Annotated in this window: 56 protein-coding genes (2 of these 56 cut by a window edge); 28 read left to right on the top strand and 28 right to left on the bottom strand. The window is 70.5% G+C overall.

All coding sequences use genetic code 11. The features are described from left to right. The 5 genes in view from Adu01nite_RS26860 to Adu01nite_RS26840 are tightly spaced (at most 48 nt apart) and all read right to left on the bottom strand, a layout consistent with a single transcriptional unit that may run on beyond the window. Positions 1–18, bottom strand: the beginning of a protein-coding gene (locus Adu01nite_RS26860; protein WP_203730489.1) for a DUF4129 domain-containing protein. The gene continues 684 nt to the left of window position 1, outside the view; the window shows 18 of its 702 coding nt (coding positions 1–18); its start codon is at positions 16–18; its stop codon lies off the left edge, out of view. 41 nt (positions 19–59) lie between these two features. Then, entirely contained in the window at positions 60–797 is a 738-nt protein-coding gene (locus Adu01nite_RS26855; RefSeq protein WP_203730508.1) for a uracil-DNA glycosylase, read from the bottom strand. Positions 798–845: 48 nt separating this feature from the next. Further along, a complete protein-coding gene (locus tag Adu01nite_RS26850) occupies positions 846–1,055 on the bottom strand; it encodes a DUF397 domain-containing protein (protein ID WP_203730487.1) in 210 nt (69 codons plus the stop codon). A gap of 33 nt (positions 1,056–1,088) precedes the next feature. Then, positions 1,089–1,298: a DUF397 domain-containing protein gene (locus Adu01nite_RS26845; protein ID WP_203730485.1), complete on the bottom strand. Its 210-nt coding sequence runs from the start codon at positions 1,296–1,298 to the stop codon at positions 1,089–1,091. Then, complete coding sequence (locus Adu01nite_RS26840; RefSeq protein ID WP_203730483.1) at positions 1,286–2,095, bottom strand: helix-turn-helix domain-containing protein; 810 nt, start codon at positions 2,093–2,095, stop codon at positions 1,286–1,288. The genes Adu01nite_RS26845 and Adu01nite_RS26840 overlap by 13 nt, the downstream gene beginning before the upstream one ends. 321 nt (positions 2,096–2,416) lie before the next feature. Here Adu01nite_RS26840 and Adu01nite_RS26835 point away from each other — a divergent pair, with 321 nt between their 5' ends. Continuing rightward, the gene (locus Adu01nite_RS26835) at positions 2,417–2,614 is read left to right on the top strand and encodes a hypothetical protein (RefSeq protein ID WP_203730481.1); all 198 of its coding nucleotides are present in this window, start codon (positions 2,417–2,419) and stop codon (positions 2,612–2,614) included. Between the two features lie 7 nt (positions 2,615–2,621). Further along, the gene (locus Adu01nite_RS26830) at positions 2,622–3,263 is read left to right on the top strand and encodes a GNAT family N-acetyltransferase (RefSeq protein WP_203730480.1); all 642 of its coding nucleotides are present in this window, start codon (positions 2,622–2,624) and stop codon (positions 3,261–3,263) included. 3 nt (positions 3,264–3,266) lie between these two features. Here Adu01nite_RS26830 and Adu01nite_RS26825 read toward each other — a convergent pair whose 3' ends face one another. The 8 genes from Adu01nite_RS26825 to eno form a co-directional block, all read right to left on the bottom strand. After that, complete coding sequence (locus Adu01nite_RS26825) at positions 3,267–4,496, bottom strand: hypothetical protein (protein WP_203730478.1); 1,230 nt, start codon at positions 4,494–4,496, stop codon at positions 3,267–3,269. A gap of 7 nt (positions 4,497–4,503) precedes the next feature. After that, entirely contained in the window at positions 4,504–5,484 is a 981-nt protein-coding gene (locus Adu01nite_RS26820) for an HAAS signaling domain-containing protein (protein WP_203730475.1), read from the bottom strand. Then, positions 5,481–5,810: a PadR family transcriptional regulator gene (locus Adu01nite_RS26815; protein WP_203730473.1), complete on the bottom strand. Its 330-nt coding sequence runs from the start codon at positions 5,808–5,810 to the stop codon at positions 5,481–5,483. The genes Adu01nite_RS26820 and Adu01nite_RS26815 overlap by 4 nt, the downstream gene beginning before the upstream one ends. Positions 5,811–5,881: 71 nt before the next feature. Further along, the gene (locus tag Adu01nite_RS26810) at positions 5,882–6,790 is read right to left on the bottom strand and encodes a Ppx/GppA phosphatase family protein (RefSeq protein ID WP_239132722.1); all 909 of its coding nucleotides are present in this window, start codon (positions 6,788–6,790) and stop codon (positions 5,882–5,884) included. Positions 6,791–6,798: 8 nt separating this feature from the next. After that, positions 6,799–7,293 (bottom strand): amino-acid N-acetyltransferase, encoded by a 495-nt coding sequence (locus Adu01nite_RS26805; protein WP_203730469.1) that lies wholly within the window; start codon positions 7,291–7,293, stop codon positions 6,799–6,801. Further along, entirely contained in the window at positions 7,294–7,797 is a 504-nt protein-coding gene (locus Adu01nite_RS26800) for a DUF501 domain-containing protein (protein WP_203730467.1), read from the bottom strand. Positions 7,798–7,799: 2 nt separating this feature from the next. Beyond that, positions 7,800–8,354: an FtsB family cell division protein gene (locus Adu01nite_RS26795; RefSeq protein ID WP_239132721.1), complete on the bottom strand. Its 555-nt coding sequence runs from the start codon at positions 8,352–8,354 to the stop codon at positions 7,800–7,802. A gap of 83 nt (positions 8,355–8,437) precedes the next feature. Further along, positions 8,438–9,721 carry a phosphopyruvate hydratase gene (eno, locus tag Adu01nite_RS26790; protein WP_203730507.1) on the bottom strand — a complete coding sequence of 428 codons (1,284 nt, stop codon included), beginning with the start codon at positions 9,719–9,721 and terminating at the stop codon, positions 8,438–8,440. Positions 9,722–9,886: 165 nt separating this feature from the next. Between eno and Adu01nite_RS26785 the strand changes: the two genes are divergently transcribed. Further along, positions 9,887–10,516 (top strand): hypothetical protein, encoded by a 630-nt coding sequence (locus Adu01nite_RS26785; protein WP_203730463.1) that lies wholly within the window; start codon positions 9,887–9,889, stop codon positions 10,514–10,516. Between the two features lie 68 nt (positions 10,517–10,584). Then, the gene (locus tag Adu01nite_RS26780; protein ID WP_203730461.1) at positions 10,585–11,262 is read left to right on the top strand and encodes a hypothetical protein; all 678 of its coding nucleotides are present in this window, start codon (positions 10,585–10,587) and stop codon (positions 11,260–11,262) included. Between the two features lie 3 nt (positions 11,263–11,265). On the opposite strand, the gene Adu01nite_RS26775 is transcribed toward Adu01nite_RS26780, so the two are convergent. Genes Adu01nite_RS26775 through mfd form a run of 5 tightly spaced genes read right to left on the bottom strand, consistent with a single transcriptional unit; the run spans position 11,266 to position 19,110 of the window. Next, positions 11,266–12,078, bottom strand: a complete 813-nt coding sequence (locus tag Adu01nite_RS26775; RefSeq protein WP_203730459.1) for a DUF1206 domain-containing protein — start codon at positions 12,076–12,078, stop codon at positions 11,266–11,268. Between the two features lie 30 nt (positions 12,079–12,108). Next, the gene (locus Adu01nite_RS26770; protein WP_203730457.1) at positions 12,109–13,725 is read right to left on the bottom strand and encodes a DUF885 domain-containing protein; all 1,617 of its coding nucleotides are present in this window, start codon (positions 13,723–13,725) and stop codon (positions 12,109–12,111) included. A gap of 10 nt (positions 13,726–13,735) precedes the next feature. Next, a complete protein-coding gene (locus Adu01nite_RS26765; RefSeq protein ID WP_203730455.1) occupies positions 13,736–14,701 on the bottom strand; it encodes a nucleoside triphosphate pyrophosphohydrolase in 966 nt (321 codons plus the stop codon). A gap of 6 nt (positions 14,702–14,707) precedes the next feature. Next, positions 14,708–15,430 (bottom strand): PLC family EF-hand domain-containing protein, encoded by a 723-nt coding sequence (locus Adu01nite_RS26760; protein WP_203730453.1) that lies wholly within the window; start codon positions 15,428–15,430, stop codon positions 14,708–14,710. A 59-nt stretch (positions 15,431–15,489) separates the two neighbouring features. Further along, positions 15,490–19,110, bottom strand: coding sequence for a transcription-repair coupling factor (mfd, locus tag Adu01nite_RS26755; RefSeq protein WP_203730451.1), 3,621 nt, complete (start codon positions 19,108–19,110; stop codon positions 15,490–15,492). 164 nt (positions 19,111–19,274) lie between these two features. Here mfd and Adu01nite_RS26750 point away from each other — a divergent pair, with 164 nt between their 5' ends. The 9 genes from Adu01nite_RS26750 (at position 19,275) to Adu01nite_RS26710 (ending at position 30,285) form a co-directional block, all read left to right on the top strand. Then, entirely contained in the window at positions 19,275–21,044 is a 1,770-nt protein-coding gene (locus Adu01nite_RS26750) for a hydrogenase maturation protein (RefSeq protein ID WP_239132720.1), read from the top strand. A gap of 128 nt (positions 21,045–21,172) precedes the next feature. Further along, positions 21,173–23,962, top strand: a complete 2,790-nt coding sequence (ppc, locus tag Adu01nite_RS26745; RefSeq protein ID WP_203730449.1) for a phosphoenolpyruvate carboxylase — start codon at positions 21,173–21,175, stop codon at positions 23,960–23,962. A gap of 130 nt (positions 23,963–24,092) precedes the next feature. Then, the gene (locus Adu01nite_RS26740) at positions 24,093–25,007 is read left to right on the top strand and encodes an ABC transporter ATP-binding protein (protein WP_203730447.1); all 915 of its coding nucleotides are present in this window, start codon (positions 24,093–24,095) and stop codon (positions 25,005–25,007) included. Continuing rightward, positions 25,000–25,863, top strand: a complete 864-nt coding sequence (locus tag Adu01nite_RS26735) for an ABC transporter permease (RefSeq protein ID WP_203730445.1) — start codon at positions 25,000–25,002, stop codon at positions 25,861–25,863. Before Adu01nite_RS26740 ends, Adu01nite_RS26735 begins: the two co-directional genes overlap by 8 nt. Continuing rightward, complete coding sequence (locus Adu01nite_RS26730) at positions 25,860–26,771, top strand: ABC transporter ATP-binding protein (protein WP_203730444.1); 912 nt, start codon at positions 25,860–25,862, stop codon at positions 26,769–26,771. Before Adu01nite_RS26735 ends, Adu01nite_RS26730 begins: the two co-directional genes overlap by 4 nt. Next, the gene (locus Adu01nite_RS26725) at positions 26,771–27,481 is read left to right on the top strand and encodes an ABC transporter permease (RefSeq protein WP_203730442.1); all 711 of its coding nucleotides are present in this window, start codon (positions 26,771–26,773) and stop codon (positions 27,479–27,481) included. Before Adu01nite_RS26730 ends, Adu01nite_RS26725 begins: the two co-directional genes overlap by 1 nt. Positions 27,482–27,626: 145 nt before the next feature. Beyond that, positions 27,627–28,148 (top strand): DUF4365 domain-containing protein, encoded by a 522-nt coding sequence (locus tag Adu01nite_RS26720; RefSeq protein WP_203730440.1) that lies wholly within the window; start codon positions 27,627–27,629, stop codon positions 28,146–28,148. After that, on the top strand, positions 28,145–29,302 hold the full coding sequence (locus tag Adu01nite_RS26715; RefSeq protein ID WP_203730438.1) for a hypothetical protein: 1,158 nt from the start codon (positions 28,145–28,147) through the stop codon (positions 29,300–29,302). The genes Adu01nite_RS26720 and Adu01nite_RS26715 overlap by 4 nt, the downstream gene beginning before the upstream one ends. A gap of 59 nt (positions 29,303–29,361) precedes the next feature. Then, positions 29,362–30,285, top strand: coding sequence for a PD40 domain-containing protein (locus Adu01nite_RS26710; RefSeq protein WP_203730436.1), 924 nt, complete (start codon positions 29,362–29,364; stop codon positions 30,283–30,285). Position 30,286: 1 nt separating this feature from the next. Here Adu01nite_RS26710 and Adu01nite_RS26705 read toward each other — a convergent pair whose 3' ends face one another. Continuing rightward, entirely contained in the window at positions 30,287–31,222 is a 936-nt protein-coding gene (locus Adu01nite_RS26705) for an AraC family transcriptional regulator (RefSeq protein WP_203730433.1), read from the bottom strand. Positions 31,223–31,304: 82 nt separating this feature from the next. On the opposite strand from Adu01nite_RS26705, the gene Adu01nite_RS26700 reads away from it, so the two are divergent. Beyond that, entirely contained in the window at positions 31,305–31,982 is a 678-nt protein-coding gene (locus Adu01nite_RS26700; protein WP_203730432.1) for a class I SAM-dependent methyltransferase, read from the top strand. Here the strand turns inward: Adu01nite_RS26700 and Adu01nite_RS26695 are convergent. Beyond that, complete coding sequence (locus tag Adu01nite_RS26695) at positions 31,972–33,240, bottom strand: glycosyl hydrolase (protein WP_239132719.1); 1,269 nt, start codon at positions 33,238–33,240, stop codon at positions 31,972–31,974. The two genes, Adu01nite_RS26700 and Adu01nite_RS26695, sit on opposite strands and share 11 nt — an antisense overlap. Before the next feature lie 214 nt (positions 33,241–33,454). On the opposite strand from Adu01nite_RS26695, the gene cysC reads away from it, so the two are divergent. The 8 genes from cysC (at position 33,455) to Adu01nite_RS26655 (ending at position 43,597) form a co-directional block, all read left to right on the top strand. After that, the gene (cysC, locus tag Adu01nite_RS26690; RefSeq protein ID WP_203730428.1) at positions 33,455–34,972 is read left to right on the top strand and encodes an adenylyl-sulfate kinase; all 1,518 of its coding nucleotides are present in this window, start codon (positions 33,455–33,457) and stop codon (positions 34,970–34,972) included. Positions 34,973–35,066: 94 nt separating this feature from the next. Continuing rightward, a complete protein-coding gene (locus Adu01nite_RS26685) occupies positions 35,067–36,893 on the top strand; it encodes a Wzz/FepE/Etk N-terminal domain-containing protein (RefSeq protein ID WP_203730426.1) in 1,827 nt (608 codons plus the stop codon). After that, positions 36,890–38,278 (top strand): hypothetical protein, encoded by a 1,389-nt coding sequence (locus Adu01nite_RS26680; RefSeq protein ID WP_239132718.1) that lies wholly within the window; start codon positions 36,890–36,892, stop codon positions 38,276–38,278. Before Adu01nite_RS26685 ends, Adu01nite_RS26680 begins: the two co-directional genes overlap by 4 nt. Next, entirely contained in the window at positions 38,275–39,504 is a 1,230-nt protein-coding gene (locus Adu01nite_RS26675; protein WP_203730424.1) for a hypothetical protein, read from the top strand. Before Adu01nite_RS26680 ends, Adu01nite_RS26675 begins: the two co-directional genes overlap by 4 nt. A gap of 2 nt (positions 39,505–39,506) precedes the next feature. Next, positions 39,507–40,385, top strand: a complete 879-nt coding sequence (locus Adu01nite_RS26670) for a sulfotransferase family protein (RefSeq protein WP_203730422.1) — start codon at positions 39,507–39,509, stop codon at positions 40,383–40,385. Beyond that, positions 40,382–41,884, top strand: coding sequence for an MATE family efflux transporter (locus Adu01nite_RS26665; RefSeq protein ID WP_307836653.1), 1,503 nt, complete (start codon positions 40,382–40,384; stop codon positions 41,882–41,884). The genes Adu01nite_RS26670 and Adu01nite_RS26665 overlap by 4 nt, the downstream gene beginning before the upstream one ends. Beyond that, on the top strand, positions 41,881–42,612 hold the full coding sequence (locus Adu01nite_RS26660) for a methyltransferase domain-containing protein (protein ID WP_203730420.1): 732 nt from the start codon (positions 41,881–41,883) through the stop codon (positions 42,610–42,612). The genes Adu01nite_RS26665 and Adu01nite_RS26660 overlap by 4 nt, the downstream gene beginning before the upstream one ends. Then, positions 42,605–43,597, top strand: coding sequence for a glycosyl hydrolase (locus Adu01nite_RS26655; RefSeq protein WP_203730418.1), 993 nt, complete (start codon positions 42,605–42,607; stop codon positions 43,595–43,597). Before Adu01nite_RS26660 ends, Adu01nite_RS26655 begins: the two co-directional genes overlap by 8 nt. On the opposite strand, the gene Adu01nite_RS26650 is transcribed toward Adu01nite_RS26655, so the two are convergent. Beyond that, positions 43,587–43,961: a VOC family protein gene (locus Adu01nite_RS26650; protein ID WP_203730416.1), complete on the bottom strand. Its 375-nt coding sequence runs from the start codon at positions 43,959–43,961 to the stop codon at positions 43,587–43,589. The two genes, Adu01nite_RS26655 and Adu01nite_RS26650, sit on opposite strands and share 11 nt — an antisense overlap. Positions 43,962–43,985: 24 nt before the next feature. Beyond that, complete coding sequence (locus tag Adu01nite_RS26645) at positions 43,986–44,768, bottom strand: WecB/TagA/CpsF family glycosyltransferase (RefSeq protein WP_203730414.1); 783 nt, start codon at positions 44,766–44,768, stop codon at positions 43,986–43,988. 61 nt (positions 44,769–44,829) lie between these two features. Here Adu01nite_RS26645 and Adu01nite_RS26640 point away from each other — a divergent pair, with 61 nt between their 5' ends. The 5 genes from Adu01nite_RS26640 to Adu01nite_RS26620 all read left to right on the top strand — a co-directional run bounded on the left by Adu01nite_RS26640 (position 44,830) and on the right by Adu01nite_RS26620 (position 49,200). Then, a complete protein-coding gene (locus Adu01nite_RS26640) occupies positions 44,830–45,762 on the top strand; it encodes a sulfotransferase family protein (RefSeq protein ID WP_203730412.1) in 933 nt (310 codons plus the stop codon). Next, a complete protein-coding gene (locus tag Adu01nite_RS26635) occupies positions 45,759–46,673 on the top strand; it encodes a glycosyltransferase family 2 protein (RefSeq protein WP_203730411.1) in 915 nt (304 codons plus the stop codon). The genes Adu01nite_RS26640 and Adu01nite_RS26635 overlap by 4 nt, the downstream gene beginning before the upstream one ends. A gap of 70 nt (positions 46,674–46,743) precedes the next feature. Beyond that, positions 46,744–47,520 carry a DeoR/GlpR family DNA-binding transcription regulator gene (locus Adu01nite_RS26630; protein WP_203730410.1) on the top strand — a complete coding sequence of 259 codons (777 nt, stop codon included), beginning with the start codon at positions 46,744–46,746 and terminating at the stop codon, positions 47,518–47,520. Further along, positions 47,517–48,605 carry a galactose-1-phosphate uridylyltransferase gene (gene galT, locus Adu01nite_RS26625; RefSeq protein ID WP_203730409.1) on the top strand — a complete coding sequence of 363 codons (1,089 nt, stop codon included), beginning with the start codon at positions 47,517–47,519 and terminating at the stop codon, positions 48,603–48,605. The genes Adu01nite_RS26630 and galT overlap by 4 nt, the downstream gene beginning before the upstream one ends. A 64-nt stretch (positions 48,606–48,669) precedes the next feature. Next, positions 48,670–49,200, top strand: a complete 531-nt coding sequence (locus tag Adu01nite_RS26620) for a DinB family protein (protein WP_203730408.1) — start codon at positions 48,670–48,672, stop codon at positions 49,198–49,200. A 270-nt stretch (positions 49,201–49,470) separates the two neighbouring features. On the opposite strand, the gene Adu01nite_RS26615 is transcribed toward Adu01nite_RS26620, so the two are convergent. Then, positions 49,471–50,685 carry an NADP-dependent isocitrate dehydrogenase gene (locus Adu01nite_RS26615; RefSeq protein ID WP_203730407.1) on the bottom strand — a complete coding sequence of 405 codons (1,215 nt, stop codon included), beginning with the start codon at positions 50,683–50,685 and terminating at the stop codon, positions 49,471–49,473. A 192-nt stretch (positions 50,686–50,877) separates the two neighbouring features. On the opposite strand from Adu01nite_RS26615, the gene Adu01nite_RS26610 reads away from it, so the two are divergent. Then, positions 50,878–51,687 carry an MBL fold metallo-hydrolase gene (locus tag Adu01nite_RS26610; RefSeq protein WP_203730406.1) on the top strand — a complete coding sequence of 270 codons (810 nt, stop codon included), beginning with the start codon at positions 50,878–50,880 and terminating at the stop codon, positions 51,685–51,687. 57 nt (positions 51,688–51,744) lie between these two features. Here the strand turns inward: Adu01nite_RS26610 and mdh are convergent, their stop codons facing one another. The 5 genes from mdh to purN all read right to left on the bottom strand — a co-directional run. Continuing rightward, the gene (mdh, locus tag Adu01nite_RS26605) at positions 51,745–52,695 is read right to left on the bottom strand and encodes a malate dehydrogenase (protein ID WP_203730404.1); all 951 of its coding nucleotides are present in this window, start codon (positions 52,693–52,695) and stop codon (positions 51,745–51,747) included. A 77-nt stretch (positions 52,696–52,772) separates the two neighbouring features. After that, positions 52,773–53,642, bottom strand: a complete 870-nt coding sequence (locus Adu01nite_RS26600; protein ID WP_203730402.1) for a bifunctional methylenetetrahydrofolate dehydrogenase/methenyltetrahydrofolate cyclohydrolase — start codon at positions 53,640–53,642, stop codon at positions 52,773–52,775. An 11-nt stretch (positions 53,643–53,653) separates the two neighbouring features. Next, complete coding sequence (locus tag Adu01nite_RS26595) at positions 53,654–54,253, bottom strand: pentapeptide repeat-containing protein (protein ID WP_203730400.1); 600 nt, start codon at positions 54,251–54,253, stop codon at positions 53,654–53,656. 11 nt (positions 54,254–54,264) lie between these two features. Then, positions 54,265–55,821, bottom strand: a complete 1,557-nt coding sequence (purH, locus tag Adu01nite_RS26590) for a bifunctional phosphoribosylaminoimidazolecarboxamide formyltransferase/IMP cyclohydrolase (protein ID WP_203730398.1) — start codon at positions 55,819–55,821, stop codon at positions 54,265–54,267. Continuing rightward, a protein-coding gene (gene purN, locus Adu01nite_RS26585) for a phosphoribosylglycinamide formyltransferase (RefSeq protein WP_203730396.1) crosses the window boundary here: on the bottom strand, positions 55,818–56,405 show its 3' portion. It continues 30 nt past the right edge of the window; the window shows 588 of its 618 coding nt (coding positions 31–618); the start codon falls outside the window, past its right edge; it ends in the stop codon at positions 55,818–55,820. The genes purH and purN overlap by 4 nt, the downstream gene beginning before the upstream one ends.

The following is a 56,405-nucleotide window of genomic DNA, read 5'->3' as shown; positions in this document are numbered from 1 at the left end:
CACAGCGGCGAGATCCAAGACTCAGTTACTCCGGTCGGGTCGGTTTGCGATGGCCCGAATCATGCCAGGCCCGCAAGCCTCTTCGCACGGTCGAACACGGCGTCCAGCATGTCGGGGGTGAGCCGCCCGGTGAAGGTGTTCTGCTGGCTGACGTGAAAACAGCCGAGCAGCTCCGGCACGCCCGGCAGGCTGACCTGCGCACCATGCCCGAACTTGGGCCGCGGCACCGGCGCCTTCACCCCGTAGACGGCGCTCATCGCGGGCCACCACGCACCCCAGGCGAATGCCCCGAGCGCCACGACAACCTTCAAGGTCGGGCGAATCAGACTCAGCTCACGATGAAACCAGGGCGCGCAGGTGTCCCGCTCCTCCGGCGTCGGCTTGTTGTCCGGCGGCGCACACCGCACCGCCGGAAAGATCCGAGTGTTGCGGAGCGCCAGCCCATCATCGAGCGACACACTCAGGGCCTGATTGGCCAGCCCCGCCCGGTGCAGCGCCGCGAACAACACATCACCCGAACGATCACCGGTGAAAAGTCGCCCGGTCCGGTTACCCCCGTGCGCGGCCGGCGCCAGCCCGAGAATCCCGATCTCCGCGTCCTCGTTGCCGAAGCCGGGAATCGGCCGCCCCCAGTAGACCTGGTCCCGGAAGGCGGCCCGCTTCACCCGGGCGACGTCTTCGCGCCACTCGACGAGGCGCGGGCAGGCAAAACACTCCGCGATCTCAGCGTCAAGCACGCTGAGCGAGGCCGCCGAGGCCGCATGCGACACCACGTCTGCTTTGGTACGCGATCTCAGCTCACCCAAACTCACCAGGGCAGCACAGCATGCTCAAGCGAGAGGCGGTCACCGGGGTAGGTCGAGTTCCCCGGCCTTGATGCCGTCGACGAACGCCCGCCAGGCGTCCGGCTCGAAGGTCAGAACCGGCCCGGGCCGGTCTTTGCTGTCGCGCACCCCAACGATGCCGGGAAGGTTTTTAGCCACCTCGACGCAGGAGGCCCCGCCGTTGTCGCTGCGGGTCGACTTACGCCAGACGGCCCCGCTCAGGTCTGCCATGACTCCGCCACTTCTTGATCGAGGAAACGATGATCAGCGGGGCAGGCCGAGCCCGCCAGCCTTGATGCCGTCGACGAACGCCCGCCAAGTCTCTGGCTCGAAGGTCAGGGCTGGTCCGGGCCGATCCTTGCTGTCACGCATCCCGATGATGCCGGGGAGGTTCTTGGCCACCTCGACGCATGAGTTTCCGCCGTTGCCGCTGCGGGTCGACTTGCGCCAGACGGCGCCGCTCAGATCTGCCATGTCTTTGCCACGTCCTCGATCAGGCGGAGAGACAACCCCTTGGGCAAGGACTCCCCGCGGATCTGCTCCCACGTCCGGCTGAGTCTATCAATTTCGTCGCGATGACCAGTGATTTGCGCATCGAGCTGACCGTCCAGATGAGCGGCTTCGAAGTCCCGCGCCTTGGCCAGGGTGAAGGCGCCGGCAAGGCCGGCATGCGCACCCGCGGACGACGGGATCATGTGGATCTGGATATGGGACTGCGCCGCGGATTCGAGGAGGAATTCGCATTGCTCAGCCATGATCGCCCGCGAGCCCACGCACCGTCGCAGCACGCCTTCGTCGATGATCGCAATCAGGGTGGGCGGCTTCGGCGCAGACAGGAGATCTTGCCGCTCCAGCCGCGTCGTGACCCACTGATCCACATCTACGGCGTCAACCACGCCGGAGCCGGCAATGATCGCGTGGGCATAGGCCTTCGTCTGCAGAAGGCCCGGCACGACCAATGGCTCGAACCAGCGGATCAGCGTCGCCTCGCGTTCGATGATCAGCCAATCCCGGAACCACACCGGCGTCTGGCCGAACCCGGCCAAGCCCTGGGACAGACGCTCGAACAGGCCGCCGGTGTCGAGCGCGGAGTCGACCGCCGCCAGGTAGTCGCCGGCGGGCGGGCGCTGGCCGTTCTCGACGGCGCTGACCAGCGAGGCTGAATAGTTGATCGCCTTGCCGAATTCCTCCTGACTTAGGCCCGCGGCGGTGCGCGCCCGGCGCAACTCGCCGAGCAAGAACGTCGACGGAGTCAACTGATCATCCGGCATTCCACACCCCCGCACAAAAGCATGATCAATTGCCACACGACTCACACATGAACGCGATTCGTCGCACGGCCACATCAGGAAAGTCCACCTGGGGTTTCGAGCCTATCGGTGTCCTCAGCAGACTGTGAAGGCCCAATTTGCAGCCTGTGGAGGACGGAAGAATGGCATTGGTGGTGGCGGTTTCTTCGGCCATGATTGTGGGATTTCTGGCCGGGCTCTTGAGCTTTCGGGTCAAGAGTCGGTGGTGTTCGTTATGCGGAGACACATTGCGGTGCGGATGTTGCGTCAGCACCTCTGCCGCCGGGTCGATCGTTGCCGGGGGTGGCCGTGGACCGGCTTGAGCTGATGCAGATGCTGTTGGGGCATCCGGAGGCTGACCTTCGCGTTGATCTTGGTGAGTTGCTGCTCGACGTGCGGGACGTGCGCTACCGGGCCGACCGCGAGGCCATCGTGCTCCTGCTGTTTCCCGATGACCTTCGGGAGGCTCTCAGCGACCGCACAGCCGACCGCGAGATCTAATGGACGGATGGGACAAACGCTGGCGGGGATTCTGGAAGCGGCGGCCGAAGGGCGGTTCCCGCCGGACGACGGCGGGGTCACCATCGTGCCGCAGCACAACGCGCGGGATGCGGGAGTCATGGCATTCACCGCGCATTCGGTGGTCTTTCTCGATGAGGACCCGGTGTGGATTCGGGGCGTCCTCGCCGAGGTCGACACCGATCCGCTTGCGGCGCCGATGAATGCGCGTTTTCTCACCGCCTTGCTGGATCGCACCGGGCGGCATACCGAGACCATCGACCTGCTCACCGTCGCGTCCGCCCTGCCCGGCGAACCGCCGGTCGCGCTCAAGGAGATCACCGACGCCGACCATCCGCGAGCGACGCGGGCGCGGACGCGTCGCGACGATGTTCGCGTCTGGCAGGCGGACGGCGGCGTGGTGGTCATCGGGCGCGGCGTGGCCGGTCGCTGGGAGATGGCGATCGAGGTGGATCCGGGTGAGCGCCACCACGGCCTCGGCCGGGCGCTCGCGGTGGCTTCCCGGCATCTGATTCCGGCGGGCGAGATGATCTGGTCGCAGCAGGCGCCGGGAAACGCCCGGGCCGTGCGGTCCTTCCACGCGGCGGGTTTCCGCCCGGTCGGCTCGGAGGCGTTGCTCGGCGCACCGTGATCGTCAGTACTGCTCGGCGGGCCACCAGCGCTCATCGACCGGCAGGGCGGCCCGCGGCCGCAGATACCGCTCATGCAACCCCGGCGCGGCGCCGTCCTCGAGCCGCCGCAGCGCCTCCGCCGCGCAGGCCCGGACCAGCGCGTTTGTCTCGGCGTCGTGCACCAGCAGCACGAGTTCGCGGTCCGCGGCCGGCTCACCGGAGATCCGGGCCAGCAGCAGGCACGCCATCGAACGCGTCTCCGGGTCAAGGTCGACGAGCATTTCCCGGACCGTACGGTCGAAGCCCTCCAACGCCCGCTCGACCGTCTCCTCGGCCGCGATGCTCGCGTCGTACTGCCCGCGGTAGGTGCGGATCTCCGCCCGCTTGGCCCGCCAGACGTACGCGTGGTCGAGCGCCCAGATCAGCACGTAGAAGGCGTCCGCGCGCCACCGGCACCCGTCCTCGACCAGCCGCCGGACGTCCGCGACCACGTGTTCGGCGCCGGGTGACACCGCGACCGCATCGTCGACCGCGAGCCGGGCCAGGTCGGCGGCGGCCCACCGCGCGGCCTCCCGATCGGTCGCCCGCGCCAGCGCCTCGACGGCCTGCTCCCGATCTCCGCCGGGCTCGCGGTTCGCGGGCGGCAGCGGTGGCCGCAGTCCACTGTGCACGTCGGCCAGATACTCCTCCGCGTCCCGGACCGCTTCGAGGATCATCGGATCCTCCGCGGGGGCGACGGCGGCGAGCAGCCGGCGGTAGCGCGGCGAGCGCCCGTCGATCGGCGCCAGCAGCGCGATCGCCTGCGCCCGGAACCGCGGTGCGGCCGAGGCCGCCTGCCGATGGAGAAACTCCACGGCCTCGGTGAGTTCCGCGCTGACGGCCTCGAACAGGCGCGCATTGCCCGCCGCCAGCTCGTCGGCGTGCGGGTCGCCGTACGCGATGGTCTCGAGGATCAACTGGGCCACGAACGCCGCGTTTCGCCGGGCCGAGTTCCGCGCGATCCGCAGCAGAAACGGGATGGCGAACGGGGTGACCTGAAGCAGCAGGCCGTTCGGGGCGAGGCTCGCGTAGAGCTCGTCATGGACCGACGAGAAGTCCCCGTCGTCCGGCATCGACGCGAGCGCTGCCAGTAGACGGGGAACCTCGGCCGATCGCAGACCGGCGCGCAACTCGCTCCAGCGCACCTCGCCGATCCCGGGAAGCGCCTCTTCCGCAGCGGTCAGATCGGGCCCAGCGGCACGTTTGCGCAGCATCGACGGGCTAGCGGGGCGGACTCGGCGAAACCGGGGCCGAAGCCGGCACTGAAGCCGGGGCCGACGCCGGGGCCGACGCCGGAGCCGAGGCTGATGTGGACGGAGCCGATTCCCCGGTGCCGAAGGGTGCGTCCCCCGGGCAGTACGGGTAGCCCAGGGTGCGGGAGCGCGCCGACGCGCCGGTCGAGTCGGTGCAGTAGTTGTTGCCCAGCTGGATCGGGTTGCCCTCCTGGTCGTACAGGCGGGCGCCGACCACCAGCTGGCCCTGGCTGTCGTAGACGTACACGTCCTGGACGTTGCTGTAAGGGTTTCCGCCGTTGTTGTAGTCGTAGTTCGTCTCGCTGTAGGGGACGTTGCGGGTGTCGCTGTCGGCGCCGGCGAAACCGGCCACCGCGAAGATGATCAGGAATGCGGTGCCGGCGCGCAGGGCCCAGCGCGGCAGGCGGGACAGGGCCTGGCTGCGGCGGGCCAGGGCGAGCGAGACGATCACCGAGCCGGTCAGCAGGACCAGGGCGACCAGGTCGCTGTCGCCGATGCGGGGCAGCAGGCCCATGTCGCCGTGGTTGGAAGCGAGCAGGAACGCGATCGCCATCGCGGCCAGGTAGCCGCGCAGCACCCACCAAGCGGGGCGCAGCAGCACCAGGAAGTCGCTGGCCTTCGCGTAGCCGATCACCGGGCCGACCCGGACGTCGACCTGGCGCAACACGTGCAGCGCGTTGTCGCGCGCCTCGATCAGATGCGGGAAGCGCGGCTCCGGCGGCTCCGGGAAGTCGCCGACCAGGCCGGCGGTGGCGCGCAGCTCAGCGGCGTACGCCTCGGGGGAACCCAATCGGTCACGCAGCGTGCCGGAACCCTCGGCCCGGACCTCCGCCAGGTGTTCCGGAAGGTCCTCGAGCAACTCCTCGCGGGTCTCGGCGGAAAGGCCCGCCAGGGCCTGCCGGACCGCCTCGACGTAGTCGCGTATTTCGTCCTGTGCCGTCGTGTTCATGCCGCTCCCCGCTCGCGCAGCAGATCGTCCATGGTGGAGGAGAACCCGTGCCAGATCTTGCCGGATCGCTGCAACTCGGCCCGGCCGGCCGGATTGAGGCCGTAATACTTCCGGTGCGGGCCCTCGTCGCTGGGCACCACGTAGGTGTTCAGGAGGCCGCCGTTGAAGAGGCGCCGCAGCGTGCCGTAGACCGAGGCGTCGCCGACCTCCTCCAGGCCGGCCGCGCGCAGTCGGCGCAGGATGTCGTAGCCGTAGCCGTCCTCGTCGCGGAGGGCGGCCAGCACCGCGAGATCCAGCACGCCCTTGAGGAGCTGGGTGGTATCCACGCGCCGCACAGTAGTGCGCATTGCGAAGTACCGTCAAGTCGGTAATAGACGGTGGTTTTCCGGCCGAGCTTTTACGCGATCGAGAACGCGATGCCGTCGAGGATGTCGTGCTCCGAAGCGACCACGGCGTCCTGGCCGGAGCGCTCCATGATGATCTTCAGGATGAGGGCGCCGCCGCCGACCACGTCCGCGCGGCCGGGGTGCATCACCGGCAGGGCCAGGCGCTCGGCGGTGGTCATGGCCAGCAACTCGTCGGCCACCTTGGCGATCGCCTCGCGACTCACCCGGGCGTGGTGGATCCGGGTCGCGTCGTACTCGGGCAGGCCCTGCGCCAGGGCCGCCATCGTGGTGACCGTGCCGGCCAGGCCGACCAGGGTGGACGCGGACCGGCCGGGGACGGCCGCGAGCGCTCGATCCACCGCCTCGGTGATGTCCCGGGTGGCGGCGTCGATCTCGGCCGCCGTGGGCGGGTCGGAGTGCAGGTGCCGCTCGGTCATCCGGACGCAGCCGATGTCCATCGAGATCGCCTGCTCGACGCCGTCGGTGCCGGTCACGAACTCGGTCGAGCCGCCGCCGATGTCGACGATCAGGAACGGGGGCTGGGCGTTCAGGCCGGCGACCGCGCCGGTGAACGAGAGTCGCGCCTCCTCGTCGCCGGTGATCACCTCGGGGTCGACGCCGAGGACGCCGCGCACCATGTCGCGGAAGTCGGCGGCGTTGGAGGCGTCGCGCGAGGCCGACGTCGCGCACATCCGGACCCGGTCGATGGCCAGTTCCGCGATTTCCGAGGCGTACCCCTGCAAGGCTTTTTTCGTGCGCGCCAGCGCCGCGTCGGCGAGCCGGCCGGTGCGGTCGACGCCCTCGCCGAGCCGGACGATCTCCATCCGCCGGGACACGTCGATGATCTCACCGTCCGTGACGTCGGCGATGAGCAGCCGGATCGAGTTCGTCCCGCAGTCGATCGCCGCTACTCGGTTCACCGGGACCCTCACAGGTGCAGCAGCATTCTCGTGTTCCCCAGGGTGTTGGGTTTGACCCGCTCGAGGTCGAGGAATTCGGCGACGCCCTCATCGTACGAGCGCAGGAGCTGCTCATACACGGCGTGCGGCACGGGCGCGCCGTCGATCTCGGTGAACCCGAACGAACCGAAGAACTTGGTCTCGAACGTCAGGCAGAAGACCCGGGCGACGCCCAGATCCTTCGCGACATCGAGCAGGCGGGACACGATCTGGTGGCCGATCTTGCGGCCGCGGGCCGAAGGATCGACCGCTACCGTACGGATCTCGGCCAGGTCCTCCCACATCACGTGCAGGGCGCCGCACCCGACGACGCGTTCCTGCTCGTCGACCGCGACCCAGAACTCCTGCACCGACTCGTAGAGGGTGACCGTGGCCTTGCTGAGCAGGCGCCGATCGGCGGTGTAGGCGTCGACGAGAGCCCGAATGGCCCTGATGTCACCGGTACGCGCTCGCCGGATTTCCACCTATTCGTCCGCTTTCTTGCCGACGCACGGGCCGCCTACCCACCACGGCTCGACGGCATCGCGGACCTCGTCGCCGAACGGATTGACGCCGCGGCCCGCCGCCAGCGCGTGCCCGAGATGGACGTGCAGGCATTTGACCCGGTCGGGCATGCCGCCGGCCGCCACCTTCGCGATCTCCGGCACGTCCTCGATGGCCTTGCGCCGGGCCACGTAGTCCTCGGCGGCCTTCTCGTACCGCTCGGCCAGCACCGGATCGGTCGACAACCGCTCCTGCATGTCGCGCATCACGCCGGCCGACTCCAGTCGGCTGCAGGCGGCGGTCGCATGCGGGCAGGTCAGATAGAAGAGCGTGGGGAACGGCGTGCCGTCCGGCAGGCGCGGCGAGGTCTCCACCACGTCGGGGTTGCCGCAGGGGCAGCGGTGCGCGATCGCGCGGGTGCCGCGGGGGGCGCGGCCGAGCTGAGCCGCCACGATGTCGAGGTCGGCTTCGGAGGGCTGGACCATAGTCAGTTCTGAGACTCCGCATCGGCGGCCTGGACGCTGTTCCACAGCGTGTCGTACCAGCGGTCGGGGGTGGTCGCGACCGGCTTGCCGGCCTCCTTGGCGGCGGCCACCGGATCGTTGTAGACGAGCAGCGGGGTCTCCCCCGGCAGCACGTAGAAGAACTCCTCGCGGGCCCGGGCCTTCAAATACTCCGGGTCACGCCACTTGGCCAGCTCTTCGGTCTTCGCTGTGATCAGCTTGCGCTGACTCGCCTGCTCGGCCTCGAGCTGGGCGATCTGCGATTTCTGGGCGAGATAGACCCGGAGCGGATATGTGTACGCCAAGGCCAGCGCGACGAACACCACGATCAGGACGGTCGCGCGGCCGGTCAGCGCGCGCGGCCGGGGTGCGGCCGTGCGTTTCGCCGGGCCGGAGCCCACGTTCACGGTGCGGCGGGTGGCGGCGGGACGCGCCCTCGTGCGGGTCTGCACGCGGGTCGTGCCGGTCGTGCGCACCCGCGACGAGCCGGGGCGGCGGGACGGGCCCTGGCCGCTCGGTGCGCGTCGCTGTGTGGACACCCCTGCTCCCCCGCCCTGTTGACCGCCGAGTCGTGGCACTCCCCATTGAGAGTGCCACAACTCCATGATCTTCGGTCAGGCTGTTACGCGGTCCGGTAACGCGGGAACGCGCCCGCACCGGCGTACCGGGCGGCGCTCTCCAGCTGCTCCTCGATGCGCAGGAGCTGGTTGTACTTGGCGACGCGGTCCGAACGGGCCGGGGCGCCGGTCTTGATCTGGCCACTGCCGACCGCGACCGCGAGGTCGGCGATCGTGGTGTCCTCGGTCTCACCCGAACGGTGCGACATCATCGTCTTGAAGCCGGCCCGGTGGGCCAGGTCGACCGCGTCCAGCGTCTCGGTCAGCGAGCCGATCTGGTTGACCTTCACGAGGACCGAGTTGGCGGCGTCCTCCGCGATGCCCCGGCCGATGCGGGTCGGGTTGGTCACGAACAGGTCGTCGCCGACGATCTGGATCTTGTTGCCGAGCTGGGCGGTCATCGCGCTCCAGCCGGCCCAGTCCTCCTCGGCCAGCGGGTCCTCGATCGACACAATCGGGTACTCGTCCGCGAGCTTCGCGTAGTACGCGATCATCTCGTCGGTCGACTTCGGCGAGCCCTCGAAGACGTACGCGCCGTCCTTGTAGAACTCCGTCGCCGCGACGTCCATGGCCAGCACGATGTCGGTGCCCAGCGTGAAGCCGGCCGCCTTGACCGCCTCGCCGATCAGGTCGAGCGCGGCGGCGTTGGCCGCCAGGCTCGGCGCGAAGCCGCCCTCGTCGCCGAGGCCGGTCGACAGGCCCTTCTTCTTCAGCACCGACTTCAGCGCGTGGTAGACCTCCGCGCCGGTGCGCAGCGCCTCGCGGAAGGTCGGCGCGCCGATCGGGGCGATCATGAACTCCTGCACGTCGACGTTCGAGTCGGCGTGCGCACCACCGTTCAGGATGTTCATCATCGGCACCGGCAGCAGGGCCGCGTTGGGGCCGCCGAGGTAGCGGAACAGGGGCAGCTCGGCGGAGAGCGCGGCGGCCTTGGCAACCGCCAGCGACACGCCGAGGATCGCGTTGGCGCCCAGCTCCGACTTGTCGGCGGTGCCGTCCAGGTCGAGCATCTTCTGGTCGATCAGACGCTGCTCGCTGGCTTCGTAGCCGACGAGCTCGTCGGCGATCTTGTCTTCGATGTTGGCGACAGCCTTCTCGACGCCTTTGCCCAGGTAACGTCCCTTGTCGCCGTCGCGCAGCTCGAGCGCCTCAAACGCGCCGGTGGAGGCGCCCGAGGGCACCGCGGCGCGGCCGACCGTGCCGTCGTCCAGCCCGACCTCGACCTCGACGGTCGGGTTGCCCCGGGAGTCGAGAATCTCGCGGGCGACGATTGCTTCGATGGTGGCCATGATTTCGTGTCGCTCCTCTTCATAAGGCTGCAGGTCTTCGACCGCGACCCTGCGGCCGACCACGGCACTGAGCGTATCGGGGCGCGGTAGCCGCCGTACGCGCGGCCGGTGAACTTATGCCAGATGGCTCAGGATCGGGACTTTGGTGCCGAACACCCGGGCACTATGAGCACTCCGAGTCTTCCGCCGGACGGGTCGATCATCGAGATGACCTCGTACGGCGAAACGAATCCCGAGGTTCGGGTCGTCCACGCAACCGGGACGGTGGTCACACTTTCCCTGGCGATGGCCCAGATACCGCCCGCCGACACCACCGTCGAACTGCGCTGGGCGGCCGCTCCGCGCGGCCGGTTCGCCCAGTCCGCGCACGTGATCGCGATCGACGGCAACCGGGTCGAGGTCCGCTTCACCGGGCAGCCGTCGGTGCTGCAGAGCCGCCTGTACGTGCGGGGTGGCGGTGGCGAACCGCTCGTCCTGAGCCGCGAGGGGCACCCGGACGCCATCGGTGTGGTGCACGACATGAGTGAGCGGGCGGTCCGTGCCCACTTCACCGACGTCGAGATCTACCCCGACGACGAGATGACGCTGAGCATCCACGTCGGCGAGGAGATGGTGTCGTTCCCGGCCACCGCCCTCAAGGTCAGCTCCATCCGCCAGCAGGTGCCGTTCCGCGGGCCGCTGTCGGTGGAGATGGTCGCCGTCTTCGACGACTCGGAGGAGGCGCAGGCCCGGGTGGTCCGGCGCTACATCATGCGGCACCAGTTGACGCACCGGAATCGGGGCGCCACCGAGTGAACAGGGCCGGGCGGATGAGCCCGATTCTCGTTTGCGCGCGGTTGCACGGGTAGGCAAGGGTGTCAGTCGTGCCTTCCCGTCTGCGCCTTACCGTCACCGGTCTCGCCACCGTCGCGGTGCTGCTCGGCTCGGCCGGGTGCACCGGGCTCGACGAGGCCAGCGCGGCCGGGATCAGCCGGGACGATCTGGTGTCGGAAATGGCCGTTCAGCTCGCCCGAGTGACCGGACTCACGTACACGGCGACCTACCAGCTCGCCGGCGGCACCAGCGCGACCGTCACCCAGGCGCAGAAACCGGCCCGGACGGCGTATGTCTATCCCGGCGGCCGCCTCATCGAGGAGACCACCGGTACCACCCGCTGCACCGGGGACACCGCGCTCAAGTGCACGCGGACCGATCCGGCCCCGGCCACCGCGACGCCGCTGTCCGGCAGCACGCTGATCACGCCGGAGGCGGCCCTCGCGCTCCTCAACACCGCTTCGCTCGACCAGGACGTCGAGGCCGGGCAGCACGACACCACCATCGCCGGGCGGCACGCCACCTGCCTCGACCTGAAGCGGGTCGACGGCACCCCGACGGCGGAGTTCGGCGTCTGCGTCACCAACGAGGGCGCGCTCGGCAGCTTCACCGCCACCATCGCGGGACAACGCTTCGAACAGGCCCTGACCGCGTACGAGGAGAAGGTCGAACCGGACGCATTCGCCCTGCCCGCCTCGGCCACGGTCAGCGACAAGCGCACCCGGTAGGTCTCACACCTTGCGGTAGCGCGCCTGGACGACCGAGAACAGGCCGTAGGCCGCGATGCCCAGCGCGGTCACCAGGAGCAGCCAGGTGCCGTAGGTCTGGGCGGCCATCGCCCGCAAGGCGGCATCCAGACCCCGTGCCTTGTCCGGGTCGTAGGTGACGGCCGCCATCACCAGCAGGACGCCGGCGATCGCGTAGGCGGTGCCCTTGGCGGTGTAGCCGACGATGCCCAGCTTCCCGATGAGGCTCCGGACGTGCGCGCTCACCCCGGACATCCGCAGGTGCTTCTCGAACTTCTTGGTCAGGCCGTAGATCGCCAGGCCCGCGCCGATCGCGACGACCACCACGCCGATCACGGCCACCGTCAGCCGGCCGCCGGTGGACACCATCAGGTCCTGGCTGGCCTGCTCCTGGGTGTCCGCGGTCGACTTCTTCTTGCCGCGCAGCACCTTGATGCCGGTCCACGCCAGGTAGGTGTAGAACGCGGCCCGGCCGGCCGAGACCACCCGCTCGTAGACGCGGTGCCGGCCGCGCTCGCCGCGGTGGCCGACGGACGCCTCGAAGACCTGCCAAATGATCATGGCGACCAGGCCGATCACGAGCGCGACGATGAGCGCCGCGCCGAACGGCTTGGTCGCCAGCCGGTGCAGGGCGCCGGACTGGTCGCCGTCGTCGGCCGCGGTGCCGAACGCGATGCGCACCACCAGCCAGGCGAACAGCAGGTGGAGCGCGCCGTAGCCGACCAGGCCGGCCCGGGTCAGGCGCTCCAGCCAGGGGTTGTCGGCGGCTTTGTGGACGTGCGAAGTCAGGGTGGGCACAGCGCCATGCTTGACCGGACGATCACCCGGCTAAACGCCCACGAGTGTGCGCAGGTGGCGCGGCGGCGGCGAACCGTGCGCCAGCATGGCGTCGTGCCAGGCTTTCGGGGTGGCGCCGAACGGGCGGGCCGCGGCGATCTCGGCCACCTCGGTGTAACCCACGAAATACGTGCTGAGCTGGGTGGACGTCAGCAGGGCGCGGCGCCACTTGCCGGCCGCCTCGCCCTCCTCCTGGAAGCCGCGGCCGGTCATCAGCGCCATCGCCTCGGCCTCGGGCAGATCGTCACAGTGGACCAGCTGGTCGATGATGGCGTTGAGGCTCATCCGCAGCTGCATCTTCAGCTGCTGCAGGCGCACCGGCAGGCCGCCGAAGCCCAGGTCGGCCATCAGTTCCTCGGCGTAGACCGCCCAGCCCTCGCAGAACGGGCCCGACCAGCCGAGCGCGCGCACCCTGGTGTCGGCCCGGAACCGGCGCGCGTGCGCCAGCTGCAGGAAGTGGCCGGGCATCGCCTCGTGGACGGTCAGGTCGCGGATCATGTGCGAGTTGTACTCGCGGTAGAACGACTCGACCCGCTCCGGTGACCAGCCGGCCGGGGTCGGCGAGATGCAGTAGAACGTGGGCACGTCGGCCGTCTCGAGCGGGCCGGGCGGGTCGCAGTAGGCCACCGCGACGCCGCGGGCGAACTCCGGCATCTCCTCGATCACGCACGGGTCGTCGACCAGCGTCATGATGTCGTGCTTGCGGACGAACTCGGTCGCCTCGGCCATGGTGACCTTGGCCAGGTCGACGATGGTGGCGTCGTCGGGGTGCTCGGCGGCCAGCGTGTCGAGCGCGCGGCGGACCGTCTCGTCGCTCGCCGGGCCGCCGACCAGCTCGGCGGCGGCCGCCCGCAGCTGCTCGCCGACCTGGTCGAGCCGCTGCCGGGCGCGGGACAGCACCTCGGCGGCGGGCAGCTCGGTGTCGAGGGTGTGCCAGAGACGTGCCTCCCACAGCGGGCGGCCCAGGCGCGGGTCGCGGCCCGGCTCGCCGCTCTCCAGCCGGGCGCGCAGCCAGCCGTCGAACTCGCCCAGTGCGGCCAGCGCCGCGGCGGCGGCCGGCTCGACCGCCGGGCGCATGCCCGGCTCCTGCTCCAGCAGCGCGGGCAACTCGTCGCGGATCAGCGCGGCGGTGCCGGCGAACTGGCCCACCGCCGTCTCGGCGTGGATGCGCGGCACGTCACGCAGCACCGCCCGCGCGGTGGCCAGCGCGTCGGGGATCGCCGCGAGCCGGCCACCCATGCTGGTCAGCCGCTCCTCGGCCGGGGCGAACTGACGGGCGATCAGCGCGTGCAGCAGTGGGCCCGGGTTGTGGTGCAGCGGGTTCCACTCGTGCTCGCGGACATCGGACAGCTCGAACAGGCCGCGCTCGACCATCGCGGAGAGAATCGCGTGGTCGGCCTGATCCTCCGGGCCGAAGGCCTCGGGGTCGATGCCGGAGAGCGCGTCGGCGGCGTCGCGCAACATGCTCGTCTGGTCGGCGACGGCACCGGGGGAAAGGTCGGGTATGCGGTCGTCGTAGCGATGGTCACCGGCGCCCGAGGCGAGGCCCGGGTCGCTCTGCAGGATGGCGTCGACGATGCGCTCGGCGAGCGGTACGAACTCCGGCATGCCGAAGAACCTACTCGGCGGGTCCGACATTTTTCAGCTCGGCGCTCCGCACTTCGTCCGCGTACGTCAATGTCGCCCGGCGCAACTCCGCCTCGGCGTCCACTCCGGCGGCCCGCGCCTCGGCCACCACCCGCAGCAGCGCCGGGCCGAGATCGTCGCCGGCCGGCAGCGGTACGCCGAGGCCGGCCCGCTCCGCACGCTGCAGAATCTTGGCCGCCAGCGAGAGGGCCGGCTGGCTGAACGCGATGCCGTCGAGCACCGAGTCGCGGGACTTCTCGGCCTTCTTGATCCGCTCCCAGTTGGCGGTGATCTCCTCGATGTCGGCCACCTCGGCGCCGGCGAAGACGTGCGGGTTGCGGCGGATCATCTTGTCGACCAGGCCGCCGGCCACGTCGTCGATGCCCCAGGCGCCGCCGTCCGGGATCTCCTCGGCCATCCGGGCGTGCAGGACCACCTGCAGGAGCACGTCGCCGAGCTCCTCGCGGAGGGTGTCCAGATCGTCGGACTCGATCGCGTCGAAGGCCTCGTAGGCCTCCTCCAGCATGTACTGCGCGAGGGTGCGGTGGGTCTGGGCGCGCTTCCAGGGGTCGCCGCCCGGGGAGGCCAGGCGGTCCATGACGGCCACCGCGTCGAGCAGGCGGGCGCCGGGCGGGTCCCAGGAGCCGTACATCAGCTCCAGCTCGGCCAGGCTGGGGTCGCGGGTCAGGCGCAGCCCCATCTGGCGGGCAAAATCCTGATCACCGGCCGGCCCGGAGACCCACACCACGGCCGCGTTGTCCATCAATTCCGCCAAGAGCCGCTCGGGGTCCGGGTCGATCACGGTGACCTGGACGCCCGCATGGCGCAGCGCGTCGGACTGCTCCGACTCCGCGCCCGCGAACACCGGGAACTGCCGGACGGCGTCCCACGCGGCCGCGGTCAGCAGACCGGCCGGCAGGCGCGGTGAAGTGACGAGAAGGATGATCCTCGCGGTCACGAGACCTCAGGAGACGGCGGTGACCGGCGCGGACTCGTCCGCACCGAGCGGCACCATGACCAGCGGGCGGACGTCGCCGTTCTGCGTCTGGAACTGCAGCACCGGGATGCCGAGCGGCTGGTAGCGCGGGTTGACCGTGATGTCCATCGAGTCGGTGATCTTGGCGATCTCCTGCCGGACGGCGGACGCGGTCTGCACCAGCTGCTTGTTCGAGTCGGGCAGGCTCGACTTGAACTGCTCGAACGACATGCCCTCCTGCACCTGACCGGCCGTCGTCAGTGTCTCGAAGATCTCGCGCAGGTCGGCGTCGGAGGCCGCCGGAGCGTCCTTGATGCCCTGGCGGAGCAGCCGCACGTAGGTGTCGGCCTCCGCGTAGAGCCGGACGAACTCGGTGGTCGCCGGGATGTGCAGCGACGTCGCGTAGTCGTCGAGCGTCAGGTCGGCCGGCAGCGTCACGCTCTCCTGCTTGGCCACCTGGGTCAGCACGTCCGCGCTGACCAGCGTGCGCACCACGTCGGCCCGGGTGATCGACATGGTCGCGGCCTTGCCGGCCGCGGCCTTGGTCACCGCGGCCTGCGCCTCGTCCCACACGTCCTGCACGCGGGACTCGGTGAGGCGGGTGTCGCCGAGGTAGGCGGCCACCGACGGCGCGGACCGGCAGGCGGAAAGCCCGGTCACGGCCAGTGACGCGACGACGGCGACGGATGCGAGTCGGCGAGCACGCTGCATGGCCTGACTCTCTCACGCCCGCTGTGACCCAAGTCGCCGACCCCCGGAAAACGGATCACCTAGACGGCCGCCTTCGCCGGCACCTCCCCCAGCACGTCCTTCAACAGCTGGGCGCACCACTGCAGCAGGGCCAGGTCGCGCAGGGGTTCGCCGCCCATCCGGCGGGTGGCCGGGCGGGGGACGCTCACCTGGTCGTTGGCCTGCTTGTAGACCGAATCCGGGTGGTAGCGCTTCAGCCGCATCTGCTTCGAGTCGGGCAGCGGCAGCGGGGAGAACCGCAGGTGCTTGCCCTGCACCGAGACGTCGGTCAGGCCGTAGGCGCGGGCCACCTGACGGAACCGGGCCACCGCGATCAGGTTGGCCACCTGGGTGGGCGGCTCGCCGTAGCGGTCGGTCATCTCGGCGATCACCTCGTCGAGCTGCTTGTCGTCGCGTGCCTCGGCCAGCTTCCGATACATCTCCAGGCGCAGGCGTTCCACCGAGATGTACTCCACCGGCAGGTGCGCGTCGACCGGCAGATCGATCTTGACCTCGGGCTCCTCCTCGGGGCGCTCGCCCTTGAAGGCCTGCACCGCCTCGCCGACCATCCGCACGTACAGGTCGAAGCCGACGCCCTCGATGTGCCCGGACTGCTCGCCGCCCAGCAGGTTGCCGGCGCCGCGGATCTCCAGGTCCTTCATGGCCACATACATCCCCGCGCCCAGCTCGGTGTGCTGGGCGATGGTGGCCAGGCGCTCGTGGGCGTGCTCGGTCAGCGGCTTCTCCCGCGGGTAGAGGAAGTACGCATACGCCCGCTCCCGGCCGCGGCCCACCCGGCCGCGGATCTGGTGCAGCTGGGCCAGGCCGAGCAGGTCGGCCCGCTCGACGATCAGGGTGTTGGCGTTCGGGATGTCGATGCCGGACTCGACGATCGTGGTGCAGACCAGGACGTCGAACTCCTTCTCCCAGAAGCCGACCATCACCTTCTCCAGCTGCTCCTCGCTCATCTGGCCGTGCGCCACCGCGACCCGGGCCTCGGGCACCAGCTCGCGCAGCTTGCGCGCGGCCCGGTCGATCGACTCGACCCGGTTGTGCAGGTAGAAGACCTGGCCGTCGCGGAGCAGCTCGCGGTGGATGGACGCGGCCACCTGCTTGTCGTCCTGGGCGCCGACGAAGGTCAGCACCGGGTGCCGCTCCTCGGGCGGGGTGGCGATGGTGGACATCTCGCGGATGCCGGTGATCGCCATCTCGAGCGTGCGTGGGATCGGGGTGGCCGACATGGTCAGCACGTCGACCGACGCGCGCAGGGCCTTGAGCTGCTCCTTGTGCTCGACGCCGAACCGCTGCTCCTCGTCCACGATGATCAGGCCGAGGTTTTTGAAGCGGGTCGAGTTGGCCAGCAGGCGATGCGTACCGATCACGATGTCGGCGGTGCCGTTGGCCGCCTGCTCCAGGGTCACCGTGGTTTCCTTCGGCGTCTGGAACCGGGACAGCTGCTTGATCTCCACCGGGAACTGGTTCATCCGCTCGGTGAACGTGTTGAAGTGCTGCTGGGCCAGCAGCGTCGTAGGCACCAGCACGGCCACCTGCTTGCCGTCCTGCACGGCCTTGAACGCGGCCCGGACGGCGATCTCGGTCTTGCCGTAACCGACGTCGCCGCAGATCAGCCTGTCCATCGGGACGGCCAGCTCCATGTCGTGCTTGACCTCGTGGATCGCAGCCAGCTGGTCGGGGGTCTCCGTGTAGGGGAAAGCGTCCTCCAGCTCGCGCTGCCACGGCGAGTCGGGGCCGAACGCGTGGCCCTTCGACGACTGGCGGGCCGCGTACAGCTGGATCAGCTGGGCGGCGATCTCGCGGACCGCCTTGCGGGCCCGGGCCTTGCTCTTCTGCCAGTCGGTGCCGCCCATCTTGTGCAGCGACGGCTGCTCGCCACCGACGTAGCGGGACAGCTGGTCGAGCTGGTCGGTCGGCACGTAGAGACGGTCGCCGGGCTGGCCGCGCTTGGACGCGGCGTACTCGATCACCATGTACTCGCGGTCGGCGCCGTTGACCGTGCGCTGCACCAGCTCGACGTAGCGGCCGATGCCGTGCTGCTCGTGCACCACGTAGTCGCCCGGCTTCAGCTCGAGCGGGTCGATCGTGTTGCGCCGCCGGGACGGCATCTTCCGCATGTCCTTCGTGGAGGCGCCGCGGCCGCCGCTGATGTCGTTACCGGTGATGACGGCGAGCTGCGAGGCGGCATCCACGAAGCCGTGGTTGATCCCGCCGCAGGTGATCAGCACCTGGCCCGGCTCGATCCCCTTCTCGATGTTGTCGACCGGGGTCACCCCGACACCGGCGTCGCGCAGCACCTCGGTGGCCCGCTGCGCGGTGCCGTGCCCCTCGAAGACCAGCGCGACCGCCCAGCCGGCCGCCACCCACTCGGTCAGATCGGCGGTCAGCCGGGAGGTGTCGCCGTGGTAGAGCGGCACCGGCTGGGCGGCGAGGGCGATCGCGTCACCGAGATCGGGCGTGACCGCCACCGCGGCCGGCGCGTCCAGCCAGGGCTGATCCGCCGCGGCGGGCGCCCCTTCCGACTCGGTCAGGCCGAACGGCGAGATCGCCCACCACGGCTGGGACAGGGTCGCGGCATGCGCGCGGACGTCCGCAAGGGTTTTGAAAGCGGCGGCGCCGACGTCGATCGGCGCCTGGCCGCCGACCGCGGCGGCCGCCCAGGAGGCCTCGAGAAATTCGTTGGAGGTGCGGGTCAGGTCGTGGGCCCGGGTGCGGATCCGCTCCGGGTCGCAGAGCATCACGTGGGTGCCGGCCGGCATGCAGTCGAGCAGCAGCTCCATGCTGCCGGTGCCGTCCAGCAGGGCCGGGGCCAGCGACTCCATGCCCTCGACCGGGATGCCCTCGGCCAGCTTGTCGAGGATCTCGGCCAGCTCCGGATGCTCGGCGCCCAGCTCGGCGGCCCGCTCCCGGACCTCCGGGGTGAGCAGCAGCTCGCGGCAGGGCGGTGCCCACAGGCGCTGGACCGGGTCGATGGTGCGCTGGTCGGCGACGGCGAAGGTGCGGATCTCCTCGACCTCGTCGCCCCAGAACTCGACCCGGGACGGGTGCTCGTCGGTCGGCGGGAAGACGTCGAGGATGCCGCCGCGGACCGCGAACTCGCCGCGCTTGGTGACCAGGTCGACCCGGGCGTAGGCCATGTCGGCGAGCCGCCGGGCCACCCCCTCGAGGTCGGCCGAACCCCCGGTGACCAGCTCCACCGGCTCGAGGTCGCCGAGGCCCTTGAGCTGCGGCTGCAGCACGCTGCGCACCGGCGCCACGACGACCTGCAGCGGGTGCTCGCCGGGGTGGGCGAGCCGGCGCAGCACGGCCAGCCGGCGGCCGACGGTGTCGGAGCGCGGGGACAGGCGCTCGTGCGGCAGGGTCTCCCAGGACGGGAAGACGGCGACCCGGTCGGGGTCGATCAGGCAGCCGAGCGCGTCGGCCAGGTCGTCGGCCTCGCGGCTGGTCGCGGTGACGGCGAGCACCGGGCGGGCCGCGCCGCCCAGCTCGGCGCCGCCGGCCACGGTGGCGACCACGAACGGCCGGAGCGAGGCCGGCGCGGTGAGGTCGAGCGAGTCGGAGTCGACGAAACCTTTACGGGCGAGATCGCGGGCACGGGCGAGGCCCCGGTCGCGGAGGGCGGCCGGGATCAATCCGGATAGTTGCATGCCGATTACTCCCAGGGGCACGTCGAATAACCCCAACGCCCTGGAGGGCGGGGGGTATGCAGACGAGTCTAGTCCGGCCCTCTGACATTTACGGGTCGGACAAGATGTCCGACATAAGCGTCGATATCCCGAGAATAGTCGCAGCTCGTTGTCAGGACGGCTCCATGGGAGGCAACGTGCGGATCCTGCTGCTCGTTACGGCGTTCAACGGATTGAGTCAGCGGGCCTGGTGTGCGCTGCGCGAGGCCGGGCACGATGTGAGCGTCCTGCTCGCCACCGGGGAGGCCGGCATGATCGCGGGCGTCCGCCGGGCCCGCCCCGATCTGATCATCTGCCCGTTCCTCAAGGACCGGGTGCCCGCCGAGGTCTGGCGGCACTGGCGCACCGTGATCATCCACCCCGGCCCGGTCGGTGACCGCGGACCGTCCTCGCTGGACTGGGCGATCGCCGAGGGTGCCCGCACCTGGGGGGTCACCGCCCTGCAGGCGGTCGAGGAGATGGACGCCGGGCCGATCTGGGCCACCCGCACGTTCGCCGTCCCGGCCGCCCCGCCGCGCAAGTCGTCGCTCTACAACGGGCCGGTCGCCGACGCCGCCATGGAGTGCGTCTTCGAGGTCGTCGCCAAGGCCCACGACAAGTCGTTCAAGCCGGTGCCCGCCGACCGGATGCCCGCCGAGACCGCCATCGGCCGACTGCGGCCCCTCATGCGCCAGGACGACCGCGCCTTCGACTGGAGCGATCCGACCGAGCAGATCGTCCGGAAGATCCGCGCTGCCGACGGCGCTCCGGGCGTACGCACCGAGGTAGGTGGACTCCCGGTCTTCGCCTACGACGCCCTGCCCGGATTGATCCGCGCCGCCCGGCCCGGCCAGATCCTCGACCGCCGGCAGGGCGCGGTGCTGGTCGGCACCGGCGACGGCTGCGTCTGGCTCGGTCACCTGCGCGCGGCCGATCCGCAGCACGGCCGGGCCGGCCTCAAGCTCCCGGCGACGACGCTGCTCGGCGCGCGCCTGCGTGGCGTACCCCACTCGCCGCTGGCGCCCGGCATCGAGCCCGAGCATCCCGCCGCCTACCGCCAGGTGCGCTACCGGCGGTCCGGCGCCGTCGGCTGGCTCGCGTTCGACTTCTACAACGGCGCCATGGCGCCCGGGCACTGCCGGCGGCTGCTCGCCGCGCTGCGGCACGCGGCCGCCCAGGACACCGAGGTACTCGTGCTGCGGGGTGGGACGGATGCGTTCAGCAACGGCATCCACCTCAACGTCATCGAGGCCTCGCCGGACGCCCCCAGCGCCGCCTGGGCGAACATCCGGGCCATCAACGAGGTCTGCCGGGAGATCATCACCTGCACCCGGCAGGTGGTCATCGCCGGATACACGGGCAGCGCCGGCGCCGGCGGGGTGATGCTCGGCCTGGGCGCCGACATCGTGGCGGCCCGCGACGGGATCGTCCTCAACCCCTACTACGACATGGGGTTGTACGGCTCCGAACTGCACACCTTCACGCTCCCCCGGCGGGTCGGCACGGACACGGCGCAGCGGCTGATCGACGAGAAACTGCCGGTGAGCGCGGCTCGGGCGCAATCGATCGGCCTGGTCGACGAGGTCGGGCCGCGCCATCCCGACGCGTACGCGGAATGGCTCGGCGCCCTCGCCGAACGCGAGAGTGACATGCGCACCGCGCGGAACCGGCGCTCGGCCAAGAGCCGGCGGCTCGCCGCCGAGAGAGTGCCGCTCGAGGTGTTCGAGGCGCGTGAGCTGGCCGAGATGAGCCAGGACATGTTCGCCGACCGGGCCGGATTCGCCGCGGCCCGGCACGCGTTCGTCCGTAAGCTGAAGGCCACGGAGACGCCGGCCCGGCTCCTGCCCCCGAAGGCGGTCCCCAAGTCCCGCCGGCCCGCCGCTACGCTGCGACCGGCGGTGCCCGTGTCTGCCTGATAGAGGCGTGAGTCGGCAGAGCGAGGTGAGACTTGCCTCAATTTGCCCGGGCTATAGGCCGCGCCGATAACATCGGCGGAGTCGGGACAGCGCCGTCCTGGAGCACCTGAAGCTGAAGGAGCGCCCCGATGACCGACCAGCCCGGCCAACTCGACCCCGACGGCGCAGACGCCGCATTACGCGCCGACATCCGGCGGATCGGCACGCTGCTCGGCCAGACCCTGGCCCGGCAGGAGGGCCGCCCGCTCCTCGACCTGGTCGAAGAGGTCCGCGCCCTGGTCCGCCAGGACGCCAAGGCCGCCGCCGACCGGCTCGCCGCGATGGACGTCACCACCGGCACCAAGCTGGCCCGTGCCTTCTCCACCTACTTCCACCTGGCCAACATCACCGAGCAGGTGCACCGCTCCCGCGACCTGCGGCGGCGCCGGGCCCGCGACGGCGGCTGGCTCGACCAGGCGGCCAAGCGGATCGCCGAGAAGGGCGTGCCGGCCGACGAGATCGCCGCCGCCGCCCGCCGGCTCGCGGTCCGCCCGGTCTTCACCGCGCACCCGACCGAGGCGTCCCGCCGGTCGATCCTGTCGAAGCTGCGCCAGCTCGCCGACGCGCTCGACGCCGAGGCCTCGGCCCAGATCCTGTTCGGCGCGTCCGACACCTCCGCCTCGACCCGGCGGTTCGCCGAGCTGATCGACCTGCTCTGGCAGACCGACGAGCTGCGGCTGGACCGGCCGGACCCGACCGACGAGGCCCGCAACGCGGTCTACTACCTGCGCGACCTGTACGCCGAGGCCGCCCCGCAGGTGCTCGCCGACCTGGCCGAGACGCTGCGCAACCTCGGCGTCGAGACCGCGCCGACCGCCCGCCCGCTGACCTTCGGCTCGTGGATCGGCGGCGACCGGGACGGCAACCCGTTCGTCACCCCGGCGGTCACCCGCGACGTCCTGATGATCCAGCACGAGCACGGCATCCAGGCCACCGAGAAGGCCATGGACAAGCTGATCGACGAGCTGTCGGTCTCCCGCCGGCTGCGCGGCGTCTCGCTCGACCTGTCCGCGTCGCTCGCCAAGGACCTGGACAATCTGCCCGAGGTCGCGCCCCGGTTCCGCAAGACCAACGCCGAGGAGCCCTACCGGCTCAAGGTGCGGGCGATCAAGGCGAAGCTCTCCAACACCCGTGAGCGGCTGCGCCGCGGCACCGCCCACGTGTCCGGCCGCGACTACCTCGGCAACGACGAGCTGATCAGCGACCTCGAGCTGATGCGCGCCTCGCTGGCCCGCAACTCCGGCCAGCTCACCGCGGTCGGCGTGGTCGCCTCGGCGATCCGCACCGTCTCCGCGTTCGGCCTGCAGCTGGCCACCCTCGACGTGCGCGAGCACGCCGAGAAGCACCACGAGGTGCTGCAGCAGATGTACACCCAGGTCGGCGAGGTCGAGGACTACGCGGCCCTGGACCGGCCGCAGCGCACCAAGCTGCTCGCCACCGAGCTGGGCGGGCGGCGACCGCTCTCCAGCGCCGACACCCCGCTCACCGACTCGGCCCGCAAGACGTTCGACGTGTTCAACACGATCCGGGACGTACAGGAGCGGTTCGGCCCCGACGTCATCGAGACGTACATCATCTCGATGACCCTCGGCGTGGACGACGTGCTGGCCGCGGCCGTGCTGGCCCGCGAGGCCGGCCTCGTCGACATCCACACCGGCCGGGCCCGGGTCAACATCGTGCCGCTGCTGGAGACCCCGGCCGAGCTGGACGCCGGTGGCGACCTGCTCGACGAGATGCTGTCGCTGCCGGCCTACCGGGCGATCGTCCGGGCGCGCGGCGACGTGCAGGAGGTCATGCTGGGGTACTCGGACTCCAACAAGGAGGCCGGGATCACCACCAGCCAGTGGCGGATCCACAAGGCCCAGCGGTCGCTGCGTGACGTGGCCGCCCGGCACGGCGTACGCCTGCGGCTGTTCCACGGCCGGGGCGGCACCGTCGGCCGTGGTGGCGGCCCCACCCACGAGGCGATCCTGGCCCAGCCCTACGGCACGCTCGACGGCGCGATCAAGGTCACCGAGCAGGGCGAGGTCATCTCCGACAAATACACTCTGCCCGCCCTGGCCCGGGAAAACCTGGAGCTCACCGTCGCCGCCGTGCTGCAGGCGACGCTGCTGCACACCAGCCCGTCGGTGGACATGGAGCGGCTCACCCGCTGGGACGCGACCATGGACGCGGCGTCGGACGCGGCGTTCGACGCGTACCGGTCGCTGGTGCAGAACCCGGACCTGCCCGCCTACTTCTGGGCGGCCACCCCCACCGAGCTGCTCGGCCAGCTGAACATCGGCTCCCGGCCGGCCAAGCGGCCGAACGCCGACGCCGGCCTCGGCGGGCTGCGGGCCATCCCGTGGGTGTTCGGCTGGACCCAGACCCGGCAGATCGTGCCCGGCTGGTTCGGCGTCGGCTCCGGCCTCAAGGCCGCGCGCGAGGCCGGGCACACCGAGCACATCAAGGAGATGTACGCGGACTGGCAGTTCTTCAAGACGTTCCTGTCGAACGTCGAGATGATGCTGAACAAGACCGACCTGGAGATCGCCGGCCGCTACGTCGAGACCCTCGTCCCGGAAAACCTCCACCCGATCTTCGAGAAGATCAAGGAGGAGTACGAATTGACCGTACGAGAAGTGCTGGCGATCACCGGTGGCACCGACCTGCTGGACTCGCAGCCCGAGCTCCGGCGCACCCTGGGCGTCCGGGACACCTACCTCCTGCCGCTGCACCACCTGCAGGTGGCGCTGCTCCGCCAGTACCGCGACCTGGGCGACGCCGACCGCCAGCTGGTGACCGGCGTACGCCGCGCGCCGTCCGAGTCGACCGCCCTGGAGCGGGCGCTGCTGACCTCGGTGAACGGCATCGCCGCCGGCATGCGCAACACGGGCTGACGCCTCCTGTCTCCCTCGGCCCGCTCTCGCGCTTCGCATCGCCGTAGCTGAGAGCGGGCTGAGAGACCCCGATAGGGCTCTCAGGGTTCTACCGGATCCGTACCGTGCGCGGCCTTCCTAGGCTGGGCCCGTGACCATCATCGCGACTCAGGCGCTGACGAAGACGTACGGCGGCGGGGTGACAGCCCTGGCCGACCTCACCGTCGACGTCGATGCGGGCGTCATCGGGCTCGTCGGCGCCAACGGCGCCGGTAAGAGCACCTTCATCAAAATCATGCTGGGCCTCCTCGCGCCCAGCTCCGGCGAGGTCCGGGTGCTCGGGATCGACCCGGTCACCGAGACCGACAAGGTACGGGCGCGGGTCGGCTACATGCCGGAGAACGACTGCCTCCCGCCCGACGTCTCCGCCTCCGAGTTCGTCACCCACGTGGGCCGGCTCAGTGGGCTGCCCAAGACCGCGGCCCGCGAACGGGCCTCCGAGTCGCTGCGCCACGTCGGGTTGTACGAGGAGCGGTACCGGCAGATCGGCGGCTACTCGACCGGCATGAAGCAGCGGGTCAAGCTGGCCCAGGCGCTCGTCCACGACCCCGACCTGCTGCTGCTCGACGAGCCCACCAACGGTCTCGACCCGGCCGGGCGGGACGCCATGCTCACCCTGGTCCACCGGATCGGCAACGAGTTCGGCATCTCCGTGGTGGTCTGCTCGCACCTGCTCGGCGAGGTCGAGCGGATCTGCGACTCGCTGATCGCCATCGAGGCCGGCCACCTGCTGCGGGCCGACCGGATCTCCTCCATGACCACCGCGTCCGACGTGCTCGCCGTCGAGGTCAGCGAGGGCACCGACGAACTCGCCGCGGCGCTGAGCGCCCTCGGCTTCGCCGTCACCCCCGAAGGCCGGTTGCTGCTGGTGCCGCTCGAATCGGACAGCGCCTACGACAAGGTGCTGCAGGCCGTGGCCGAGCTGGACCTTCCGCTGCACCGCCTCGACCAGCGGCGTCACCGCGTCGCCGAGCTCTTCACCACGAAGGAGACGGCCGATGTCTGAGGCCGGCGTCATCCATGACATCGGGTACCAGCGGTACACCGGTCCCCGGCTCGGCCGGGGCGCCCTGCTCCGCGCCCTCTACGTGCACGGGTTGCGGGCCACCTTCGGGTTCGGCCGCTCCGCCAAATCGAAGATCTTCCCGTGGGGCGTGGCCGGCATCGTGCTGCTCGTCGCGGTGATCAACGCGGCGGTCCGGTCGCAGACCGGCACCTGGCTGTTCGACTACTACGCGTTCGACGACGGCATGAGCTGGCTGGTGATCTTCTTCGTCGCCATCGTCGCGCCCGAGCTGGTCTCCCGCGACCTGCGCTCCGGCGTGCTGCCGCTCTACTTCAGCCGTCCGCTGCGCGCCGCCGACTACGTGATCGCCAAGGTCGCCGCCCTGGTCACCGCGGTGTGGCTGCTCCTCGGCGTACCCCAATTCATCATGTTCCTGGGTGGCGCCTTCACCACCAAGACCGGGATGAAGGGGGTTTGGCACGAGGTCGGGCTGCTCCTGCCCGGCTGGGCGTACAGCGTGCTGTGGGCGTTCGTCTTCGCCAGCATCAGCCTGCTGATCGCCTCGCTCACCGGTAAGCGCGCGTTCGCGGCCGGCGGCATCGTCGCGGTCTTCCTGATGACCGCGCCGGTCGTCGGCGTGCTCAGCGTGCTGCCCTCGGAGACCTCCCGCCACCTGGCCGGCCTGGCCAGCCCGATGAGCCTGATCTCCGGCGTCGAGGGCTGGCTGCGCGACCGGCACGACCTCGGCATCGACGTCGGGAACTTCGGCGTGATCTACGGCATCGAGGCGTTCTGCCTGATCACCGCGTGCCTGTTGCTGCTACTGGCGCGCTACCGGAAGGTGGCCTCGCTATGAGCGTCGTCGAACTCGAGAACGTCTCCCGCTGGTACGGCAACGTCGTCGCGGTCAACGACATCAGCATGACCCTGCAGCCCGGCGTGACCGGCCTGCTCGGCCCGAACGGCGCCGGCAAGACCACCGTGCTGCACATGATGGCCGGCTTCCTGTCGCCGTCCCGCGGCACGGTGACCATCGACGGCTCACCGACCTGGCGCAACCCCGGCATCTACCGGCAGCTCGGCCTGGTCGCCGAGAAGGAGGCCGTGCACGGCTTCCTCACCGCCCGCCAGTTCGTGGTGGCCTGCGCGAAGATGCAGAAACTGCCGGACCCGGCGGCCGCGGCGACCAGGGCGCTCGAACTCGTCGAGATGACCAGCGCCCAGGACCGCCGTATCGAAACCTTCTCCAAGGGCATGCGGCAGCGCACCCGGGTGGCGGCGGCGCTGGTGCACGAGCCGCAGGTGCTGCTGCTGGACGAGCCGTTCAACGGCATGGACCCGCGGCAGCGGATGCACATGATGGAGCTGCTCCACAAACTGGGCGACGAGGGCCACACCATCCTGTTCAGCTCGCACATCCTGGAAGAGGTCGAGCAGCTCTCCGGCCTGGTCCAGGTGATCGTGGCCGGCCGGCTGGCCGCCTCCGGCGACTACCGGCGCATCCGCCGGCTGATGACCAACCGGCCGCACGTGTTCGCCGTGCAGAGCTCCGACGACCGCAAACTGGCGGTCGCGCTGATCGGCGAGAAGTCGGTCAACGGCGTCGAGATCGAGGCGGGCGGCCTGACCGTCCGCGCCTCCGACTACGGCAGCTTCACCCGCGCCCTGCCGCGCATCGCACTGGGCGAGGGCATCCGCCTGCGGCGCCTGCTGCCGTCCGACGAGTCCCTGGAGAGCGTCTTCTCCTACCTGCTGGAGGCATGATGTCCACGGTCGCCTACATCACCGCCCGCGGCCTGTTCGGCCGCCGCCGGGTCCTGTTGCTGCTGCCGTTGCCGCTGCTGCTGGTCGGCCTCGCGCTGATCTGTCGCGCCTACGACGTCGACCCCAACCAGTGGGGCCAGGCCGTCGTGGTCGGCCTCGGCCTCGCCGTGGTCCTCCCGGTGATCAGCCTGATCGTCGGCACCGGAGTCCTCGGTTCCGAGGTCGACGACGGCACCATCGTCCACATCCTCACCAAGCCGCTCCCCCGCCGCGACATCATCCTGGCCAAGCTCCTGGTGGCCGCGGGCGTCTCGGCGGTGGCCTCGGCCGTGCCGCTGTTCGTGGCCGGCATCCTGGCGGACAGCGTCAAGTTCGGCCTGGCCCTCGCGGTCGCGGCGGCCGCCGGTGCGGTCGCGTACTCGGCGCTGTTCCTGCTGCTCAGCCTGGTCACCCGGCGCCCGGTCCTGCTCGGACTGGTCTACATCCTGGTGTGGGAGGGCCTGCTGGGCCGCTGGGTGAGCGGCACCCGGGTGCTGTCCATCGAGCAGTACGTCATCACGATCGCCGACAAGATCGCCCCGACCGGCATGCTCGACGGCAAGGTCTCTCTGCCGGTATCGCTGGTGATGGCGGTCGTCTTCATCATCGGCGGCACCCTGTTCGCCATCAACCGCCTGGGTTCCTTCAGCGTCGCCGGCGAAACAAGCTGACAGCTGGACCAGATCGAACGGGCGGGCGTGACCGGTTGGTCACGCCCGCCCAGACAATTTCCGGGTTTCGCCAACCGATGTCATGCGACTAGTCTGGCTTCGTGTCGTTCAGGTGCGATGTCGCGCTCGGGGGTGCCAAACCGCGGTGAACAAGAACGTGCATCAGGGACTACACGGCGAAGGCTTCATCTACGCACTGGCCTGCGCCGGAGGCTTCACGACCTCCAGGATGAACCTGGACATCGATGGCGTCGACTGGCAGATCGCGCACCCAGGCCCCCGTGGCACCACCCGATCCCCCAGGATCGAAGTACAGGTCAAGTCCTCGTCGGCACCCCGGATCAAGGACGGCGAGATCCACCACTCACTCCGAGTCGATCATTTCAATCACCTGGCCGGTCCTGGCTTCCAGATTCCGCGGTTCCTCTCGGTCGTGATTGTGCCGACCGCAGCCGAGGAGTACGCGATCTGCACCGACCGGCAGATGCAGTTGAGCACCGCGGCCTACTGGATTTCGCTGGAAGATCGCGAGACTCTGCCTACCGAGCCAGGCGACCCTGCGAGTGTGTCGGTGCGGATTCCTACGCGGAATTTACTGACAGTTGAGACGCTCGGATCGCTGCTGGCGGGAGATCGGGCCGGAGATCGGGGAGGTGCGACGCGATGATCCGAGCACAGGTAACTGATCGCGACGCGCTGGCCGCTCGGTTGCCGTCCGAGTTGGCGATGTATCTGCGCGCCCACAACTGGACGATCGGCGAGCGGTCCGGTAGCAGCGTGCTGTGGCTCAAGGTGGTGGACGGGGAGGAGTTCGAAGCCCTTCAGCCGCAGGAATCCACCATTCGCGACTACGCGGCACGGGTCCGTGACCTTCTGAACGTTCTTGCCGTCACTGAGGACCGGTCGGAACTAGAAGTGCTCAGCGACATCTCCAACGTGTCGATGGATGTCCACACGATTCGGACGTTTCCGCCGGACAACGCGCCCGGGATGATCGGCATCGAGGACGGCGTCCGGGCCTTCGAAAGCGTCCGGAACCTGGTGATCGCCGCCGCGTACGTCGTCAGCGTCGAGCAGCCGCGCGCCGTTCAGCCGGCCCGCAAGTCGGCCGAGGTTCTGAAGCTCCTGCGCGACGTACGGATCGGGCCGCCGTCCGAGGGCAGCTTCATCCTCTCCGTCCACACTCCCGTGCCGCCGCGCCTCTCGGCGTCCCAGCCCACGCTGTTCGAGAACGACGCGGCCGAGCCATTCGAACGACGCGTCTCGTTGAAGCTCTACGACGCCGTACGGGCAGCGCACAACGCCGCGAACGACGCCCTGGTCGACCCGAACGGGCTTGATGTCTTCACGGCGGCCGTGCCGGCCGGGGTCAGCGCCAACCTCTGTGAAGCCTTGATCGGGCTGGGCGGCGAGGCCGGCCACCCGTTCGAACTAGCACTTCGCCTGGCGCCCTCCCGCCCGATCGGGACCCGACAGCTCGTTCCGATCCGTTTTCGTCGTGACCACCTGCCGGTGCTGGCGTCGGCCGCGCAGGAAATGCGCGAACGTGTTCCGGAGGAAGGCGCCGTCGTAGCGGGGAACGTCGTGCGGCTACACCGGGAAGGCGCCGGCACCGGCGAGATCAGCATCGCGGGCACGATCGAGGGCGACGATCGCCTGCGGCGGGTCTGGATGAACCTCACGGACGAGGACTACTCGATCGCTACCCTGGCCCATCAGGAGATGTCAGCCGTCTCCGTCCGCGGCGACCTGGTCCGGCGTGGCACCCGCCTGTACCTGACGAATCCGACGGCCTTCCGGACTTCCGCCGGCGACGACTGAGCTCAGGCCGGGCTGATCGGCCCATGTGAACCAGCTGTGATCTAGCGCACATTGGACGCATGCGAACAGGAAGGTTGTTGCTGGTCGGCGCCGTGGCTGCGGGAATCGTTCTCGTCGGGCCACAAGGGGCGGAGGCCGCGTTCCCGGGGCGGAACGGGCGGGTCGTCTTTCCGAGTGAGTCGGTCGCGGGGGACCACACGCAGACCGACCTGTGGAGCATCGGGGCCAACGGCAAGGGCGCTCGGCGCCTCACCAATACGCCGGGGCTCAATGAACTGGGGCCGGCTTTCAACGGGGCCGGCACGAAGGTCGTGTTCTGGCGGACTCCGGCGCCGTTCGGGGCCGGTGCCGTCTGGAGCATGGACGCCGACGGGCGGCATCAGCGGCGGCTCACCACCGGGATGGACGCGCGGGATCCGGTCTTCAACCGGCAGGGGACGCGGATCGTCTTCACCCGGGTCACCGGCGGGAACTTCGACCTGTGGGTGATGAACGCCAACGGGTCGGGGAAGAAGCGGCTCACCAAGGGCGCCGCCCTGGACTTCGAGGCGGCCTGGTCGCCCGACGGGAAGCGGATCGCCTTCACCCGCGGGTCGGCCGAGGGCGACGTCGGCGACATCTTCGTCCTGACGCTTGCCAGCGGGAAGGTCAAGCGGATCACCAGGAACGCCGACTACGACCATCAGGTCGCCTGGTCGCCGGACGGGAAACGGCTCGTCTTCGAGCGGGACACCCTCGCCCAGTCGTCGATCTGGACGGTCGGCGCGGACGGCCGGAACGCCAAGCGGCTCACCAGCGGCAACTTCTTCGACACCGGGCCGGCGTGGTCGCCCGACGGCAAGAGCATCACGTTCGGGACCGACCGGTCGAGCTTCCTCGGCGACCTCTGGGTGATGCGGGCCGACGGCGCGAAGAAGAGGTCGCTGTACGGGGTGCGCAGTGCGGCGGAGGGTTTCCCCGACTGGCAGCCGCGGAAGCGCTGAGTCACGTCCACGTTCGTTGCGTGCGGCGCCATTGCTGCGGGGTGATGCCGTACCGGTTTCGGAAGCGGCGGACGAGATAGCTGGCGTCGCGCAGGCCGGTCCGGGCGGCCACAACGTCGAGCGAAAGGTCCGTCTCGCGGAGTATGCGCCGGACCTCGGTCATGCGCCGCTCGGTGATCCATTCGAGCAGGGGGCGGCCGGTGCGCCGGCGGAGCACGGTCGTGAGATGCCCAGGGGTGTAGCCGAGTGCGCGGGCGACATCGGCGGCGGAGACCGGCCGGCGGAACGTCGCTTCGATCTGCGCGAAGACCCGCTCGACGAGCGGGTCCGGCGGGGCCGGAGCGCTGGGTGCCAGCCGCGCTGCCGCGACCAGAAGCCGGGTGAGCAGCGCGGCGACGGCCTCGTGGGTACCGAGGCGGGCCGGGTCGGCCAGTTCCTCGGCCAGGTCGGCCAGCCACGCCGACCAGTTCGCCCGGTCGGGCCCGGCAATCCGCACGGGTGGCCCGTCGGCCGCAAACAGGGCGAGCAAGGGATGGTGCATCCAGGCCAGCGGGGAAACCGAGGTCAGGGCGGGGACGGCGTCCGGTGTGAACGCGACCGACCACGCGCGGCCGCGGGCGATCTCCGTTGCCGCCCCGACGCCGACGGTCTGCCCCGGTGACACGACGTGGAGGTCGCCGGTCCGCAGCGATCGCTCGGCGCCGTCGACGGTGACCGAGCCCGCACCCTGCTCGACGTAGAGCAGAACGAAGAAGTCGTGCGCGTGCCGGTGGTCCGGCGGGAGTGCGGCGTGGGCGGCGTCGGTGTCGAAACGGGTCACCGAGACCGGCGGCAGACCGGGACGCTGCCGATAGCGGTAGACCAGCGTGCCGCCCGGCCGCACCGTCCGCAGGCTCGACGGAAGTCCGGGTGGGCCGCCAACCAAAGAATGTCCCATGGTGCCTCCGCTTAGTCCTGCCGGAAGACCGCAGATTATCCAAGACTGGGACGTGACGGCACCGCCTGGACAGGAGACATCCATGGCACATTCGAACCCCATCCGCATCGTTGATCAACGAACTCCGGAGGATCGAGACCGCTCGTTCCTGCCGGGTGCGGGGAAGTCCTGGCTTCTCCCGTTCTACGACGCCTTCACCCGGCTGGCCGGCGTCCGCGCACTGCACCGGCGCACGGTCGAGCTCGCCGGCGTCGAGCCTGGTCAGACGGTGGTCGACGTCGGCTGCGGTACGGGCAACCTGTCGTTCACCGTGCTCGCGGCCCAGCCGAGCGCACGGGTGACCGGCCTCGATCCCGACGCGGATGCGCTGCGCCGGGCAGCACGCAAGGCACGTCGCCGGAACCTCAGCCTTGCCCTGGTTCAGGGGTACGCCGACCGGATCCCCGCCGATGACGCCGCACTCGACCATGTGATCTCGGCCCTGGCCCTGCACCACATCGATGACGCCGGCCGGATCGCGTTCGCGCGTGACGCGTTACGCGCCCTTCGCCCGGGCGGAACGATCACGATCGCCGACTTCGAGGGCGTGAAGAACGCCGGACATCCAGCACGCCGACGGCGCCTGGCCCATTCCGGCAACCACGGCAACGGCATCGTCACACTTCTGGCCGACGCCGGGTTCGGCGACGCTCAGGAGGTCGCGCACGCCGACCACCGGATCGGCCGGGTCACCTTCGTGCAGGCGACGCTCACGGGGTGACCGCCACCTGGAAGATCGGGAGCCGGCCCAGATTCCGGTAGGCCTGCAGCGCCGCCGGCGTGCTGTCCACCGACGAGTCCTGCCCCTTCTGGTTGTGCGGCGTCTCGAACTGCACCATCGCCCGGATCTTCGGGAACCGCCGGATCTCGGCGCCGAGATCGCGATAGAAGTCGACCTTGTAGCGGGTGTTGCGCTTGGACGACCAGACACCCCACTCGGCGATCATCAGCGGTTTACCGGGATGGCGGGTGAGCGCCCAGGTGTAGAAGCCGGGCCAGCCGCGCTTGCCCTCGATCCGCTTGTTGAAGACCTCGGCGAAGTCACCGTGGCCGTAGCCGGGATCGCTGTAGGCGTACGTGTCGAAGCCGATCCAGTCGACCACGTCGTCGCCCGGGTACATGCTGTTGAACCAGCTCTGCTGCGCGTGCTTGATGTACGCCATGTGCACCAGCACGCTGACGATGTTGTTGACGCCCCGGGCCCGCAGCCGGTTGATCACGTGCCGGTACATGGCCGCGTAGTCGCGGGCGGTGTAGCCGGAGCCGACCCTCTCCCGCACGTCGTTCTCGCCCTCGTGATGCACGGCGAAGAAGAACTGCTCCGGGAAGGTCTTCTTGATGTGCACGGCGAGCCGGTCGAGGAACGCATCGGTGCGCCGGTCCCCCTTGGCGATGGCCGCCCACGAGGCCGACTCGGGCTTCCAGTTGAGGAACAGGATCCGGTGCCGCCCCCGCTGGTGAGCGATCGCGATCTCCTGCTCGGTGGGGAACAGCTGCCGGATCCCGCCGTGATAGGCGTGGTAGATCGCCTGGGTGCGGCCGGTCTTGCGTTCGAACGCGGCGAGCGCCGAGGCCCCGCGACTCTCGGTGTGCGCGCCGGGCGCAACCCCCCACAGCACGTTGCAGCTGGGGATGAGCTTGCGCCCGGTGACACATTCACCACCGGACGCGGTCATGTCGACGGTCCCGCCATCTGCCGCGACACGCGGCGCGATCTCCCCGGGCTTGCTTGGGGTGTACGGGGCGAGAGACGCACCGGAGGAGACGGTGGGGTCGTCGACGGCCGCCGAAGAGGTGGCCCGCCGCGCCGGCTCGCTGCGCCGGGGGTCACCGACGATCGGGAAGTCCGGGGCGGCGATCACCGGCAACGACACGGTGGGATCGCCGACCGGTCCGAGTGGCAGCCCGATCTGATCGACGCCGCCAGTCCAGGCCCACGCGAGCGTGGTTGCCACCGACAGCACGAAGGCCGTCGGCACGGCAGCGAGCTGTACAAGGCGGAAGCGTCGCGGTCGTCGGGTCACGAGGTGCCAGTATTGTGATGAAGATCCGGTTTGTCCAATACCCGACGCGGGCAAATGCGGACAAATTGCCAGGACGGCCGAACGTCGGAGACGGACCGGATACCCGTCTCGACCAAGACCGGCCGGGCTGCGAAACTGTCCCCCTAGTCGGCCGCAGGGGGATGCAAAGGTGAATGGTTCAGTGCTTCCCGAGGACGTGCTGCGCGACGCGCCGTCATACACGCCGCACCCGCACGAGCTCGCTGACTTGGAATTGCTGCTGAGCGGCGCATATGCACCGCTGACCGGCTTCCTCGGCCGCGCCGACCTGGACGCGCTGCGCCGCCGCGGCCGGCTCGCCGACGGCACCCCGTGGCCGGCCGCGGTGACCCTCGAGGTCCCCGCCGAGTTGGCCACCGACCTGGTGCTGGACGACCCGCTGCGCCGCACGATCATCCTGACCGACCCGGAGGGCGCGCCGGTCGCGGCGCTCGAGGTCACCGACGCCTGGGCGACCGGCGAGCGCAACTACGGCGTGGGCGGCACGGTGCGCCCGATGGGCGACGGCGGCCACCACACGTTCAAGCGGCTGCGGCGCACCCCCGCCGAGGTCAAGGCGCTGCTGCCGCCGGGCCGGGTGCTCGGCGTGATCGCCGACCGGCCGCTGCACCGCCCGCAGCTCGCCCAGATCGCGCACGCGGCCCGCACCCTCGCCGCGCACCTGCTGATCCTCATCCCGGTGAGCGGCCCCGGTCCGGACGGGCTGCCGCCCGAGGCGCTGGTCCGGGCGATCTTCGCGGCCCGCGACCGGCTCCCCCCGGCGACCATCGTCGCGCTGCCGCTCAACCGCGGTGACGACCTGCGCGACGCGATGCTGCGGGCCCGGGTCGCCGCGTCGTACGGCGTGTCCCATGTGCTCTCCACCGGCGAGATGCTCTCCGGCGGTGGCCTGCGCGTGCTGGTGCCGCGCGAGCTGGCCTACGACAACCGGGACGGCCAGTGGCGCTGGCGGGACGACATCCCGCCGCGCAACCGGCGCCTGGCGATGACCCCGGCCGAGATCGACGACCTGCTCGACCGCGGCTTCCCGCTGCCCGAGTGGCACACTCCCCCGGCGGTGGCCAAGGAGCTGGTCCGGGCCCGGCCGCCGCGCCGGCACCGCGGTCTCGTGGTGTTCTTCACCGGCTTCTCCGGATCCGGCAAGTCGACCATCGCCCGCGGCCTGGCCGACTCGCTGCGCGAGACCGGCGACCGCTCGGTCACCCTGCTCGACGGCGATGTGGTGCGGCGCGAGCTCTCCGCGGGGCTGGGCTTCAGCAAGGCCGACCGGGACCGCAACGTACGCCGGATCGGCTGGGTCGCCGCCGAGATCGGCCGGCATCGGGGCATGGCGGTCGCGTGCCCGATCGCACCGTACGAAGCGGCCCGCGCCGCGGTGCGCTCGATGGCGACCGACGCCGGCGCCGGTTTCCTCCTGGTGCACGTGGCCACCCCGCTGGAGGTCTGCGAGCAGCGTGACCGCAAGGGCCTCTACGCCCGGGCCCGAGCCGGTCAGCTGCGCGGGATGACCGGCATCGACGACCCGTACGAGACGCCGGCCGACGCCGAGATGACCATCGACACCACCACGATGACGGTCGCCGAGGCGATCGAAGTCGTGCTCGCGTACCTCGTGGAGAACGGCTGGGTGGAGCCCAAACTGACGTAAAGCCATCACGTAGCCGGGAGTGAGACGTTTACCTCGCTGGGGGCAAATCGCCCGATAACCAGCATCTCACTCACCCCGGAAGGTCCGCCAACCGATGGAAGCGTCTCGCCCTGCGGATGTCTCGCATTACCTCGGCGTGTTCCGCCGCCACTGGTGGATCGCGCTGGTCGCGACCGGTGCCGGGCTGGGTGCGGGGGCGGCGCTGACCAGCGCCCTGCCGAAGGTGTACGAGTCGTCCACCGCGGTGCTGGTCCAGGCGCTCGACCAGGACACCAACTCGCAGGGCGGCCGCACCAAGGGCTCGGTCAACCTGGACACCGAGGCCCAGCTGGTCGGCTCGGGCGCGGTCGCGGCCAAGGCGGCGGCCCTGCTGCGCACCTCCCTCTCGCCGCTGGAGCTGGCCAAGAGCGTCTCGGTCGAGGTGCCGGCCAACACCACCGTCCTGGTGATCACGTTCAAGGCCGGTACGCCGCAGGAGGCCCAGGCCGGGTCGCACTCGTTCGCCGAGGCGTACCTCCGGAACCGTGAGGAGACCGCGCAGAGCGGCCTCGACCAGCAGATCAAGACCCTCACCACCAAGATCAAGCAGCTCACCACGACGATGACCGGGATCAACTCCCGGCTGTCCCGGGCGGCCAAGGGCAGCCCGGACGAGAGCAACCTGCAGAGCCTGCGCAACAACTCGCAGAACCAGCTGAACGGGCTGACCGGCCGGCTCAACGAGCTGACCACCACCACGGTCGGCGCCGGCAACATCATCAGCGACGCCCGCCTGCCGGACACCCCGACCAGCCCGAACGGCATGGTGAACGTGGCCACCGGCGGCATGATCGGCCTGCTGCTCGGCTGCGCGCTGGCGTTCCTGCGGGAGCGCTTCGACCGGCGGCTGCGGTCGGCCGGCGACGTGCGCGACCGCGGCCGGGTGAACGTGCTGGCCGCCCTGGACGAGCGCACCACGCCGCACTTCGACGACGTGCTCCAGCCGTACGGGGCCGGCGGCCGGGTCTTCAACCGGCTGCGCAACGAGATCCTCGCGACGCTGCGCCCCAGCGACCAGGTGATCGTGGTGACCGGCACCAGCCGCGGTTCGGCCGCGACCCTGGTGGCCGCGAACCTGGCCGCCGCGCTGGCCCGCACCGGCAGCGAGGTCGTGCTGGTCGGCGCGCACCTGCCGGACAGCGTGATGGACGCGGCCCCGCTCGCCCGGATGCTCGGCGTCTCCGCCGTGCCCGGCCTCTCCGACCTGCTCGCCGGGCGGGTCGGCCTGGCCCGGGCACTGCAGCGCACCCCGCGCATCCCATCGCTGCGGGTGATCACCACCGGCGGCGCGGCCACCGCGGCCGGCCTGATGCAGTCGCAGCGGCTCAAGGACACCCTGGAGACGCTGCGCCGGCAGGGCGGCTACATCGTCATCGAGGCGCCGTCGACCAGCAGCAGCGCCGACGCGCAGAGCCTGGCCAGCCTGGCCGACGCGGCCCTGCTCGCGGTGGAGCTCCGCAAGTCGCGCCGCCCGGCCCTGCTGGACGCGACCGAACAGCTGCAGCGGGTCGGCACGCCGCTGCTCGGCGCCGTGGTGCTGCCCCGCCTCAACGGCCTGCGCGCCGCCGAGGCCAGCGCCCCCGCGGTGACGCTCGCGCCCACACCCGGCGAGAGCAAGGCCGTCGCCCTGGACAGCTCGATCCCCGACAGCGACCTCACCCAGCCGATGCGCTTCCCGACGAACACGATGTCGGCCGCCGAGAAGGCCAAGGCGGCCCGGGCGGCGGCGGCCGAGAAGACCGCCGAGAAGCCGCAGGTACGCCCCCGTACGGCCGAGTCCGCCAGCGAGATCACCGCGGTGATCGACATGTCAGGGCTGGTCAAGGAGGGGATGGTCCGGGAGGGGATGGGTAAGGCGGCCGAGGACGGCGACGGGAAGTGACCCTGGCAGCCCCGGCCTCGGAACGGACCGGCGGCCCGGCCCACGGCGCGCGCAAGACCATCACCCTTCCGGCCTGGCCGGTGGCGGGCATCCTCGCGCTCTATCCGCTGTGGTGGGCGCTCGGGCTCGGCGTACTCATCTTCGCCGTGATGGCCGTACCCATGCTCTTCCTGCTGCTCCGGCGGCGTGCCGCCGGCCGTACCCTGATGCTGCCGCCCGGCTTCGGCTGGTGGGCGCTCTTCCTGATCGCGATCGTGGTGAGCATCGGCGCGCTCGGCGCCGACCCGGCCGGCACCGTCCCCGAACACGCGGTCGGCCGTCTCCCGGCGGTCACCTACAAGCTGGTCATGTACCTCGCGCTGACCGTGCTGCTGGTCTACGCCGGCAACCTCACCGAACGGGAACTGCCGAAGAAACGGCTGGTCAAATACCTCGGCTGGCTGTTCGTGGTGACCGTGGCCGGGGGCTTCCTCGGCATGGTGGCCGGGCACTTCGAGTTCACCTCGCCGGTGGAGATGCTGCTGCCGCACGGCGTACGCAACAAGGGTTTCGTGCAGTCGCTGGTCCATCCGTACGCCGCGCAGATCATGGACCTCGTCGGCGGCGAGAAGCCGCGCCCGGCCGCGCCCTGGGGCTACACGAACACCTGGGGCAACAACTTCTGCCTGCTGGCCGGCTGGCTGGTGGTGGCGGCGTGGCAGAGCGGCCGCGGCCGGAACAAGGTGCTCGCGGTGCTGTGCCTGCTCGCCTCGATCGTGCCGGCCGTGGTGTCGCTGAACCGGGGCCTGTGGATCGGCATCGGCGTGCTGGTGCTCTACGTGGCCGCCCGCTACGTGCTGGCCGGCAAGGTGTGGATCGTCGGCGTGGTCGCGGTGGCCGGCGCGATGCTGTTCGTGGCCGTGGTCGCCACCCCGCTCGGCGGCGTGGTCAGCGCCCGGATGGACAACGGCAAGTCCAACGGCGTCCGCTCGTTCCTGATCGACCGCGCCCTGGACGGCTTCGCCGGCTCGCCGGTGGTCGGCTACGGCGGCACCCGCAACACCGTCGGTGGCCGCAACTCGATCACCGTGGGCGAGAGCGCCGGCTGCGAGCGCTGCGGCAACTTCACCGTCGGCGGCAACGGCCAGCTGTGGCAGCTGCTCTACGCGCACGGCGCCGCCGGCACGCTCGGCTACCTGGGCTTTTTCGGGTACGGGCTATGGCGGTTCCGGCGGGACCGCAGCGCGATCGGGGTGGCCGCGAGCGCCGCGCTGGTCACGTCGTACTCGGCGATGCTCTGGTACAACGCGCTGGTCACCCCGCTTGCCTTCATGGTTCTGGCATTCGCGCTGCTGTGGCGGAACGCCACGGAGCGCAATTCACTGGAGGGGGATAAATCCGGATGAGTCCGGTGAAGACTGCACCGGCCGAGCTCACGGTCGACGACGCGGCCCTGCGCACGCAGTATCTGACCGAGGTGCTCGATCTCCTCTATCCGTGGCCGTGCCGCACGGACGGTTCGCCCGGCACCCCGATCGCCGAATATCTGGTGGTCCCGGATGCCCGCCGCCCGCGCCTGCTGGTGCCGGCCGGTTCCCGCCGGGTGGCCGCGGCCGCGGTCCGCCGCTACGCCGAGCCGCAGTCGCGGACCGCGAAGCTGAAGCGGGACGCCGTGGTCGCCGCGGTCCGCACCGGCGCGTCCGCGGTGCTGCTGCGGGACCGGGTCCGGGTCACCGGCCCGTACTCGTCGAGCATCGACGGCTACCTGTGCGAGCAGCTGGGCCGGGAGCTGTCGGTGAGTGTCCACATCGGCCCGGCCCGGGCCAACCGCAAGCCGGTGCTGCAGCTGATCGGCCCGGAGGGCGACACCTTCGGCTTCGGCAAGCTGGGCACCGGCCCGCTGACCCAGGCGCTGGTGAAGGCGGAGACGGCCGCCCTGAACGCACTCGGCAACACCGGCCTGACCCGGCTGACCGTGCCGCGGGTGCTGCACGCCGGCGAGTGGCGCGGCCTGCAGGTGCTGGTCCAGTCGGCGCTGCCGGTGTGGCTGCCGCGGGCGCCGCTGACCCCGCGCCGGCTGATCGCCGCGATGCTCGACATCGCCGGCTGCTGCGGCTACACGTCCGGGCGGGTGGAGAGCAGTGCCTACTGGCACGAGCTGCGCGCCCGGCTCACCGCGGTCGGCGACCGGCCCGAGGCTATTGGGTTGTCCTCGGCGGCAGAACTGCTGGTCAAGCACGCCGGCGACACCATTTTCCGGTACGGCGCATGGCACGGCGACTGGGCGCCCTGGAACATGGCGAACCTCGCCGACGCGCTGCTGGTGTGGGACTGGGAACGGTTCGCGACCGGGGTGCCGATGGGCTTCGACGCGATCCACCACGAGCTGCAGCGGCGCATCCAGTCGACCGGCGACGCGCGGGACGCGGTCGAGCAGACCGTCAAGCGCGCCGGTGAGCTGCTCGCCCCGTTCGGGGTGCCGGCCGAGGGCCGTGACGTGACCGCCCTGCTCTACCTGGTGGACCTCGCGGTCCGCTACCTGACCGACCGCCAGGCCGAAGCCGGCGCCCGCCTGGGCGTGCTCGGCACCTGGCTGCTCCCGGTGCTGATCCGCCGGGTCGAGGAGCTTTGAGCATGGACGTTCGCAGGATTCCCGCGCCGATGAAACGGGTGGTGCACCTCGGTACCCGGTCCTACGGGCGGCTGACCTCGCCGGGCCGGATGACGCCGTCGTTCCTGATCTGCGGCGGGCAGCGCTGCGGCACCACCTCGATGTACCGGGCGCTGGCCGCCCACCCGGTGGTGATGAAGGCCGTGCTGCACAAGGGCGTGCACTACTTCGACACCTCGTACGACCGGGGGATGGGTTGGTACAAGGCGCACTTCCCGCTGATGCGCAGCGGCGACCGGATCGCCGAACGCTACGGGGTGCAGGCGCAGACGTTCGAGTCGAGCCCGTACTACATGTACCACCCGCAGGCCGCCGCCCGGATCGCCCAGGACCTGCCGCAGGCGAAGCTGGTCGTGCTGGTCCGCGACCCGGTCGAGCGGGCCTACTCGCAGCACCACCACGAGGTGGCGCGCGGCTTCGAGGCCGAGCGCGACTTCGGGGCGGCGCTCGCGCTGGAGCCGGCCCGGGTGCACCGGCAGGAGGAGCGGCTGGCCGAGGACCCGTCGTACTACAGCTTCGCCCACCAGCACCACGCCTACCGGGGTCGCGGCGAGTACGCCCGCTACCTGGGCGTGATGGCGCAGCACGTGGGCCGGGAGCGGATCCACGTGGTGGAGAGCGAGCGGTTCTTCACCGAACCCGAGGAGGTGTACGACGAGGTCTGCGAGTTCCTGGGCCTGCCCACCTACCTGGAGCGGCCGCCGTTCGAGCGGCACAACGCCCGCCCCCGGCAGTCCGACATGGACCCGGGCCTGCGCCAGGAGCTGACCAACTACTACCTGCCGCACGACGACGCGCTGTCGCGTTGGTTGGGGCGGATGCCGATCTGGCGCCGGACGTGACGGACGTTCTCGACAAGCCCGCTTCGGCCGGGACGCGGGGGGTGGCCCGCGGCGGGCTGGCGAACATGGCCGGTTCGGCGCTGGCCGGCGGCACCGGTGTCGCGGTCACCTGGATCGTGGCCCGCTCGCTCGGTGCCGAGCAGGCCGGCGCGTTCTTCGCGGCGACGGCCGCGTTCGTGCTCGGCGGCGGCCTGGCCAAGCTCGGCACCCAGACCGGGCTGGTCTACTGGCCGGCCCGGCTGCGCGCCACCGGCCGCGAGCACCTGCTCGGCGCCTGCCTGCGCACCGGCCTGACCCCGGTGCTGGCGCTGTCGCTGCTGCTCGGGGCGACGATGTGGCTGGCCGCACCGGCGATCGCCCGGACCACCGCGCACGAGGCCGCGCACGTGGTCGGCGCGCACACCGCCGGGCTCCGGGTGCTGGCCGTCTTCCTGCCGTTGCAGGCCCTGACCGACGCGCTGCTGACCGCGACCCGCGGCTACCGGGCGATGCGGCCGACGGTGACGCTCGACCGGATTCTGCGGAGCACGCTGCAGTTGCTGCTGGTGGCCCTGGCCGGCATCGCGACCCTCTCGCTGCCATGGTTCGCGGCGGCGTGGGTCGCGCCCTATCTGCCGGTCACGGTGCTGGCGGCGTACGCCCTCAAGAAGGTTTATCGCGCGGGAAAGCCGCCCGGCGTGACCACCACTCGCGCCGAAAGGCGCGGTCTGCAGCGGGATTTCTGGAAGTTCACCGGCCCGCGCGCGCTCGCGAGCGTGGCCCAGCTGGCGCTGCAGCGGGTGGATGTCCTGCTGGTGGCGGCGCTCGGTGGGCTGGCGGCGGCGGCGGTCTACGCGGTCGCCGGCCGGTTCGTGGTGCTGGTGCAGTTGGCCAATCAGGGGATCTCGCAGTCGGTGCAGCCGCGGCTGGCCGAGGCGCTGGCCACCGGCGATCGTCGCGCCGCCAACCACCTCTACCAGACCGCGACCGGCTGGCTGGTCCTCGTCGCCTGGCCGATCTGCCTGCTGGTGATCCACCTCGCGCCGTTCTACCTGCGGTTCTTCGGCGACGGCTACGTCGACGGCAAGACCGTCGTGGTCGTCCTGGCCTGCGCGATGCTGGTCGCCACCGGCTGCGGCATGGTCGACATGGTGCTCGCGATGGCCGGCCGCACCTCGTGGAACCTCGCCAACGTGCTGGTCGCGCTGACCGTCACGATCGGGCTCGACCTGCTGCTCATCCCCCGCTACGGCGCGCTCGGCGCGGCCGCCGGCCTGGCCTGCGCGATGGTCGCGAACAACCTGCTGCCGCTGATCCAGGTCGGGCGGGCGGTCGGGCTGCACCCGTTCGGCCGCGGCACCCGGGCCGCGGCGCTGCTGTCGCTGGCCTGCTTCGGCGCGCTCCCGCTCTTCCACACCCCCGGCCTCATCGCCAGTGTGCCCGCCTTCCTGATCGGAGTCTGGCTGCTCCGCGGGCACCTCGCGCTGGAGGCTTTCAAACCCATGAGGAGGACCCGTTGACCGACTACACCAAGGTTTTCCAGGACGCTGCGGCGGTCGAGAAATACGAGACCGTCACGTACGCGCCGGACAGCTACGCGTCGCAGATCAACCAGCGGCAGCGTGACTATCTGCGCACCCTGGTCCGCCGCGAGTTCGGCCCACGGGCGCCGGTCCAGCACGACTTCGCCTGCGGCACCGGCCGGGCCATCCGCACCCTGCACGGCCTGGTCCGGGAGGCGCACGGCTACGACACGTCGGCCGAGATGATGGCCAAGGCGGCCGAGGTCGGCTCGCACGCGAACTGGCACCGGGTGCCGGCCGAGGGTCCGGTGCCGGAGCCGGTCGAGGCCGGCTACCCGGCCATCGTGACCATGTTCCGGCTGCTGCTCAACGTGGACGACGCGATCCGCGAGCGGGCCCTCGCGTTCGCCGCCAAGGCGCTGCCGGACGCCTCCGCCGGCATCCTGGTGGTGGAGAACCACGGCAACGCCGACTCGCTGCGGCATCTGCGCGCCCGCCGGCACCGGGAGGAACGCTGGTTCGCCGAGCTCTCCCACGAGCAGATCGACAAGCTGCTGCAGCGGCACGGTTTCGAGGTGGTCGAGCGGCGCGGCTTCTCGATGATCACGCCGTCGCTGCACGGAAATCCGCTGGCCCGGGCGGCCGACGCGGCCATGCGGCGACTCCCCGGCACGGACGGATATGCGGTGAACGTCCTGTACACGGCTCGGCGCATCCATGCGTAAATTCGCCGCCCTCGCCCTGGTGCTCCTGCTGGCCGGCTGCTCCCTCGGGAGCAAGAAGGAAGTACCGCAGCCGACCCCCTCGCCCGACCTGTCCGGCAAACCGCCGGCCATCGCCGTCCTCAACGGCCCGTTCGCCAGCGGCCCGGTCCGCGCCCCCGAGAAGGGCGCGCTGGTCGGCGCCTGGATCAAGCCGGACGAGCTCACCCACGTCGGCCGGCTGGCCGCGGTCGACTCCCTGGAGACCGACCTCGGCCGGCGGCTGAGCATCGTCAACACCTACCGCCGCTTCGAGCAGATGGTCGGCACCTCGTCGGACAAGGAGTTCCTGTCCCAGGGCGCCACCCTGATGGTCAGTTGGGCCACCGGCGACAACCGGTCCATCCTGGACGGCGAGCACGACGACCTGATCCGCAAGCAGGCGAAGGCGATCCGCAAGATCAAGAAGCCGGTGCTGCTGCGGATGCGGTGGGAGATGGACCGGCCCAACCTGCGGGCCACGATGTGGTCCGGAAACGACTACATCGCCGCCTGGAAGTACGTGCGGAACATCTTCAAGCAGGAGCGCGCGAACAACGTCTCCTGGGTGTGGTGCCCGACCGCCGAGGGCTTCATCCGCGGTGACGCGCCCGGCTTCTACCCGGGCGACGACCAGGTGGACTGGACCTGCGTGGACGTCTACGCCGGCGAGAACTTCCAGCCCATCGGGCAGCTGATGGGCCCGTTCCTGCAGTTCGCCGCGCAGCACCCGAAGCCGATCATCATCGGCGAGTTCGGGGTGGCCAAGGCGTGGGGTTCGGCCGCGCGGGCGGCCTGGTTGCGCGACGCCGAACGGACCTTCAAGGCGAACCCGCAGATCAAGGCGCTCGCCTATTTCGAGTCCGATCCGGAGGGCAATCCGGCGACCAAACAGTTCCAGTTGACCGGCGACAAACTCGCGTTCAAGGCCTTCCACGCCCTGGTCAAGGACCCGTACTTCAATCCTTGACCGGCTCCAGAAATTCGAGTCTGTTGCCGTGCCCGTCGATGGCATAGAGCCGCCGGTGACCCGGGAAGTGGGGATCCCACTCGACCGGGTAACCGGCGGCTTCGAGTTTCTCCGCCAAAAGATCAAGACCGTTGATGAGTACGCCGGGATGAGCCTTGGTGGCCGGCGCGAAGTCGGGCACCGGGGACAGGTGGACTTCCCAGCCCCCGCTCCGGAACCAGCACCCACCCCGAGCCGCCAGCACCGGCGGCTTGACCAGCTCGATCATGCCGAGCACCCCGCCGTAGAACTGCCGGGCGGCCTCTTCGCCGCCCGGCGGGATCAGTAGCTGGACGTGGTGCAGGCGCTCGATGGTGAAATCCATGCGCGTTACAGTACGCCCGTACGGTTAGCGCGTGCGTACCCGTTGTCCGGGGGCGCGGGCCAGCAGCCGCAGCGCGTAGGGCGCGTCGTGCCGCAGGTAGCGGCTCGCCAGCCGGCGCGGCTCGGTGCCGAGCCGGTGCGCCCATTCCAGCCCGGTGCGCTGCATCCAGCGCGGCGCCCGCTCGACGTCGCCGGCCACGAAGTTGACCGCCGCCCCGCAGCCGATGAACCAGCTGGTCGGCAGCATCGGCTTCAGCTTCGCGATCATCCGCTCCTGCTTGGGGAAGCCCAGCCCGACGAAGACCAGGTCGGGCTGCGCGTCGGCCACCTTCGCGCAGACCTGGGCGTACGTCTCAGGATCTTTCTCGAAGCCGAAGTCCGGGCAGATCGTTCCGGCGATGCGCAACCCGACGCATTCTTCCGCGAGCCGGTCCGCCGCCTTCGCCGCTCCGTCGTTCGCCGGCGAGCCGCCGACCACGAAGATCGACCGCCGATCCAGCCCGAGGCCCGCGGACAGCGACCAGATCAGGCTGCTGCCGGCCACCCGCTCCGGCAACGGCCTGCCACCCAGCCGGCTGGCCCAGATCAGCGGCATGCCGTCGGCGACGATCAGGTCGGCGTCGTCGAGGTGCTCGCGGGCCTCCTGCTCGGTCTGCGCACGACGCAGGATGTCGACGTTCGGGGTGATGATCCGGCCGCCGCGCCCGTGCGTGAGCGCCTCCCGGACCACCGCCACGACCTCGGCCTCGGTGATCCGGTCGATGCCCGTACCGTCCAGCTCGACCCGGTCGAAAGCCTCGATGGACACCTTCGCCTCCTTCACGCTTGTTCGCTCGTTATAGGAGCGAAACGAGCGAAGGTGGGCGAAAGTGGCACGGGTCTTATTTCTGGGCGGATTAGGACGTAGCGGGACAACGCTCGTCGAACGTCTGCTCGGCGAACTTCCCGGCGTATGCGCGCTCGGTGAGGTCGTTCATCTCTGGCAGCGCGACATCCGCGACGACGAGCGCTGCGGCTGCGGCGCCCACTTCTCGGCGTGCGGCTTCTGGCGGCGGGTCGGCGCGCTGGCCTTCGGCGGCTGGCACAACGTCGACGTCGACCGGGTGCACCACCTGCGCGACGCGGTCGAGCGCACCCGGCACATCCCCCGGCTCGCCACCGCCGTCGAGGCGCCGGAGGAGGTGCACGAATACGCCGACTTCTACAGCCGGGTCTACGCCGCGGCCGCCGAGGTCTCCGGCGCCCGGGTGGTGGTCGACTCGTCCAAGCACTCGGCACTCGCCCACGTGCTGCGCTGGTCCGGCGGCATCGACCTGCGGGTGGTGCACGTGGTGCGGGACGCGCGCGGCGTCGCCTACTCGTGGACCAAGACCGTCAGCAGGCCGGAGACCGACGGCAGCGACCAGATGACCCGCTACTCCCCCGGCCGCTCGGCTCTGCTGTGGAACGCGCACAACGCCGCGTTCAGCCTGCTGTCCCGGCGCGGGGTGCCGGTGCACCGGATCCGCTACGAGGAGTTCGTGGCCGACCCGCGCACCGCGCTCACGGCGCTGGCCGAGTTCGCCGGCGTCGACCTCGGCCCGGCCGACCTCGACTTCCTGCACGACGGCCAGGCCGATCTGAAGGTCGGGCACAGCGCCGCCGGCAATCCGATGCGCTTCACCGTCGGGCAGCTGCCGCTGCGCCGGGACGACGCCTGGGTGCGCTCGCTGCCACCCCGGCAGCGCCGGCTGGTCGGCGCGGTGTGCGCCCCGATGCTGCGGGCCTACGGATACCCCGTTTTTCGAGAGGACGCACGATGAACTGGCCCTCGGTCGGCGTTGTCATCCCCACCCGCAACCGGCCCGAGCTGGTCCGCCAGGCCATCGCCGGGGTGCGCGACCAGCGCTACCCGGGCGATTTGAAGATCTTGGTGGTGTACGACCAGACCGAGCCCGACTACCTGCTCGCCTCGACCGAGGGCGTGCAGGTGCTGGTGCTCACCAACTGGCGGACGTCCGGGCTGGCCGGCGCCCGCAACACCGGCATCCTCGCGCTGGACACCGATTACGTGGCGTTCTGCGACGACGACGACCGCTGGCTGCCGGACAAGCTGCGCCGGCAGGTGGCCGCCCTGATGTCCGAGCCCGACTCGGAGATGGCCACCTGTGCGATCGCTGTCGAGTTCGAGGGAAAGAGCACGCCGCGGCTGGCCGGCCGCAGCCGGGTCACGGTCGACGAGTTGGCCCGCTCCCGGATGTCGATGCTGCACTCGTCGTCGTTCCTGATCCGCCGGGAGGCGTTCGCCGAGGACGCGATCGGCCTGGTCGCCGAGGACGCGCCGGGCAGCCAGAACGAGGACTGGGATCTGCTCCTTCGGGCAGCGCGGCGGGCGCCGATCGTGCACCTCGACGAGCCGCTGGTCCGGGTGCTGTGGGGGCGGACCTCGCACTATGCGTACGAGTACGCCACCAAGATCTCGTCGCTGCGCTGGATGATGCAACGCCACCCGGAGATCAGCGGATGCCGCCCCGGCGCGGCCCGGGTCTACGGGCAACTGGCCTGCTGGTCGGCCGCGACCGGCAACCGCAGCCAGGCGTGGCAGTTCAGCAAGGAGGCGGTGCGGGCCAACTGGAAGGAGCCGCGGACGGCGATCGCGCTGGCCGCGATGACCGGTGCGGTCAAGGTCGAGAATGTGCTTTCAGCGCTGCACAAACGAGGCCGCGGTATCTGACGTCACTCTTTCCACCACGCCCGATCGCACGGTAGTGTTCGGGCGTGTTCGAATTAGTGCGGATTCTTGAGTGTTAGCCCAACAGCGCCAGGCCGCCATCCTCGACCGGGTGCGCGCCGCGGGTGGCGTCCGGGTCAGTGAGCTGGCGTCCGAATACGGCGTCTCCGACATGACCATCCGCCGCGACCTGGAGTCGCTGGCCGACCGCGGGCTCCTGGCGAAGGTACACGGCGGAGCGACCACCGTGAGCCCCGGATCGGCGCACGAGCCGGGCTTCGCCGCCAAGTCGGTGCGCCAGCGCGCCGAGAAGGCCGCGATGGCCGGGCACGCCGCCGCGCTGGTCTCGCCGGGCGACGCGATCGCGCTGTCGGCCGGCACCACCACCGCCGGGCTCGCCCAGCGCCTGGTCGACGTGCCCGACCTGACCGTGGTCACCAACTCGATCCCGGTCGCCGACGTCTTCTACCGGGCCGGGCGCCCCGACCAGACGGTGATCCTGACCGGCGGCACCCGTACGCCGTCGGACGCCCTGGTCGGCTCGGTCGCGGTCGCCGCGATCCGCTCCCTGCACCTGGACATGCTGTTCCTGGGCGTCCACGGGATGAGCGAGCGGGCCGGCTACACCACCCCCAACCTGATGGAGGCCGACGTCAACCGCGCCCTGGTCGAGGCGGCCGAGCGGCTCGTCGTGCTCGCCGACCACACCAAGTGGGGCACCGTCGGCATCTCCTCGATCGTTCCGCTCGAGCGCGCCGACGTGCTCATCACCGACGAAGGCCTCGACCTGCAGGCCCGCACCCTGCTGGAGGAGACCGTGCCCGAGCTCGTAGTGGTGACCGCGCAATGACGTTCACCAGCCGCACCGCGATCCGTCTCGCCGACGGCCGCGAGTTGATCTATTTCAACGAGGCCGACGCCTCGCACCGAGCGTCGTTCACCGACAAGCGCGAGCTGCCCCCGCCGCCGCCGGCCTCGCAGCTGCGCTACGACCCGCTGGTCGACGAGTGGGTGGCGGTCGCCGCGCACCGGCAGACCCGCACCTTCCTGCCGCCCAGCGACGCCTGCCCGCTGTGCCCGTCGACCGCGGCGTTCTCCAGCGAGATCCCGGCGCCCGACTACGACGTGGTGGTGTTCGAAAACCAGTTCCCGTCGTTCAGCGACCGGATCAAGGCCGACGAGGTCACGTCCTTGACCGATCTGGTGCCGGTCCGGCCCGGCATCGGGCGTTGCGAGGTCGTCTGCTTCACCAGCGACCACAACAGCGCGTTCGGCGCGCTCACCCCGGCCCGGGTGCGCACGGTCGTCGACGCGCTGGCCGACCGCACCGCCGAGATGTCCACCATCACCGGCGTCGCCCAGGTCTTCCCGTTCGAGAACCGCGGCGTCGAGATCGGCGTGACGCTGCACCACCCGCACGGCCAGATCTACGCCTACCCGACCGTTCCGCCGCGCACCCAGGCGATGCTGGGCGCGGCCGCGCGCTATCGCGCCCGGACCGGGGGCGACCTCTACACCGACACGCTCGCGGCCGAACAGAAGGCGGGCGTACGCATCGTGGCCGCCAACGAGCACTGGACGGCGTACGTTCCGGCCGCCGCCCGCTGGCCGTACGAGGTGCAGCTCGCCCCGCACCGCAAGGTCGCCGACATCCCGGCGCTGAACGACGCCGAGCGGGACGCGTTCGGGCCGCTCTACCTGGACGTGCTGCGCCGCTTCGACGCCCTGTTCGGCAAGCCCATGCCGTACATCTCGGCCTGGCACCAGGCGGTGGTCGGCGAGGGTCGTGATCTTGGTTACCTGCACCTGCAGCTGTTCAGCATCCGGCGGGCCGCCGACAAGCTGAAATATTTGGCCGGATCCGAGTCCGCGATGGGTGCTTTCGTCAACGACGTGGTCCCGGAGAAGGCGGCGGAGACGCTTCGCTCGCTCTGAGCCGGCCGCTCCCGCGTGGGACGGCGGTTGCGCTCGGACCATCCGTTGTCAGAGGGTCGGAGTCATGGGATTCGCCTGGTCCAACATGTTCGTCCATCCCGACGAGGATCCGCGCACCGATGGTGGTTACACCGGTGAGCGGGACACCCTCGTCGGGTACCTCCGCGATCAGCGACTGACGCTCGAGCTGAAGTGTGCCGACCTGACCGCGGAGCAGATGGCCGCGCGGGCGGTGGAGCCATCGAAGATGTCGCTGCTGGGGCTGGTGCGGCACATGGCCGGGGTGGAGCAGGGCTGGTTCCGCAACCACATGGCGGGCTTCGAGATGCCCCGCCATTACCGCGAGGACAACCCGGACGGCGACTTCGACGGCGCGATCGCCGACGACGAGGTGGTCAAGGAGGCCTTCACCCGCTGGCGCTCGGAGATCGCGTTCGCCGAGGACTACGTCGACTCGCTCGACGACCTGGGCTACCTCGGCGAGGGCGGCCTGGCCCTGCGCGAGGTCCTGGTCCACATGATCGAGGAGTACGCCCGCCACAACGGCCACGCCGACTTCCTGCGCGAGCGCATCGACGGGCGCGTCGGACAGTAGAGATTTAGGGGCGGGGGGCCCGGGACAAGGCCCCCCGCAGGGGAACAGAACTGGCTGCGCGTGGACCGGGGAGAACCGAGCGGCGCCCGGGACAAGGCAGCCATCGGTGGGCGAATCTCCTCGGCGTCGCAGCCGTCATCCGTTTCGCTGTGAAAAACGAGGGCCCTAACCACTGGTTACGGAACCAAACATGCAATTTGCGCATATCCCCGATCGGGGAACAGAACGGCCGCCGGCATCGCCGGCGGCCGTTTCTGCGGAGTCCGGCGGTCAGCCGAGCTTGCGAGCGAGGTTCTCGTCGAGCGCGTTCATGAACTCGTCGGTGGTCAGCCAGGGCGCGTCCCGCGAGATGAGCAGCGCGAGGTCCTTGGTCATCTGGCCGGCCTCGACGGTGTCGATGCAGACCTGCTCGAGCGTCTTGGCGAACTCGGTCACCTCGGGGGTGCTGTCCAGGACGCCGCGGTGCTTGAGGCCGCCGGTCCAGGCGAAGATCGAGGCGATCGGGTTGGTCGAGGTCTTCTCGCCCTTCTGCCACTGCCGGTAGTGCCGGGTGACCGTGCCGTGCGCGGCCTCGGCCTCGACCGTCCGGCCGTCCGGCGTCATCAGCACCGAGGTCATCAGGCCGAGCGAGCCGAAGCCCTGGGCCACGGTGTCGGACTGCACGTCACCGTCGTAGTTCTTGCAGGCCCAGACGTACCCGCCGTCCCACTTCATCGCGGCCGCGACCATGTCGTCGATGAGCCGGTGCTCGTAGGTGAGGCCCGCGGTGGCGAACTCGGCGGCGAACTCGGTCTCGAAGATCTCGGCGAACAGGTCCTTGAAGCGACCGTCGTACGCCTTGAGGATGGTGTTCTTCGTCGACAGGTAGACCGGGTAGTTGCGCGCCAGGCCGTAGCGGAACGAGGCCCGCGCGAAGTCGCGGATCGACTCGTCGTAGTTGTACATACCCATGCCGACACCGCCGGCCGGGAAGTCGGCGACCAGGAACTCCATCGGCGCCGACCCGTCCGCGGGCGTGAAGGTCATGGTGAACTTGCCGGCCGACGGAGCGACGAAGTCGGTCGCCTTGTACTGGTCGCCGTGGGCGTGCCGGCCGATGATGATCGGCTTGGTCCAGCCCGGCACCAGCCTGGGTACGTTTTCCATGATGATCGGCTCGCGGAAGACCACGCCGCCGAGGATGTTGCGGATCGTGCCGTTCGGCGACCGCCACATCTTCTTCAGGCCGAACTCCTCCACCCGCGCCTCGTCGGGCGTGATGGTGGCGCACTTGACGCCGACGCCGTGCCGCTTGATGGCGTTGGCCGCGTCGATCGTCACCTGGTCGTCGGTCTCGTCGCGATACTGGATCGACAGGTCGTAGTACTCGAGGGGGACATCGAGATAGGGCAGGATCAGCTGCTCCCGGATCTGCTTCCAGATGATCCGGGTCATCTCGTCGCCGTCGAGCTCCACGACCGGGTTTGTGACCTTGATTTTCGCCATCGGCCGGCGCTCCTCTCCCGAAACACATGCTTAGCAGTACGAGCGTACTGCCCGGAGGCGGAAGATCGTCGACCGCCCCCGACCTGGCGTTATCCAGATCGCTATTGCCCGTTTTCCCTCAGGTCAGCGGGTTATCCACAGGCCCGAGAACAGGCACGCGGGGAACCCCCCACGCCCGGCACAATCTCCCTCATGCCATTCACGCACACCGTCGGGCGGCTCACGGTCATCGCGCTGCAAGACGCCGAGGGCCCGTTTCCCGACCCCCGGCAGGAGTGTTTCCCCGGCGCCACCGCCGCACAGTGGGCCGAGGCCGATGCGCTCGATCCGGCCGCGCGCGGCTCCGGCGGGGAGTGGTGGCTGCGTTTCCGGAGCTACGCGATCCGGGCCGGCGATGGTCCGGTCACCCTGGTCGACGCCGGGATCGGCCCTGAGGGCTCGCTGGCGGCCGATTGGGCCCCGGTGCCGGGTCACCTGCCCGACGAGCTCGCCGCGGCCGGGATCGCGCCGTCAGAGGTCTCCGCGATCGTGCTGACCCACCTGCACAACGACCACATGGGCTGGGCGGTCCCGCGCGACTCACCGTTCACCCACGCCCGGGTGATCGTGCAGCAGGCCGACTTCGACGCCTACCGGGCCAACCGCGACCAGGCGGGCCAATATGACCTGCTGATCGAGCCGCTGTGGGCCCAGGGCCGGCTGCAGGTGCTCGACGGCGACCACGACCTGAGCCCCGGCCTCCGGGTCCTCTCGACGCCCGGGCACACCCCGGGCCACCAGACCGTGCTCGTCGAGGACGGCGACGACAGCCTGCTGGTGACCGGCGACCTGCTGGTGCACGCGATCCAGCTGCTGCACCCCGAGTTGGCCTATGCGAGCGACGTCGACCCGGAGCGGGCCCGCGCGAGTCGCCGCAAAGCGCTGGCCGAGGCCGGCGGCCGGGGCACGACACTGGCCATCTCGCACCTGGGCACGGCCTTCCGCGAGCTGCCGTTGGGGTGACCGACAAGCGGAAAGGCCGGGGCCACCGGCCCCGGCCTTTCCGAAAAAGCAGCGCGCTCAGAGGTTGGCGACGTCCGCCTGCTTGGCGCGGACGGCCTCGGCGGCCTCCTTGAGGCCGGCGATCTCGGTGTCGGTGAGCTTCTCCTCGACGACCTTCTTGATGCCGTCCCGGCCGACCTGAGCCTCGACGCCGAGGTAGACGCCGGAGATGCCGTATTCGCCCTCGACCCAGGCGCAGACCGGCAGGACCTCGCCGGAGTCCTCGATGACGGCCTTGGCCATCCGGGCCGCGGCGGCCGACGGGGCGTAGTAGGCCGAACCGGTCTTCAGCAGCGCGACCACCTCGGCGCCGCCGTTGCGGGTGCGGACGACGAGCTCCTCGATCTTCTCGGCCGGGAGCAGGTCGGACAGCGGCTTGCCGTCGACGGTGCAGCGGGACGGCACCGGCACCATGGTGTCGCCGTGCGAGCCGAGGGTGAGCGCCTTGACGCTCTTGACCGGCACCGCGAGGGTCTCGGCGATCGAGTTGGTGAAGCGGGCCGTGTCGAGCACGCCGGCCTGGCCGAAGACCCGGTTCTTGGGGAACTGGGTGGCGAGCTGCGCGAGCGCGGTCATCTCGTCGACCGGGTTGGAGACGACGATGACGACGGCGTTCGGCGCGTACTTCGCGATGTTCTCGGCGACCTGGCGCACGATCTTGGAGTTGACCTCGAGCAGGTCCATCCGGCTCATGCCCGGCTTGCGCGGGAGGCCGGCGGTGACCACGACGACGTCCGAGCCCTCGATGGCCTCGTAGCCCTCGCCGTTCGGGCCGGTGGACACGCCGACGACCTTGGTCTCGAAGCCCTCGATCGGCCGGGACTGGTTCAGGTCGAGCGCGAGTCCGGCCGGCTTGCCATCGATGATGTCGGTGAGCACCACGGTGTCGAAGATGTCGTACTCGGCCAGGCGCTGCGCAGTCGTCGAGCCGTAGAAACCGGCACCTACGACGGTTACCTTCTTGCCCATAGCTCTGCCACTTCCAGTCTCGGGACGATTTTCGCGACCGTATCAGTCGGTTAACGGGGTATTTCCTGCCGGTCGACTTAACGCGAGGTAAGCCACTCCGCGCGCTCGACCACGTTCGTCAACAGCATGGCCCGGGTCATCGGCCCGACGCCGCCCGGAACCGGAACAACACCCCCGGCGACCTCGCGGACCGACGGGTCGACGTCGCCGGTGTAGCGGCCCTTGCCGTCCTCGCCGACCACCCGGGTGATGCCGACGTCGACCACGGTCGCGCCGGGCTTCACCATGTCCGCGGTGATCAGCCCGGGTACGCCGACCGCGGCCACCACGATGTCCGCCCGCCGGGTGTGCGCGGCCAGGTCGCGGGTGCCGGTGTGGCAGAGCGTCACGGTCGCGTTCTCCGCGCGGCGGGTGAGCAGCAGGCCGAGCGGGCGGCCCACGGTGGTGCCGCGGCCGACCACGGTGACCTCGGCGCCCTTGAGCGGCACGTCGTTGAGGCGCAGCAGGTGCACGATGCCGCGCGGGGTGCACGGCAGCGGCCCGTCGAAGCCGAGCACGAGCCGGCCCAGGTTGACCGGGTGCAGGCCGTCGGCGTCCTTGTCCGGGTCGATCAGCTCGAGGATCCGGCCGGTGTCCAGGTGTTTCGGCAGCGGCAGCTGAACGATGTAGCCGTTGCAGGCGTCGTCCTCGTTCAGCTCCTTGACGGCCGCCTCGACGTGCTCCTGGGTGGCGTCGGCCGGCAGGTCCCGGCGGATCGAGGCGATGCCCACCTCGGCGCAGTCCCGGTGCTTGCCCTCCACGTAGGCGTGCGAGCCCGGATCGTCGCCGACCAGGATGGTGCCGAGACCGGGCACGACGCCGCGCTCGCCGAGCGCCTTGACGCGGGCCCGCAGGTCGTCCTTGACCGCCGCCGCGGCCGCCTTCCCGTCCAGGATTCGCGCCGTCACAAGTGAGCCCTTCAGCCGGAAACGGTGGCCCCGTAGGCGGTCGCGAACAGCGCCGCCTGAGCCAGGTCGATCTTGGCGCCGGTGATGTCGACGCCGCGCAGCTCCACCCCGTCGAGGTCGGCACCGCGCAGGTCGGTGCCCTTGAGCACGGCGTCCTTGAGCCGCGCGTTCGACAGGTCGGCGCCGCGCAGGTCGGCCCGGCTGAGGTCGGCGCCCATCAGGTCCGCCTCCCGCAACCGTAGGCCGCCGAGCTTGGCCGCGGTCAGGTTCTGCCCGCGCAGCGACACGAAACCCCAGTCGCCGCCGTCCACGGTCAGCGGCCGGAGCCCGCAGTCGAGGAACTGGGTGCCGGTCAGCTTGCAGCCGATCAGCGCCGCGTCGAAGAAGGAGCACCGCTGCAGCGTCGACTGCATGATCGCCACCCGTTCCAGGGTGGCCGCGTTGAACCGGACGTTCCCGAACGTGCAGTGGGTGAAGACGCAGCCGGTGAGCCGCGCCTCCGACCAGTCGACGTCGTGGAACGCACAGTCCTCGTAGCGGATACCGGTGACCTCCTCGAGCGCCCAGTCGGTGCCCTTGTAGGTCTGGTCCTGGATCAGGTGCTCCGTCATCGGCGTGTCCGTCAGTGGTAGAAGTGCCGGGTACCGGTCAGGTAGACGGTCAGTCCGGCCTTCTCGGCCGCCTCGATCACCAGGTTGTCCCGGATCGAACCGCCCGGCTGCACCACCGCCGTGATCCCGGCCGCGATCAGCACCTCGAGCCCGTCCGGGAACGGGAAGAACGCGTCCGAGGCGGCCACGCTGCCCTTGGCCCGGTCGGTGCCGGCCCGCTCGACCGCGAGCCGCGCCGAGTCGACCCGGTTGACCTGGCCCATCCCGACGCCGACCGTGGCGCCCTCGTGGGCCAGCAGGATCGCGTTGCTCTTCACGCTGCGGATCGCCCGCCAGGCGAACGCCAGGTCGGCCAGGATCTCCGGGGAGGCGGCCGCACCGGTGGCCAGGGTCCAGCCGGCCGGGTCGTCGCCGGGGGCGTCGATCCGGTCCGCCAGCTGCACCAGCACACCGCCGCCGACCTGCTTGATCTCGGCGGGCGGCGGGTTCCAGGCCGGCGCGACCAGCACGCGCAGGTTCTTCTTCGCGCGCAGCACCTCGAGCGCCTCGGTCGCGAAGGACGGCGCCACGATCACCTCGGTGAATATCTCGCCGAGCTGCTCGGCGAGCTCCAGGCTCACCTCGCGGTTGACCGCGATCACGCCGCCGAACGCGGACACCGGGTCGCAGGCGTGCGCCTTGCGGTGCGCCTCGGCCACGTCGGCGCCGACCGCGATGCCGCACGGGTTGGCGTGCTTGATGATCGCCACGCACGGGTCGGTGAAGTCGTTGGCGCTGCGCCAGGCCGCGTCCGCGTCGACGTAGTTGTTGTACGACATCTCCTTGCCGTGCAACTGCTGCGCCTGGGCCAGCCCGGCCGGCGCGTTCGGGTCGACGTAGAGAGCGGCCTGCTGGTGCGGGTTCTCGCCGTAGCGCAGGGTGGCCTCGCGCTGGAGCGCCAGCCCGGTGAACTCCGGCCACTCCTGCGGGTCCAGGGTGGTCGCGCACCAGTTGGCGACGGCCACGTCGTACTCCGCGATGTCCGCGAAAGCGCGAGCCGCGAGGTGCTTGCGCTGCTGCAGCGAGAAACCGCCCTCGGCGAGAGCGGTCACGATCAGGGGGTACGCCTCGACCGACGTGACCACCGCGACCGAGGGGTGGTTCTTCGCGGCCGCGCGGACCATCGCCGGGCCGCCGATGTCGATCTGCTCGACGCACTCGTCCACGCTCGCGCCCGACGCCACCGTCTGGGTGAACGGGTAGAGGTTGCTCACCAGCAGGTCGAACGGCTCGATCTCGAGCTCGGCCAGCTGCTGTTCATGGGTTTGGAGGCGGCGGTCGGCGAGCAGGCCAGCGTGCACCCGCGGGTGCAGCGTCTTGACCCGGCCGTCCAGGCACTCGGGGAAGCCGGTCAGCTCCTCGACCTTGGTCACCGGCACGCCGGATTTCTCGATCGTGGCGGCGGTCGAGCCGGTCGAGACGATCTGGACCCCGGCCGCGTGCAGCGCCTGGGCAAGGTCGACGAGGCCGGTCTTGTCATACACGCTGAGCAGCGCCCTGCGAAGAGGGCGGCGGCCGTCTGCACTCACGGGATACGTACCTTCCTGTTCTCGATGGTCCAGCCCTCGCGGACGAGCCGGCCGACGTGGTCGACCAGTTGGGCGCGCTCGGCCACCTTGATCCGCTCGGTGAGCGTCTCCTCCGTGTCGTCGTCGAGCACGGGGACGCTGACCTGGGCGATGATCGGGCCGGTGTCGACGCCGGCGTCCACGAAGAAGAGTGTCGCGCCGGCGACCTTCACGCCGTAGGCGAGCGCGTCCCGCGGGCCGTGGATGCCCGGGAACGACGGCAACAACGCGTTGTGCGTGTTGATGTAGCGATCGCCGAACGCGGCCAGGAAGGCCGGCCCGACCAGCTTGAGGAAGCCGGCCGAGACGACCAGGTCGGGCTTGTGCTCGGCGACGTGGGCGGTGAGGGCCGCGTCCCAGTCGTCGCGCGTCTCGTAGGCCTTCAGCGAGTCGACGAAGGTGGGCACACCGGCGGCGGCCGCCCGGTCGAGACCGGCGATGCCGTCGCGGTCGGCGCCCACCCCGACGACCTGCGCGCCATAGGCGGGGTCGGCGGCGGCGTCGAGCAGAGCCTGCAGATTGCTGCCCGATCCGGAGACGAGGAC

The organism is Paractinoplanes durhamensis (genome assembly GCF_016862175.1).
GTDB lineage: Bacteria > Actinomycetota > Actinomycetes > Mycobacteriales > Micromonosporaceae > Actinoplanes > Actinoplanes durhamensis.
The sequence above is the reverse complement of the archived record's forward strand: the minus strand, read 5'-3'. Positions and strand labels throughout refer to the sequence as shown.

Excerpts from the sequence above, each read along its gene's own strand:
- Adu01nite_RS26710 (WP_203730436.1), top strand. The coding sequence starts at position 29,362 with ATGCGAACAGGAAGGTTGTTGCTGGTCGGCGCCGTGGCTGCGGGAATC.
- Adu01nite_RS26715 (WP_203730438.1), top strand. The coding sequence starts at position 28,145 with ATGATCCGAGCACAGGTAACTGATCGCGACGCGCTGGCCGCTCGGTTG.
- eno (WP_203730507.1), bottom strand. The coding sequence starts at position 9,721 with ATGGCCACCATCGAAGCAATCGTCGCCCGCGAGATTCTCGACTCCCGG.
- Adu01nite_RS26840 (WP_203730483.1), bottom strand. The coding sequence starts at position 2,095 with ATGCCGGATGATCAGTTGACTCCGTCGACGTTCTTGCTCGGCGAGTTG.
- Adu01nite_RS26655 (WP_203730418.1), top strand. The coding sequence starts at position 42,605 with ATGCGTAAATTCGCCGCCCTCGCCCTGGTGCTCCTGCTGGCCGGCTGC.
- Adu01nite_RS26820 (WP_203730475.1), bottom strand. The coding sequence starts at position 5,484 with ATGAACACGACGGCACAGGACGAAATACGCGACTACGTCGAGGCGGTC.
- Adu01nite_RS26750 (WP_239132720.1), top strand. The coding sequence starts at position 19,275 with ATGGGAGGCAACGTGCGGATCCTGCTGCTCGTTACGGCGTTCAACGGA.
- Adu01nite_RS26700 (WP_203730432.1), top strand. The coding sequence starts at position 31,305 with ATGGCACATTCGAACCCCATCCGCATCGTTGATCAACGAACTCCGGAG.
- galT (WP_203730409.1), top strand. The coding sequence starts at position 47,517 with ATGACGTTCACCAGCCGCACCGCGATCCGTCTCGCCGACGGCCGCGAG.
- Adu01nite_RS26850 (WP_203730487.1), bottom strand. The coding sequence starts at position 1,055 with ATGGCAGACCTGAGCGGGGCCGTCTGGCGTAAGTCGACCCGCAGCGAC.
- Adu01nite_RS26650 (WP_203730416.1), bottom strand. The coding sequence starts at position 43,961 with ATGGATTTCACCATCGAGCGCCTGCACCACGTCCAGCTACTGATCCCG.
- Adu01nite_RS26615 (WP_203730407.1), bottom strand. The coding sequence starts at position 50,685 with ATGGCGAAAATCAAGGTCACAAACCCGGTCGTGGAGCTCGACGGCGAC.
- Adu01nite_RS26760 (WP_203730453.1), bottom strand. The coding sequence starts at position 15,430 with ATGCAGCGTGCTCGCCGACTCGCATCCGTCGCCGTCGTCGCGTCACTG.
- Adu01nite_RS26770 (WP_203730457.1), bottom strand. The coding sequence starts at position 13,725 with ATGCCGGAGTTCGTACCGCTCGCCGAGCGCATCGTCGACGCCATCCTG.
- Adu01nite_RS26845 (WP_203730485.1), bottom strand. The coding sequence starts at position 1,298 with ATGGCAGATCTGAGCGGCGCCGTCTGGCGCAAGTCGACCCGCAGCGGC.
- mdh (WP_203730404.1), bottom strand. The coding sequence starts at position 52,695 with ATGGGCAAGAAGGTAACCGTCGTAGGTGCCGGTTTCTACGGCTCGACG.
- Adu01nite_RS26705 (WP_203730433.1), bottom strand. The coding sequence starts at position 31,222 with ATGGGACATTCTTTGGTTGGCGGCCCACCCGGACTTCCGTCGAGCCTG.
- ppc (WP_203730449.1), top strand. The coding sequence starts at position 21,173 with ATGACCGACCAGCCCGGCCAACTCGACCCCGACGGCGCAGACGCCGCA.
- Adu01nite_RS26830 (WP_203730480.1), top strand. The coding sequence starts at position 2,622 with ATGGGACAAACGCTGGCGGGGATTCTGGAAGCGGCGGCCGAAGGGCGG.
- Adu01nite_RS26785 (WP_203730463.1), top strand. The coding sequence starts at position 9,887 with ATGAGCACTCCGAGTCTTCCGCCGGACGGGTCGATCATCGAGATGACC.
- Adu01nite_RS26620 (WP_203730408.1), top strand. The coding sequence starts at position 48,670 with ATGGGATTCGCCTGGTCCAACATGTTCGTCCATCCCGACGAGGATCCG.
- Adu01nite_RS26825 (WP_203730478.1), bottom strand. The coding sequence starts at position 4,496 with ATGCTGCGCAAACGTGCCGCTGGGCCCGATCTGACCGCTGCGGAAGAG.
- Adu01nite_RS26685 (WP_203730426.1), top strand. The coding sequence starts at position 35,067 with ATGGAAGCGTCTCGCCCTGCGGATGTCTCGCATTACCTCGGCGTGTTC.
- Adu01nite_RS26595 (WP_203730400.1), bottom strand. The coding sequence starts at position 54,253 with ATGACGGAGCACCTGATCCAGGACCAGACCTACAAGGGCACCGACTGG.
- Adu01nite_RS26610 (WP_203730406.1), top strand. The coding sequence starts at position 50,878 with ATGCCATTCACGCACACCGTCGGGCGGCTCACGGTCATCGCGCTGCAA.
- Adu01nite_RS26730 (WP_203730444.1), top strand. The coding sequence starts at position 25,860 with ATGAGCGTCGTCGAACTCGAGAACGTCTCCCGCTGGTACGGCAACGTC.
- mfd (WP_203730451.1), bottom strand. The coding sequence starts at position 19,110 with ATGCAACTATCCGGATTGATCCCGGCCGCCCTCCGCGACCGGGGCCTC.
- Adu01nite_RS26675 (WP_203730424.1), top strand. The coding sequence starts at position 38,275 with ATGAGTCCGGTGAAGACTGCACCGGCCGAGCTCACGGTCGACGACGCG.
- Adu01nite_RS26635 (WP_203730411.1), top strand. The coding sequence starts at position 45,759 with ATGAACTGGCCCTCGGTCGGCGTTGTCATCCCCACCCGCAACCGGCCC.
- Adu01nite_RS26735 (WP_203730445.1), top strand. The coding sequence starts at position 25,000 with ATGTCTGAGGCCGGCGTCATCCATGACATCGGGTACCAGCGGTACACC.
- Adu01nite_RS26800 (WP_203730467.1), bottom strand. The coding sequence starts at position 7,797 with ATGGTCCAGCCCTCCGAAGCCGACCTCGACATCGTGGCGGCTCAGCTC.
- Adu01nite_RS26670 (WP_203730422.1), top strand. The coding sequence starts at position 39,507 with ATGGACGTTCGCAGGATTCCCGCGCCGATGAAACGGGTGGTGCACCTC.
- Adu01nite_RS26725 (WP_203730442.1), top strand. The coding sequence starts at position 26,771 with ATGTCCACGGTCGCCTACATCACCGCCCGCGGCCTGTTCGGCCGCCGC.